This is a genomic window from Pseudomonas sp. SWRI81 (assembly GCF_014268545.1).
Taxonomy (GTDB): Bacteria; Pseudomonadota; Gammaproteobacteria; order Pseudomonadales; family Pseudomonadaceae; genus Aquipseudomonas; species Aquipseudomonas hamedanensis.
On sequence record NZ_JABWQS010000031.1, the window covers coordinates 1 to 57,671 of the forward strand.

Here is a 57,671-nt window from a genome sequence, read left to right on the forward strand (position 1 = left end):
TGGGGCGGTGTACATCTGCAAGAAACAGGTCGGCTGTCAGGCCGCCTTCGCTGGCAAGCCAGCTCCCACAGAGGTTGAGGGTATCCGGGAGAAAGGAGGTGATTGTGAAGGCGCCATCGCGAGCAGGCTCGCTCCTACAGTTTGGGGCGGTGTATATCTGCAAGAAACAGGTCGGCTGTCAGGCCGCCTTCGCTGGCAAGCCAGCTCCCACAGGGATTGCGGGTATCTGGAAGAAATGGGGTGATTGTGAAGCCGCCATCGCGAGCAGGCTCGCTCCTACAGTTTGGGGCGGTGTACATCTGCAAGAAACAGGTCGGCTGTCAGGCCGCCTTCGCTGGCAAGCCAGCTCCCACAGAGGTTGCGGGTATCCGGGAGAAAGGAGGTGATTGTGAAGGCGCCATCGCGAGCAGGCTCGCTCCCACAAAAGCAAAGCAAAGCAAAGCAAAGCAACGCAAAGCAACGCAAACCAGTCCAGCCCCTCGCGGCGAAGCCGCCCCACTCAACACAATGAGCGTTAGCTCGAGTACCGCTCTTGATCGTGGAGCCCGTCGGAAGGCTGAGCGCAGGGATTGATCCGGGCGTGGGAGCGCAGCGACCGTTTGGCGCAGCCAAACACAGCGAGAGGAGGTGCAGCGAAGCAAACCGGAGACGCTGCGCCCGGATCGATCCCGGAGCGAAGGAACCCCGAGCCCCAGCGAGCGGGCCGAACGTCAGGGCAAAGCCTTTTGGTTCCTTTTTGGCGTCTGAAAAAGGGACTCGCCGTAAGGGCGAAACCGCCAGCCGCAACACCGCAAAAACGGATATTCACCCAAAACCCCAAGAGCCTGGTCGGCCCAAAGGCCGCCAAGTCAAAGCCGAAAATGCCCAACCATGGATTTCAACTCAACCCCCAACTGCGCCAGCTCAACGCTGGAAGCCGCATTCCCGCGCATCGCCACAGAAGAATGATCCGCACTCGCCCGAATACTGGTGACACTGCGATTGATCTCCTCGGCCACCGAACTCTGCTCCTCCGCCGCCGCAGCAATCTGCTGATTCATCTGCTGAATCAACGACACCGCCGCCGCAATGCTGCCCAGCGCACTCTCGGTCTGCAAGGCATCGCTGACCGCCAGCTTCACCAACTCGCCACTGCTGCGAATCTGCTGCACCGACGACTGCGCCGCCGCGCGCAAGGCACTGACCAGTCGCTCGATCTCCTCGGTCGACTGCTGCGTGCGCCGTGCCAGCGCGCGAACCTCATCAGCCACCACGGCAAAACCCCTGCCCTGCTCCCCGGCCCGAGCCGCCTCAATCGCCGCGTTCAACGCCAGCAGGTTGGTCTGCTCAGCGACACTCTTGATCACTCCAAGCACCGTACCGATATTCTGGATTTCGGCACTGAGGCTTTCGATACTGGAACTGGCCGAGGTGGCCGAATCGGCCAATTGCTCAATACGCTCCATGCTTTGCCGCACCACCTGCTGACCGCTCTCGACCTTGCCCTCGGCGGTCTGTGCAGCCTGCGCCGCTTCTTCGGCATTGCGCGCAACGTCATGCACGGTCGCGGTCATCTGATTCATGGCCGTGGCCACTTGCTCGGTTTCTTCCTTCTGACTGCTGACTTCCAGATTGGTCTGCTCGGTGACCGCCGACAGCGATTGCGCCGAACCGGCCAGGCGCTCGATACCCGCCTGCAAGCCGCTGACAATCGTGCCCAGACCCGCGCCCATCTGCTGCATCGCCAACATCAATTGGCCCATCTCATCACGACGGTTCACCTCAACCGTCGCCGTCAGATCCCCGGCCGCGATCTGCTGCGCCACCGCAATCACATGGCGCAATGGCGCGACGATCAAGCGTGTGATGACCCATGCAGCGATCAACCCGACCAACAGCGCCAGTGCCGAGGAAGCGATGATCAGCAGGGTGTTTTTCTTCAGCTCGGCCTGCATCGCGGCATCCTCGGCGACATAGGCCTGGTTTACCCGGTCCACCACTTGCGCGGCACGCTGATGCAGTTGTGTGTAAACCGTTTTTTCCTGTGCCAGCAAACCGGTGTACTCCGCCAGTTTGTCGTTGAATCCGGCAATGTGTCCCGACACTTCATTGAGCACGGTCAGATAGCCCTCATCCTTGACCGTGCTTTTCAGCGCTTCGGCCTGCGCCTGTGCCTGAGCGGCCTGTTCGATGTTGCCTTCGCCGGCGTTATCGGCGTCGCCCTTGCGGCTCTGATCGAGACGGACGTGCGCTTCGTTCATCGCTTGCAGCATCAGCCGCGATACCTGGCTGACCTGATTCGCCTGCTCAATGAACTGGGCGCCGTCCTTGCCCTCGGTGTCTTTCAAGGTATAGGCACCATCGTCGGCCAGCCCGGCTTGCAGTACATCGAGATTGTTAGCCACGCTGGACACCGACCAACTGGCCATTTCCAACGCCAGGTCCTTGGCCTGGCTCAGCGAGACGAACTCGTCAAACGCCTTGCGATAGGCCCCCAGTGCTTGCTCGACATCAGTCATCACCGGCACATTGGCCGGCGTTTGCGCCTTGAGTTCACCGGCCAGGGCCACCAGTCCGTCCACGCCTTCACGCAAGGCGTCGGCGGTTTTCGGGCTGCCGCGCAAGGCATATTCCTGTTCGAGCAGGCGCACCTTGAGCAAACCGCTATTGAGCGACGACATCTGCTTCAGCCCGTCGAAACGCAGGCTGATGGTTTGCAGGGACCAGACGCCAATGGCTGCCACCAGTGCGGTCAGCAGTAACACCAGCACAAAGCCGATACCCAGTTTGGTTGCCATACCGAGGTTGGCGAAACGTCCTTGCACGGCGGAAATCATTGCGCGTAGTCCCCAGCCAAAGTCTATTGCCGAAGATTCGCAACGGGCTTGAACCAGCACAAGTCTCTGGCGTCGGAATAATGGCAAAAAGCTACGCCCGCGTCGTTTTCAGAACGCTTGAGGTCGATCCACAGCGGTACTGCGAAAAAACTGTCGGGCGCGCGGGTCACAGGCATAGGCCACATTGATGCGATGCCAATCGCCGGTTTCGCCACTGGGGCTGTAGGCGTCAGCGGCTGACAGCACGACACCGCAGCGTTGAGCCTGTTGGCGCACGCCTTCCTGGTCGTTCATCCGCGAGCGCGCCCAAATGAACAACCCGCCAACCGGTTTACCGAAAATCTCCCACTCGGCGTCTTCCAGCGCCTGCAAGGCTGCGGCGCGATCGGCATTCAGGCGCTGGCGCTGGCGCTGCACCAGTTTTCGGTAAGCGCCCGTTGCCATCAGGCTGGTCAATACCGCTTCGCAAAACCTTGAGCAGCCCAGGCCACTGATCATCTTCACCTGAGCCAGCCGCGTGACCAGTTCGCTCTCGGCAACGACAAAGCCGACCCGCAAGGAGCTGCTCAGGGTCTTGGAGAAGCTGCCGACGTAAATCACTCGTCCATCGTCGTCCAGCGCCGCCAGACGCACGCCATTACCGGTGTGCCAATCGGCGTAGACGTCATCCTCGATCACCCGCAAATCGTAAGTCTTGCTCAATTGCAGAATGTGCTGGGCCACGGCCGGCGTGAGGCAACTGCCGGTGGGATTGTGGTGGTGGCTGTTGATGAAGAGCGCGCTGGGCTGATACTGACGCAGTAACGCTTCGAGCATGTCGAGGTCCGGCCCGCTCGGCGTACGCCGGACTTCAAGCATGCGCACCCCATGCAAGCGCAGCAGCTCGAACAGCGGCGCATAGCCGGGGGTTTCGACTACCACGCAATCACCGGTCTTGAACAAGGTGCGCACGATCAGGTCGAGTGCGTGACTGGCGCCGCCAGTGCTCAACAGCTGCGTGCTGCGCGCCTCGATATTCAAGGTCTTGAGGCGTTTGGCAATTTGTTCGCGCAATGCGGGCAGGCCCAACGGCGAACTGTAGTTGAACAGACTGGCCATATCGGTACGCGCCACTTCACGCAGCGCATAGCTGAGGTCGTCGGGCTCGCGCCAGCTCTGCGGCAAGCCGCCGGCGCCCAGTTTCAACCCACCTGCGACTGCGCAGACGGCATCGCACCAGGCGTGTCGCCCAAGGAAAGGCGCCAGCTCTTCCTCGGCGTTGAGCGTCGATGGCGATGCCGCCACGACAAACCCCGCGCCCTGCCGTGCCGTCAAAACCCCCTGCGATACCAGACGCTCGCACGCTTCCACCACGCATGACTGGCTAAGCAGATTGCCTCGGGCGATTTGCCGAACGGAGGGCAGACGGGTGGCGGGCGGGACACCGCTCTGCAGGATCCAGTCAGTCAGTCCGTCCACAATCTGCTGTACGACCGGCACCATTGCCTGTCGGTCAATTCTCAATTCCATGAGCGCGCAAACTCCTGTCCGTTTTGCTGGGCGCAGTAAATCACAGCCACGCCGTACAGGCTGTGCGACAACGCCGCCAAAAGCGACCGTTCTAACTATTTGATACACATTGTTTAACGGATCATGGAACCTGGCAGGAACAAAAAACCCGCACGAATGCGGGTTCTGTATAGCAGCGTCGCTCAGAACGCGGTGACACCACCATCCACCGCCAGCGAATGCCCCGTGGTGAAGGCTGCGCCATCGCTGCACAAGTACAGCACCGCGCTGGCGATTTCTTCGACCTTGCCGATGCGGCCGACCGGGTGCATCGCATTGGCGAATTCGCCTTTTTTCGGATCAGCCTCGTAGGCGCGGCGAAACATGTCGGTGTCGATCACGGCCGGGCAAACGGCGTTGACACGGATTTTCTTCTTCGCATATTCAATCGCCGCCGATTTGGTCAGGCCGATCACTGCGTGCTTCGACGCCGCGTAAATACTCATCTTCGGCGCCGCGCCCAATCCGGCAACCGACGCCGTGTTGACGATCGCCCCGCCGCCCTGAGCCAGCAGCAACGGCAGTTGATACTTCATGCACAGCCAGACGCCTTTGACGTTGACGCCCATGATCGCGTCGAATTCATCCATCGAGCCCTCGGCCAGTTTGCCTTTCTCGATCTCAATTCCGGCGTTGTTGAATGCATAGTCGAGACGGCCGTAAGTATTGATGACCTCGTCCATCAGATTTTTCACTTCGCTTTCGACCGTAACGTTGCAGCGCACGAAGGTCGCTTCGCCACCCGCCGTACGAATCAGCGCCACGGTGCCCTCGCCCCCGGCCGCATCGAGATCGGCGACCACCACTTTCAGCCCTTCGGCAGCGAACGCCTGGGCCGTCGCGCGGCCAATCCCGTTGGCAGCACCGGTGACGACGGCAACCTGACCGGAAAACGTCATGCTCATTGTTATGTCCTCGAACGCAAAGTGGCAGGGTGAGTAGCGCCACAGCATAGCGACATGGGATTACGCCGCGTCAGCACTATCAGAAGGCTGTTTGGGTCCTCATGCGCCACAGTGATTAACCTGTGGCGGGGACTATCACTGCACTGGATCGGGATGCATTCGCCGCATCGGCCAACCTTGCGACATCGCTGCCGAAGGACTATCAACAAGGCTTCATTCCGTTTGAGTGCCAGTCATGACCAACCAGACCAATCGCCAGTTCCTGCTCGCCAAACGCCCCGTCGGCGCCGCCACCCGCGAGACGTTCACTTTTCAGGAAGTGCCGGTCGGCGAGCCGGCGGCGGGACAGATCCTGGTCAAGAACGAATACCTGTCCCTCGACCCGGCCATGCGCGGCTGGATGAACGAAGGCAAGTCCTACATTCCGCCGGTCGCTATCGGTGAGGTCATGCGCGCGCTGGGCGTGGGAAAAGTCGTCGCGTCGAACAATCCGGGATTTGCCGTCGGCGACTACGTCAACGGTGCCCTTGGCGTGCAGGATTTTTTCCTCGGCGAGCCAAGAGGTTTCTACAAGGTCGATCCGAAACTCGCACCGTTGCCGGTGTATCTGTCAGCCCTGGGCATGACCGGCATGACCGCCTACTTCGCCCTGCTGGATGTCGGCGCGCCCAAGGCTGGCGACACCGTGGTGTTGTCCGGCGCGGCCGGCGCGGTAGGCAGCATTGCCGGGCAGATTGCCAAGATCAAAGGCTGCCGCGTGGTCGGCATCGCGGGGGGCGCCGACAAGTGCAAATTCCTGATCGACGAGCTGGGTTTCGACGGCGCTATCGACTACAAATCCGAAGAGGTCGTGGCCGGCCTTAAACGCGAATGCCCGAAAGGCGTCGACGTGTACTTCGATAACGTTGGCGGCGATATTCTCGACGCGGTCCTCAGCCGCCTGAACATGAAGGCACGGGTCGTGATCTGCGGTGCGATCAGCCAGTACAACAATAAAGAGGCGGTCAAAGGCCCGGCCAACTACCTGTCACTGCTGGTCAACCGTGCGCGCATGGAAGGGTTTGTGGTGATGGACTATGCCGCGCAATTCGCCAGTGCCGCACAGGAAATGGCCGGCTGGATGGCCAAGGGGCAGCTCAAGAGCAAAGAACACATCGCCGAAGGCCTGGAAACCTTTCCGGAGACGCTGATGAAACTGTTCAGCGGCGAGAACTTTGGCAAGTTGGTGTTGAAAATCTAAAACCACCGCGGACCAAATGTAGGAGTGAGCCTGCTCGCGATAGCGGTGTGTCAGCCAACATTAACGTTGTTTGACACACCGCTATCGCGAGCAGGCTCACTCCTACATTGGCTTTGCGGTGTTACTCAGGCGATTTCGGCTACAACCGCAGCCAATGCCTTGGCCGGATCCGCCGCCTGGCTGATCGGACGGCCGATCACCAGGTAATCGGAACCGGCATCCAGCGCCTGACGCGGGGTCAGAATACGGCGCTGATCGTCCTGCGCGCTGCCCGCCGGACGAATCCCCGGGGTTACCAGTTGCAACGACGGGTGCGCGGTTTTCAGCGCCTGGGCTTCCAGCGCCGAACACACCAGACCGTCCATCCCGGCCTTCTCGGCCAGTGCCGCCAGCCGCAGCACCTGCTCCTGCGGCTCGATGTCCAGACCGATACCGGCCAGATCTTCGCGCTCCATAGAGGTCAGCACGGTCACGCCGATCAGCAGCGGTTGCGGGCCGCTGCGCTTGTCCAGTTCTTCACGGCAGGCGGCCATCATGCGCAGGCCACCGGAGCAATGGACGTTGACCATCCACACGCCCATTTCCGCGGCGGCTTTCACGGCCATCGCCGTGGTGTTGGGAATGTCGTGGAATTTCAAATCAAGAAAGACTTCAAAGCCCTTGTCACGCAGGGTGCCAACGATTTCCGCGGCACAACTGGTGAACAGCTCCTTGCCCACTTTGACCCGGCACAGCTTCGGGTCCAACTGGTCGGCCAGCTTCAGTGCGGCGTCACGGGTGGGGAAATCCAGGGCGACGATGATAGGAGTCTGGCAGGCGGACATGAATGGGCTCTCAGGCAGGTCGAAATCGGCGCGCATTGTAGCGGAACCGGCGGCGGCGCGGCACCCGATGATCGGTAAATCGTCGCGCCGACCGTGATCAGCATAGCGCCCGCTGCTATTGTGTCGACTCCGATACACAGCCGACATCTGATCAACAAGCGTCGGCGCTAGCCTCGCCAGCCGCAACACGCCCTTACATCAGCACTTCCCGCCTCTTGGGTGGACGCCTATGCTGAAACCACAACCTCGCGGCCCATCTTTGTGGTGGCGGCCTACTGGCAGATGAACATCCCATGCACAACAACCCTGCGACTGCGACGGACGAGCCGAAAGACGACAAGCGCTGGAGCATCCGCGCACTGATCGTCGACGACGACGTGCCGATCCGCGAGCTGATGATCGACTACCTCGCCCGCTTCAACATCCACGCCAGCGGCGTCACCGACGGCGCAGCGATGCGTCAGGCCATGCAGGCCGAGCGCTACGACGTGGTCGTCCTCGACCTGATGCTGCCCGGCGAAGACGGCTTGTCGCTGTGCCGCTGGCTGCGCGCCGAATCGGACATCCCGATCCTGATGCTCACCGCACGTTGCGAACCGACCGACCGCATCATCGGCCTGGAACTGGGCGCCGATGACTACATGGCCAAACCGTTCGAACCGCGCGAACTGGTCGCACGCATCCAGACCATCCTGCGCCGCGTGCGCGATGACCGCAGCGAACAGCGGTCGAACATCCGGTTCGACAACTGGCGCCTGAACAGCGTGCTGCGCCAACTGGTGGCCGACGATGGCCTTGTGGTCCCGCTGTCCAACGCCGAATTTCGCTTGCTCTGGGTCTTCATCGAACGCCCGCGCCGAGTGCTGAGCCGCGAGCAACTGCTCGATGCCGCCCGTGGCCGCTCGATCGAAGCGTTCGACCGCAGTATCGATTTGCTGGTCTCGCGCTTGCGGCAGAAACTGGGCGACGACCCGAAAGCTCCGCACCTGATCAAGACCGTACGCGGTGAGGGTTACCTGTTCGACGCGCGGGACATCGGCTGATGCGGCTGCGCCTGGACACGCTGTTCGGCCGCCTGTTTGGCGTGCTGTTTGTCGCCATCGTCCTGGCGCATCTGCTGGCGTTCACCTGGTTCAAGCTCTACGGCCCGCCCCCGCCGCCGCCCTCTGCGCCGTTTTCCCAAGGTATCGACGGGCAAACACCCGCACACGACCCCCGCTACCCGCCACGTCCGCGTCCCTGGTTCGGTGGCCCGGTCGTACCGCTGACTTTCCAGTTCATCACCTTGATGATCGCGGCCTGGTATGGCGCCAAACTGCTCAGCCGCCCGATCCAGCGTTTGAGCGACGCCGCCGAACGCCTCAGCGAAGACCTCGACAGCCCGCCACTCGACGAATCCGGGCCACGGGAAGCGCGGCAAGCGGCGTACACCTTCAACCTGATGCAACAGCGCATTCGCGAACAGGTACAACAACGCGCACGCATGCTCGGCGCCGTCTCCCACGATTTGCGCACACCGCTGTCACGCCTGAAACTGCGCCTGGAAAACATCAGCGACGACAAACTGCAAAGCCAGATGCGCCAGGACCTCGACGACATGATCGACATGCTCGATGCCACCCTGACGTATCTGCACGAACAACGTACCAGCGAAGCACTGCAGTTGATGGACGTGCAGGCACTGGTCGAATCACTGTGCGAAAACGCCCAGGACCAAGGCGCGGACGTACACGTCAGCGGCCATTGCCATCCCTTGCCGGTGCAACCGATGGCGCTGCGCTCGTGTATCAACAACCTGTTGGACAACGCCCTGCGCTATGCCGGGCAGGCGCGAATTGAACTGCAAGACCTGCCTGGGCAGCTGCTGATCCGCGTGATCGACCACGGCCCGGGGATTGCCGAGGACAAGCGCGAGGCCGTTTTCGAACCGTTTTATCGGCTGGAAGGTTCGCGTAACCGCAACTCAGGGGGGGTGGGCCTGGGCATGACCATTGCCCGAGAGGCGGCGCAGCGGTTGGGTGGGCAATTGAATCTGGAAGAAACTCCGGGCGGCGGTTTGACCGCCATTGTTCGCCTGCCACGGGGCTGAGCCTCACCCAGTCATGTGGGAGCGAGCCTGCTTGCGAAGGCATCGGTTGATTCAATATCTCTGTGGGGTTTGACGGCCTCTTCGCGAGCAGGCTCGCTCCCACACTTGAAATGAGTACATCTGCAAGAGACAGGTCGGCTGTCAGGCCGCCTTTGCTGGCAAGCCAGCTCCCACAGGGACTGTGTTTATCTTCGAAGCAAATGGTGTCTGTACCGGCGCTATCGCGAGCAGGCTCACTCCTACAGTTTGGAGCGGTGTACATCTGCAAGAGGCAGGTCGGCTGCCAGGCCGCCTTCGCGAGCAGGCTCGCTCCCACAGAAAAGCAAAAGCAAAGCAGCCGCGTTAGCTCCCAACCACTCAACACAATGAGCGTTAGCTCGAGTAAGGCTCTTGATCTTGATGCACGGTGCCCGTCGGCAGGCTTCGTTCCGGGATTGATCCGGGCGTGGGAGCGCAGCGACCGTACGACGCAGTCGTACACAGCGGAAGGAGGTGCAGCGAAGCAAACCGGAGACGCTGCGCCCGGATCGATCCCGCAGCGAAGGCACCCCGAGCCACAGCGAGGGGCCGCACGTCAGGGTAAAAGGCCTTTGGTTACTTTGGGCCCCCAAAGCCACCCGCCGTAAGGGCGGAACCCTGAGCAGCCGGTACCGCAGCAACGGATATGTACCCCAAACAACCCAAAGCCTGGCCGGCCCAAAGGTCGCCAAGCCCTAAACCACCCGAGCCTGACTCTTGCTCCAGTCGGTCAACAGACTATAAGCCACCGCCAACAACGTAGGCCCGATAAACAACCCGATAAACCCAAACGCAATCAACCCGCCAAACACCCCGAGCAACACAATCACCAGCGGCAGATTCCCCCCGCGGCTGATCAGATACGGCTTGAGCACATTGTCCACGCCACTGATGATGAACGTCCCCCAGATCCCGAGAAACACCGCCATCCCGTACTCGCCCTTCCACGCCAGCCAGGCGGTGGCCGGGACCCACACCAGCGGCGGCCCCATCGGAATCAGACTCAACAGAAACGTCACGATCCCCAGTACCAGCGCCCCCGGCACCCCGGCAATAAAAAAGCCGATCAACGCCAGCACCGCCTGCGCCGCCGCGGTCCCGATCACGCCATTGACCACCCGTTGCACCGTACCGGCCACCAACTCGATGTAGTACCCGGCACGATCACCGATCAGCCGTTCGAGCAGGCTGTGCACGAACGCCGCCAGCCGCGGCCCGTCACGGTAGAAAAAGAACACGAAGACGATACTCAGCGTCAGCTCGAGAATCCCGCCGCCAATCTGCGCACTGCGCGCCAGCAACCAATTACCGACCTGACCCAGATAGGGTTTGATCGAGACCATCAACGCCGCGCCCTGCTGATCGATGCTGTCCCACATGCCCACCAGCCGCTCACCGACGAAAGGCACACCGCCGAGCCAGGTCGGCGCCTCCGGCAGACCGTCGACCTGCACATCCTTGATGAACGCCGTGGCATCACGGACATGATCGGCCAGGTTGAACCCCAGCCACACCAGCGGCGCCGCCACCAGCAACATCCAGCCCAGTGTCAGGATCGCCGCGGCCAGCGATTCACGGCCATTGAGCCAACGGGTCAACAGCCGCATCAGCGGCCAGCTGGCGAATGCCAGCACCGCACCCCAGAACAGCGCCGACCAGAACGGCGCCATCACCCACAGGCTGGCACCAAACAACACCAGCAGCAGAATCTGCACCAGCAGGCGATCGTTATTGAGCATGGAGGGTCTCGAAAATAGTCAGTCAGGCCAAGAGTAGGCGAACATCCTCGCGGGTATTCGCCGATACAGCTTATCGCAACAGGTGGATGCGCAGTCCGGCGCCTTCGAGATTACCGGTTTCCATGCGTGCCGCGCGTACGCCCTGATTGATCAGCGCCTGGCGCCAGGCTTCGGCCTTGGGCCCGGAGACCGTGACCCGTAAGGTAGTGTCGAGATTGAGGCTGCGGGAAATCAAGCGTAACCAGGGCTCACCCGGCTCATCCACTCGATCAGGGAAATCCAGCTCGCCGGTACTCTTGAGCTGACGCAACAAGGTCGCCGAGGTCGGCAGCAACTCGCCCAACGGCGCGTTCGCCTCGAACTGTTCGACGTGCAGATAGGCTTTGCGATTGCCGCGCGTGATGCTGTAGAGCGCCACGAGTGTGTTGTCCCTCGGCGCCGCCAGCCTCAGCAACAGGTAAGCCTGTTGCTCATCGGAACCGTACAGCTTGGCATTGCCGAATACCTCGTTGGCCCACAGGCTGCTCTCCCCGCAGTCGCGGGCCTGGCACCAGAACAGCAACTCGGCATCCTGCTTTTGCAGGGCCTGGCGAGCGGCGGTGAATGCTTCGGTAGCGGAATGTTCGGGCGGCAACTCGTAGGTCACCGAAGTGGTCTGGCCACGCGCGGTCACTTGCCCGTCGAAGCGCAGTTGGCCGCTGATCTTGCGGATCGAACCCAGCGGATAGATTCTTTCCAGCTCGACGGCAGGCCGATAGTCGACGATCTGCGCATCGGCCAGACGCGGCACGATCGGCAAATCCTGACTGCCCGGCACATCCGCGGCGAACGAAAAGCAACTGATAGAACACAGCGCCAGCAGACTGAGTGAGCGCTTGGTCAGGCTCATCGGATCGCCAAGGCGTGGCAAATCGGGGGTGCAGCGGTGTAGACATCCATCGTGGTTATCTCCCATTTCAACCCGCCCAGCCTCGGCAGTTGCCCGCAGCAAGTCAAGGAATGGCGAAGAAGCGATTGAAACAGTCTGCGACAAGATCCGCGCCGGCCTCGTCGTTCAGGTGCAAATGGTGCCCGCCCGGCAACCGATTATGGCTAAAGGGCAGACGCTCCAGCAATTCGGGATGCCTGGCCAGCATGCCATCAGCCGCAACCACCAGGTGCGCCGGACAACTGACTCGAAGCGCGAACGCCATCGCCTGTTCCTCGGTCAGGCGCAGCGGCGATGGCAGGGTCAGGCGATTGTCGGTGCGCCAGGTATAACCGCCGGGCACCGGCATCAGACCGCGCTGGGCCAGCAGCTCGGCCGCTTCGCGACTGACCGCCACCAGGCCTTTCATCCGCGCTTCGATCGCTCGGTCGAGGGTGGTGTAGACCGGTTTGCGTTTTTCCCGCAGATCCAGTTGGGCTTGCAGGGCCATGCCCATCCGCTCGGCAGCGTTTTCGCCTTTGTCGGTCGGTGGAATCACCCCATCGATCAGCGCCAGATGGCTGATCCGCTCCGGCAGCGACCCCGCCAGCACCATCGACACGATAGCGCCCATCGAATGCCCGAGCAGGCCGAAACGCTTCCAGCCCAGTTGCTCGGCGACCTGCAAAACGTCGTGGGCGTAATCCCACAGCGCATAGCCGGCGCCGTTCGGCCGGTGCCCGGAATGTCCGTGTCCGGCCATGTCCAGCGCAATGATGCGCAAGCCTTTGAGTTTGGGCGCCAGGCGGGCAAAGCTGTTGGCGTTATCGAGCCAGCCGTGCAGGGCGATCACCGGCAAGCCGTTCTCGGGGCCGAACAAATGCGCCGCCAGTTCGATATGCGGCAAGCTCAGACGCACTTCTTCGAAGGTCGGGCTCATGCGCAATCCTGAGCCTGACGGCTTTCCCAGCGAGCGAACAGACTCTTGAGCAACCGCGCGGTGTCCTGCGGGCGCTCAAGCGGAAACATGTGCCCGCCGGGCATGCTCAGCGCCTCGCCTTGTGGCAGACGCGAAACAAAACGGGTGTGGTGACGCATCACCACACGGCTTTTGTGTCCGCGCACCACGGCCAGCGGCACCTGCAATTGCCGGGTGCGCCCGGGACTGGTGTGCGGCACGCCGCGATAAATGCTGATTTCAGTGGCCGGGTCGAAACGCAGCCGCAGCTTGTCGTCTACCCGATGCAGCCCGTGTTGCAGGTAGGCATCGAAGCATTCGGGGTCGAAACCGCGAAACAGGCTTTTGCCGGCAAAGTAACTGCGTGCGCTGTCAAGATCGGCGAACTCTTCACGACGCCCGAGCGTACGCCCGGCCGGGGTCAGCCGGTCGATGAACCCGAAGCGCTTGGCCGCACGAATCACCCATTGATCGGTGCGGGTCAGCACTGGCGAATCGAGCATCACCACCCCGCGATACAGCTCAGGACAACGCAACGCCGCGTGCAAATGGAGTACGCCACCAAAGGAATGACCGACGCCCCACACCGGTTGGTCCTGCTGCTGCAAGTGATGGATCAGTTCATCGACCAGGTTGTGCCAGTTGTCATCCGCCGGAAAACGCGGGTCATGGGCGTGCTGCTGTAGATGTGCAACCCGGTACTCGGGCGCCAGCGCCGCGAACAACTTGCCATAGGTGCCCGAGGGAAAGCCGTTGGCGTGGGCGAAAAAGATCGGTTGCGACATGCGGGCAAATCCAGTGGGCGAAAACATGAGGATGATTGTCCGCAAGACCCGCGCGGACAGCAATGACCGTAACGGCCACGAATAGTGGCGATGTTGTTTTATCCATACTGACGTCAGGCCAGTCGTCGCAAACTTCGACGACCTGTAATTTCTGACAGTTGACCGCTGGCTTCCTGTGCACGATAAACGAATCAGGTCCACGAACTCGGGATGGCTGCTTCATGCACACGCATACACCGACGGTTTCCGTGATGGATTCACGTGGGCTGAACATTGCCACGGTGTCCTATTGTCGTGAAACCCCCGGTGGGCCGACCGACCCGCGTATTTATCGCCAACGCTACAACGCTGCCGGTCGACTGACTGACGCCTGCGATCCACGCCTGTATGCGCTGCAACAGCGCGAACCGGTTGCCCGCCCAAACCTGAAGTTGATTTCCAGCCTCTCCGGCCGGTCCCTTTCAAGCGACAGTGTTGATGGCGCACTTCGGCTGACCTTGCCAGGCGCGGCAGGACAACGCCTCATCGAGTGGGACGGGCAGATGACGCAGACGCTGACCTTCTATGACTTGCGGCTGCGTCCCATCAGTCTCGTTGAACAGGTACTGGGCACAAGTGCCAGAAACAGCGGTTTTTTCAGTTACGGCGACACCTCGCCATCGTGCGCAGCGCACAACCAATGCGACCGCATGATTCGCCATGATGACAGTGCTGGAAGCGAGTTTTTTCCTGAATACACCCTCAACGGTGAGCCAATCAGGTGTGTACGGCATTTTCTCAGTGAAATTAACGAGCCGGACTGGCCGCCAGCCTTGGCGGAAAGAGACCTGCTCCACGAGTCCGGGAGTGGTGCAACTACCCATGTCTGCTATAACGCCTTGGGGGAGACGATCAGCCAGCAAGACGCCATGAGCAATCAAAAGCGACTCCAACTGAACGTCGCCGGACAACTCAAGCAAATCAGTCTGAAAGTCGCGCAAGACTCGCATCCCAGACTGTTGCTGCACGACATCCAGTACAACGCGGACGATCAGGTGGTGCGCCAAGCGGCCGCCAATGGCGTGATAAGCCAGAATTTCTACGATCCACAGAGCGGTCGACTTGTTGAGATCATTGCCAGAACGGACGGGCGCCCTGCCCTGCAACATCTGCTCTATCGCTACGATCCAGTCGGCAACATCCTCAGTGTCGAGGATATGGCCCAGCCCACGCGCTTTTTTCGCAACCAGACAATCAACCCTGTTTCGTCGTTTATTTATGACAGCCTCTACCAATTGATCGGTGCCACGGGCTGGCAACGAAGCAGCACGGTCAATGGTCCCGCGGAGCCGATCTTCAGCTCTCCACCAGATTCCGCCCAGCTCGAAAACTACCGCCAGACGTACACCTATGATGAGGCCGGCAACCTCACCACCCTGGTTCACAGTGCCGCAAGCAAGAGTTGGACGCAGCGCACGGCGATTTCCAGATACAGCAATCGCGGCATGGAACAAACGATCAGCGGCACACTGCCCGACGAACTGGAAATTGCCGCCGGCTTCGATATCAACGGCAACCGGAAAACGCTCCAGTCCGGCCAGATATTGCAGTGGAGTGCTGGCGGACGATTGCTCCAGGTCGATCAGGTCAGGCGCAAGGATGCTGCAAACGACTGCGAACGCTATGTGTACGACGGCGCGGGTCAGCGCAAGCGCAAAGTCCGCCTCGTACAAACGGCAGCAATCATGCAACTGCATGAAACGCGCTATCTGCCAGAGCTGGAAATACGCAATAGAGCCGATGAAACCTTGCACGTCATTTCAGTGCAGGCAGGACGTTGTGCTGTTGAAGTCCTGCACTGGGCTACCGAGGGCATGGTTGCCGATCAGTATCGCTACCAGTTCAGCAATCATCTGGGCTCGAACGTGCTGGTGCTCGACGATCAGGGCAACACTATTTGTGAAGAGAACTATTTTCCCTACGGTGGCACCTCGTGGTGGGCAGGGCCCGATCAGCTACAGGCCCGTTACAAGACCCGCCGCTACGCAGGCCAGGAGCTTGATGCCACCGGCCTTTATTATTATGGCCAGCGCTTCTATGCGCCTTGGTTGATGCGCTGGATCAGCCCGGATCCGGTGGGCATCACCGATGGTATGAATCGATACTTGATGGTGCGCGGCAATCCCGTCAGGTTTGTCGACCGCCAAGGACTGACCGGATTGGATACCGCCAGGGCAGCGGGTGCGACAGCCACGCGAGAGTTTGTCAGCGCAGCTTTTGCCACTGCCGCGCAAGCGGCATTCGTGGGTTTCCTGCCGCCGGCGAACGTTGCGGTGAGCATTGGAGGTGCTTTGGCGGGTGCCGTAACGGGTGGCATAAGCGGCTATGCCGGTGCCAACTGGGCGCAAAGCTCTATGCACATCAGTTCCCCGGCAGATTGGGGACCTCTGGCTGCGAAAATCGGCGGTGCTGTAATAGGTGCGGCCTTGGGCGCCGCGCCGTCCCTGCTCGGCATGCTCGATCCACGCGGGAATGCAGCCGCGGCGGGCCAGATTGGCAGCGCCTTCGGTACCCTGTTTCGTGAAATGTCGGCGCAGTATCTGGCCAATGCCGGCCCGAGCAACCCCGCTGTGGGCCGTGTCGATCCGCTCACGGGAGCGGCCAGCGTAGCTGGCGCAGGGTTGGCAGCAGGCGCCACCGGGTTCGGCGGCTCAACGCTGTTTGGCACGGATGCAACCGGAAATGTGTTGCAGTCCGTTCTTTCCGTCTCGGCAGTCACGGCTGCCAGTGCTGCCGCTGCCTCAGTCGTGAGAGGGCTGAGGGGAACCCCGACCATCCCCTCGAATGATCGCGAACCGACCTTCAATCAGGAGAACGCCGTGGTCGGCTACAGCAGCCGTCATTTCTTTTTATCGTTGGGGCAGGTCGCCAATCTGGCTTTATCACAGATCCCTGGCTACGACACGTTGGACCCACACACCCGAACGGCGGTGAGCCGTGCAGTCGTGAGCGCGATCGGCGACATACGCTCGACGTTTGTCACGATTGCCAAGCCTGGCCTGAGCGCAGAACTGGGCACAACGGCCTGGGACCTTGAAAAAGACCAGGTCGGCGCCGGTATTGTCCGCGAAAGCCCACCAACCGACGTCGACCAAGTCTACTTTGTTAGCGAAACCAGTCCTGGTCAGCGAAAATATTCCCGAGCGCAACTCAACTTTTAAGCAGGTGATGCTATCGCCTTACCGCTGCCCTCACCGCAGCGGCGGCTGCTCTCCCAGCGGCACCACCGCCATGGTCAGGCGCGACACGCAACTGGCCTTGCCTTCGTCGCTGGTCAGGCGGATATCCCAGACATGGGTGGTGCGGCCAATGTGAATCGGCGTGGCCACCGCTGTCACCCGTCCACTGCGCAAGCCGCGCAGATGGTTGGCGTTGATCTCCAGCCCCACGCAGTAAAATTTGCTGGCATCGATACACAGATAACTGGCCATCGAACCGACGGTTTCCGCCAGCACCACCGAGGCGCCGCCGTGCAGCAAACCGTACGGTTGGTGAGTGCGATGATCGATGACCATGCTCGCCGTCAGCGACTGCTCGTCGAATGCTTCGAAGCGGATGTCGAGCACTTCACCAATGGTATTTTTCTGGATCGCGTTCAACTGCTCGATGTTTGGAATCGTACGCCACAGGCTCATTGCAGACTTCCCTTGTTGTTTTAGTCGTCGCTCAATCCTGCCACAGCACTGCCTCGCGGCGCTCGCTCCATTCTTCGAAACGGGCGCCATAACGGTCTTCGATCACGTTGCGCTTGATTTTCAGGGTCGGCGTGAGAAAGCCGTTTTCCACGGCCCAGCTGTCCTTGACCACCACCAGCCGGTGCAGGCGCTCATGCTTGTCGAGCACAGCGTTGACCTCCTCCAGCAGTTTTTCCAGGCTCGTCTGCAGACTCACGCGCCCCTCGTCCTGGCTGACCGAGGACAGCACACACAAGCCTAACGGCGCACTCAAACCATCGCCCACCACACAGACCTGTTCGATTCGCGAATGCACCGCCAGGCGATTCTCGATCGGTGCCGGCGCGACGTACTTGCCCTTGCTGGTCTTGAAGATTTCCTTGAGCCGCCCGGTCAGGCGCAGGCGCCCTTCGCTGTCCTGCTCGCCCTTGTCGCCGGTGCACAGAAAGCCGTCTTCGGTCAGCGTCTCGGCGGTTTTTTGCGGTTCCTTGAAATAGCCGAGCATGTTCGCCCGGCTGCGCACTTGCACTTCGCCGGACGCATCAATGCGCACTTCGACCTCCGGACAAGGTTTGCCGATCCAGCCTTGCCGGTACTCGCCAGGCAGGCAGATATGCGAGTAGCCGCAACCCTCGGTCATGCCGTAGACCTCCAACACATCGAGGCCGAGTTTCTGATACCAGGCGAGCAGGGTCGGCGGCACGGGCGCGGCGCCGGACAGCGCCACGCGCAAGGCATCCAGCCCCAGACCCGCCAGCACCTTGTGCCCGACCCGTTTGCCAATCAACGGCAGGCCGAGGAGAAAATCCAGACGTTTCGCCGGGATCTTGCTGTACACGCCCATCTGGAACTTGGTCCAGATGCGCGGCACGCCGAACATCGCGGTCGGCCGCGCCCGCTTGAGGTCGATGATGAAAGTATCGAGGCTCTCAGCGAAAAACACCGTCTGCCCGGTGTAGATCGACGCCAGCTCTACAAACATGCGTTCGGCGACATGGCACAGCGGCAAATACGACAGCAGCCGGTCATTCTCGTTGAGACCGAACAACTGCGTGCCGCGACTGGTGGCGAAACCAAGATTAGCGAAACTGTGCATCACGCCCTTGGGCAGGCCGGTGGTGCCGGAGGTGTAAATAATGGTCGCCAGTTGCTCGGCGGCGGGACGCGGGTCGTCCTGAATCGGCGAACAACCTTGCAGGTCCGCCCAACTGAAATCGAACGCGCCGGGCGGATGCAGCGGCAGGCTGATGGTTGGCAAACCCACCGGCACGCCTTCGGACATGCCCGCCCAGTCATCAAGTTTGCCGATGAACGCCAGCGCGCTTTGCGAGTGAGTGAGCACCTGCGCCACCGATTCGGCCGTGAGGTTGGGGTACAGCGGCACCGAGACGTGTCCGGCCATCCAGATCGCCAGGTCGGCAATGATCCAGTGCGCGCAGTTTTTCGAGATCAGCGCGATATGACTGCCGGACGGCAATTCGCGGGCGCGTAGCCAGTGCGCGGCGCAACGGGCCTGATGGCCGACGTCGGCCCAGGTCAGTGTCTCGACCTGCCCGCCGCCGATGGGCTGCACAAGGAAGCGCTGGCGCGGGTGCCGCGCTTCGCGTTCGTAAAACACATCCAGCGGCAAACGGAAGGCGGCAGACATGCGACTCGCTCCTGTTTTTTTGGTCTGGAGCAAGCGTAGTCAACCAAGCAAGTGCTTGGTTGGATTTTTCAAACAAATAATTTCAGATGCAGATAGCCTCTGTAGGAGTGAGCCTGCTCGCGATGGCGGTGTGTCAGTCAGCGGCGATGTTGCCTGTCACACCGCCATCGCGAGCAGGCTCACTCCTACAAGGGGAGCGGTGTATGCCTTAAGGGTGTTTGAGGCTGTTGAGCTTCATCGAGCCAATCAGCAGTTCACCGTGCTCAAGCTCCGCCAGCCCCGCCGTACTGACCCACTCCGGCGGTTGCCCGGCGCCATGCTGCAGGTAACTGAGCAGATTGCCCACCAAAGGGTTATGGCTGACCAGCAATACATTGCTGACCGAGACCAATTGCTCGGCGACTTTGTCCGGATCGCTCTCCGGTGTCAGCCACTCGACGGTGCGAATCTCCGGCTCGAAGCCCAACGCGTCGCGAACAATCTGCGCGGTTTGCTGCGCGCGCAGATAAGGGCTGGCGTAGATCGCCGTCAACGGCTGCCCCATTAAATGAGCGGCGCTGCTCAGGACTTCTTTACGGCCGTGTCCGGTCAGTTCCCGCTCGGAATCGATCTTCGAGCCGTAAGGCACCGCCTCACCATGACGCAGCACCCAGAGTTTCATAGCTTGGGCTCCTCATCGCGCACCGGATGCGCGGCCGGGGCGACGGTGTGCGGCGCTTCGCCTTCCGGGGTGCGCGGCGTTGGCCAGTCGGCGAACGGCCAGGGTTTCTGGTCGCTGTGGAAACTGCCAAAACGGCCGATCTGGGCGAGAAACTGGCTCAGGCTGTCGCCAAAATTCATCAGGCTGGCGCTCGGCGCGCCGTAGATCAGACGGTAGATCAGTTGCACCAGCACCACGGCGCCGAGGATGAACTGCGCCACTTGCCAGACCAGCACATAGACAATCATCCACAACACCCGCAGGAGGATGGATTCGTACTTGGCTTCGGTTTTCGGATCGTTCATGGCTCTTCCCGTTGACTCAGTTGAAACCGCTGGTGGAAATGAAATCGACGTCGGTTTTCGGCTCGGCGCGCATCAGTAGACCGATCACCTGCTCCAGCGTGCGTCCTTCGAAGAGTATCGCGTGCAGCCCGGCGACCAGCGGCATGTACACGCCGACCTCTTGCGATTTGGCCTTGAGCACTTTGAGCGTGTTGACCCCTTCGGCGACTTCCCCCAGGCGCGACACGGCTTCGTCGAGGCTCAGGCCCTGGCCGAGGGCGAAACCGACCTGATAGTTGCGGCTCTTGGGCGAGGAACAGGTAACGATCAGATCACCGACCCCGGCCAGGCCGAGGAAAGTCATCGGATTGGCCCCTTGGTTCACCGCAAAACGGGTCATCTCCGCCAGAGCGCGGGTGATCAGCATGCTTTTGGTGTTCTCGCCCATGTCCAGCGCCACCGCCATGCCGGCGATGATCGCGTAGACATTTTTCAGCGCCCCGCCCAGCTCGACACCAAAGCGGTCGGCGCTGGCGTACACACGAAAGGTGCGACCGTGCAGCGCGGCTTGCACCTGCTTGCACAGCGCTTCGTCTTCACTGGCGACCACCGTCGCGGTCAGCGCATGTTCGGCGATTTCCCGCGCCAGGTTCGGCCCGGACAACACGCCAATGCGCGCCTGCGGGGCGATCTCTTCGAGGATCTGGCTCATCAGTTTGAACGTCTGGGCTTCGATGCCTTTGGTCAGGCTGACCAGCATCTTGCCGCTCAACCGCTCGGCGTGGGCGGCGAGCACCGTGCGCAGTGCGCTGGACGGCAGCGCGACGAAGCACAACTCGCAGGCGTCGAGGGTGGCCTGCAGGTCGGTGACGGCAGTCACGCCCGGCAGAATCTTGATGCCTTTGAGGTAACGCGGGTTTTCGCGGTTGACCCGGATGGCCTCGGCCTGCTCGGGGTCACGCATCCACTGCCGGACTTGATGGCCGTTCTCGGCCAACAGATTGGCCACGGCGGTACCAAAACTTCCGCCTCCCAGGACCGCAATCGGGCGCTGTTCAGTCATATGCAATCCGTTAATCCATACCAGTGGCGATGCCGGCATTATACGGGGCGACCCGGTCGCGGCCAGCCCCTGCGTCAATTACCGGCACTTGTAGGAAGAAGACCAATAAAACCTAGGAAAATGCCTACAACGTGACTGGAAAAGTCGCTGCCCTCGGTTAACATGCGCGCCAATTCTTCGCTCTATAGGCTGCGTTGTGTTTTTTGGCCCTCCCCCACCGCGTTTGTCTGTGCTGCTGGCGCTGCTGTTCAGCCCGTTGCTGCAGGCCGACGATCTGTTTGTCGACAGCCAGACGCTGCCGCAGGTGCTGACCGCCACGCGCCTGAAACAGACGCCGGCACAAGTGCCGGGGAGCATGACCGTACTCGACAGCGAACTGATCGGCGCCAGCGGTGCCCGTGACATCAGCGAACTGCTGCGCCTGGTTCCGGGGATGATGGTCGGCCACCTCAACGGCAATCAGGCCGCGGTCAATTACCACGGCACCAATGCCACCGGCGCGCGGCGCATGCAGGTGTTGATCGATGGCCGCTCGGTGTACCGCGCAGGCCTGGCCACGGTGGACTGGAGCGATATTCCGGTGGCCGTGGAAGACGTCGAACGCATCGAAGTGTTTCGCGGGCCGAACACCGTCAGCTACGGCGCCAACGCGCTGATGGCGGTGATCAACATCATCACCCGCCACCCCGCGGACAGCCATGGCACGCGGCTGAAGTACACCCGCGGCCAGCGCGGCATCAGCGATTTCTATGCGAGCCAGGGTACCGGCTGGAACGGCGGCGATCTGCGCCTGTCGCTGTCCGGCCAGGAGGACGACGGTTTCGACAGCGATCGCAGCGGCGCCGACTACCGCGACAGCCGCCGCTTGAATCGCCTGAGTCTCGCCGTCAGTCACACCCTGAGCGATGACCAGAGCCTCGACTGGCAACTCAACGCCAAGGACGGCAGCAATCAGCGGCCCTATACCTACCGCCCGGTGTTCTCAGGGATTACCGCCGCCGGGAATAATTCCGACGTGGTGGCCAAGGATTACGCCGGCTCGGTGCGCTGGAACCTCGACATCAACCCCGAACACAGCCTTTACGTACAAGGCTCGGTCCAACACTGGGATCGTCAGCAGACCTGGCGCGCCTGCGACGCCGAGGTCTCGTTCAGCCCGCAACTGGCGCAACTGTGGCAACTGAACCCCAACTACACCGAACGCCTGGCGCGCAACATCAGCCAATTCACCGGCCCCGGCGCGGCACCCGGCACACCGCAGGAGATGGCGCTGGCCAATCAAGTGCTCGGTCAATGGCGCAACGGCGCCAGTCGAACCCTGTGCGGTGACATCGACCAGAGCGCCCGGGAATCGCGCTACGACATTGAATTGCAGGACACCCTCAGCCTGTCCGACAGCTTGCGTCTGGTCAGCGGCATGAACTATCGCTACGACCGCGCCGACTCCGAAACGTATTTCAACGGCACGCTCGACGACACCACTTGGCGCGCCTTCGGCCAACTCGAGTGGCGAGCCAGTGAACATTGGCTTTTACAGGGCGGGGCGATGTTCGAGGACACGCAACTGGTCGGCAGTTCGCTGACCCCTCGCTTCGCGATCAACTACCTGATCAACCCGCGCCACGGCCTGCGTGCGGTGTACTCCGAAGCGATTCGCTCGCCGGACATGTTCGAGAACAACGTCAACTGGAGCTATCAGGTCAGCAAGCTGCGGCCCTCGGCGTATGGACAGTCGTCGGCGCGTTATTTCGTCCAGACCCGCGGCCCCGGCGATCTCGATCAGGAACACATGCGCTCGCGGGAATTGGGTTACAACGGCTACTTCGCCGAACTCGGCCTGGCACTGGATGTGAAGCTGTTCTATGACGAAATCACCGGGATGATCAGCGAGCCGCTGCGCAACAACCAGTACATTGCCAGCAACGCCAACAGCTCACGCTTTCGCGGCACGGAAACCCAACTGGATTGGCGCGTGAGCGTGGCCGACCGCTTGCGTTTCACCTATGCCTTTGTCGATGCCCAGGCGAGCAATCCGCTGGATCAGCAGTTCACCTCGCGCAACAGCGGTTCCGCCGGCTGGCTGCGCGATTGGGGGCACGGCTGGAACAGCGCCGTCTTCTATTACGGCGACAACGCCCTCAATGGCTACCGCTTCGAACGGATCGACACACGCATCGCCAAACGTATCCCGCTGGGCAAGGCGCAGTTGCAACTGGCCGGGGTGTTGCAGCAGCGCCTCGATCACGAGCCGAGCACTTTTGTCGATAACAACGATGACGAGCGCCGATTGATGTACTTCAGTGCCGAGCTGGAGTTCTAGCATGCGCAACGGCCTGTCACGGAAGATGCCAAGCGCCGGCCACTGGCTGGCCGGATTCTGTCTGTTTGTGACGGCATGGCTGCACGGCGTCGCGGTGCAGGCAGCCGATATTCTGCTGACCGGTGCCGAGGAAAGCCCCGGCGTGCAGGCGTTCGTTCAGGCGCTCAGCGAATTGCGGCCCACCGATAACGTGCGCTTCCAGCCGCTGGCGAGTCTGCCGGCGGCGGGCAAATTGCCGGCGAGCCTGCGCTTGATCCTGCTCGACCTGCCCGCGCTGGATTGGCGCCGGCAAGACTCACAAGGCCCGGCCACGCTGGTGCTGCGTATCAGCCGCTTGCAGGCACGGCAGCGCTTTGGTGATTCACAGCCGGCGCGCTTGAGCCTGCTGTGGAGCGATCCGCCGCTGAGCCGACAGTTGCAACTGATCCGGCGGATATTGCCGCAGGCCCGACGGGTCGGCGTGCTGTTCGATCAGCACAGCGAGTTCCTGCTCAAAGAGCTGAACCTGGCCGCGCAACCGTTGAACCTGCACATCGTCAGCGAGCGCTGGGACGACACCCATGACAGCCGGCCCTTGCAAGCGCTGTTGAAAAACAGCGATGTATTGCTGGGCCTCGACGATCCCAATCTGTACAACCCGAAAACCGCGAAAAACCTGCTGCTCAGCAGCTACTCGCGACAGGTGGCCCTGGTCGGCCCCAACGTTGCGTTCGTACGCGCCGGCAGCCTGGCCAGCACCTACAGCGATCAGAGCGATTGGCTGAGCATCCTCGACCGCTTGCTCGACCAGCCGCCGGCATCCTGGCCGCGCGCGCTCTATCCCGAGCGATTCAAAGTCTCAAGTAATGCGCAAGTGGCTCGTTCCTTAGGCATCGAACCGCTCAATGAAGCGTCTGCCGCCACTGCGCTGGCCGAAGGAGAACCGCGCCCATGACTTTCCGTCGCCGTTGGGACATCAACACCCGCACCCAACTGATCAGCCTCGGCCCGGCCTTGCTGCTGACCTTGCTGCTGATCAGTTTCTTTACCTTCGTGCGGATTCAGGATCTGCGCCAGGAGCTGAACCACACCGGCCAACTGATCGCCAACCAGTTGGCGCCTGCCACCGAATACGGAGTGATTTCCGGTAACAACGAAGTGCTGGAGAGCCTGCTGAAAGCGACCCTGGCCACGCCCAATGTGCGTTTTCTGGAAGTGCAGGACAGCGCCAACCGGATTCTCGTGTACGTCGAGCAACCGGCGGCGGCCCACAGCCGTCCGCATCAGGTCGAAGTGTTTCAGGCGCCGGTGCGCCTGCAACGGATTGCCTTGCACAATGATTTTTTCCAGGACGCCAACGTCAGCAAAAGCGGGGCCAGCGAGGATTATCTGGGCCGGGTAATCGTCGGCCTGTCCAACGATGCGTTCAGCCAGCGTCAGCAGGAAATCGTGTTCAAGGCCGCGATCCTCGCGCTGTTCGCATTGCTCTTCACGTTTATTTTGGCGCGGCGCCTGGCCGGCAGCCTGTCGCAGCCGATCCGCGACATCGGCGATGCCGTCAAGGCGATTCAGGAAGGCGACTATAAAACCCCGTTGCCGATTGTCGATGACACCGAACTGGGTGCGCTGTCGCAGCACATCAACAACCTCGCCCAGGCGCTGGAACAGGCCAGCCGCGAGCAGCATCAGGCGATGGCGCAACTGATCCAGACCCGCGAGGAAGCGGAAAAGGCCAACAACGCCAAGTCCGATTTCCTGGCGATGATGAGCCATGAACTGCGCACGCCCATGAACGGTGTGCTGGGCATGTTGCAATTGCTCGAAACCACCGAGATGACCGAAGAGCAGGTCGAATACGCCGCACTCGCGTCAGAATCCACCGAACATCTGCTGAAGGTCATCAACGACATTCTTGATTTCTCGCGGATCGAGCGTTCGGAACTGGAGCTGGAACACATTCCATTCAACCTCGCCGAACTGATCGGCGCCTGTGCGCAGTCGTTCCAGCACAGCGCTGTGCAGCGTGGACTGGCGCTGAACCTGCGGATCCCGGACGACATGCGCGGCTTGCAGGTTCAGGGCGACCCGACCCGAATCCGGCAGATTCTGGTCAATCTGGTCGGCAATGCGCTGAAGTTCACCGAGCAGGGCCGGGTCAGCATCGAAGCACAATGGCAGTCGCTCGATCATGAACTGCTGTGGTTCACCTGTTCGGTGCGCGACAGCGGCATCGGTATTTCTTCCGAAAGCCTGGAGTTGATGTTCAACGCGTTCCAGCAGGCCGACAGTTCGATTTCCCGGCGTTATGGCGGCACCGGCCTGGGTTTGCCGATCGCGCGCACCCTCGCCGAACGCATGGGCGGCACCTTGCGCGCGCAGAGCGAGGAAGGTCGCGGTTCGGTGTTCACGCTGGAAATTCCTTTGGCGCTGTATAAACAGGCACTGCCGCCACAGGCTGCGCCACGAGCCTTGAACGGCAGTGGTCAGGGTGAAGGGCGACAGGTGTTGCTGGTCGAGGACAATCCGGTCAATCAGACCGTGATCGAAGCGATGCTGCGCAGCCTCGGTTTTGCCGTCAGCGTGGCGACCGATGGCGCGCAAGCGGTGCGCAGTGCCGAGGGCGGCGAATTCGAGGTGATTCTGATGGACTGCCGTCTGCCGATCATCGACGGCTATGAAGCCACGCGGCAGATTCGCGAACTGCCCGGACGCCGCGACGTACCGATCATCGCGCTGACCGCCAACGCCTTGCAGGGCGACCGGGAAGCCTGCCTGGCTGCGGGCATGAACGATTACCTGGCGAAGCCGTTCAAACGCAACGACCTACAGCAGATTCTGCAGCGCTGGGTGCAGTAGTGACGGTTTTTCGACCATCTGCGACTGGCGTGAAAAGCGAAAGTGCGGCAGTCTTAGGCACCCGAACGAGCCTCAAAAGGGGCTTGTATAAAAATTTCAGTGCACAAGTGTACATTCATGTCCTTGGTGCTGTGACTTTCACCACAACGCAATAGTCTATGAGTAGGCTGCCGGTTCGAGGCATGAACGCTTTGAACGGTCGGGAAGATTTGCCCCACCTGCCGCATGGGATTATTGAGGAGCTCGCATGACCAAACAAAACGCCTTTACTCGGGAAGACCTGCTGCGCTGCAGTCGCGGTGAGCTGTTCGGCCCAGGTAACGCGCAATTGCCCGCCCCGAACATGCTGATGGTGGATCGCATCACCCATATCAGCGAAGAAGGCGGCAAGTACGGCAAAGGTGAATTGGTCGCCGAGCTGGATATCAACCCTGACCTGTGGTTCTTCGCCTGCCATTTCGAAGGCGATCCGGTGATGCCGGGCTGCCTGGGCCTGGATGCCATGTGGCAACTGGTCGGTTTCTTCCTCGGCTGGCAGGGTCTGCCGGGCCGCGGCCGTGCGCTGGGTTCGGGCGAAGTGAAATTCTTCGGCCAGGTGCTGCCGACCGCCAAGAAAGTCACCTACAACATTCATATCAAGCGCGTCCTCAAGGGCAAGCTGAACATGGCCATCGCCGATGGTTCGGTCAGTGTCGACGGACGCGAAATCTACACCGCCGAAGGCCTCCGGGTCGGCGTGTTCACCTCCACTGACAACTTCTAAGGGTTATTCGCATGCGCCGCGTCGTTATCACTGGTCTGGGCATTGTTTCGTGCCTGGGCAATGACAAAGAGACCGTCTCCGCTAACCTGCGTGCAAGCCGCCCTGGCATCCGGTTCAACCCGGAATATGCTGAAATGGGTCTGCGTAGCCAGGTTTCCGGCTCCATTGACCTCAACCTTGAAGAGCTGATCGATCGCAAGATCTATCGCTTCGTCGGCCACGCAGCGGCTTACGCCTACCTGGCCATGAAAGACGCGATCACTGACTCCGGCCTGACCGAAGAGCAAGTGTCCAACCCGCGTACCGGCCTGATCGCCGGCTCCGGCGGTGCTTCCACGCTGAACCAGATGGAAGCGCTGGACATCCTCCGCGAGAAAGGCGTGAAACGCGTCGGCCCGTACCGCGTTACGCGGACCATGAGCAGCACCGTTTCCGCTTGCCTGGCCACGCCGTTCAAGATCAAGGGCCTGAACTATTCCATCGCTTCTGCCTGCGCCACCAGTGCTCACTGCATCGGTACCGCCATGGAACAGATCCAGATGGGCAAGCAGGACATCGTCTTCGCCGGTGGCGGTGAAGAAGAGCACTGGAGCCAGTCGTTCCTGTTCGACGCGATGGGCGCCTTGTCCAGCAAGCGTAACGACACCCCGGAACAAGCCTCCCGCGCCTATGACAAGGACCGTGACGGTTTCGTCATCGCTGGCGGCGGCGGCATGGTTGTCGTTGAAGAGCTGGAACACGCGCTGGCCCGTGGCGCGAAAATCTACGCCGAGATCGTTGGCTACGGCGCGACCTCCGACGGCTACGACATGGTCGCCCCAAGTGGCGAAGGCGCGATCCGCTGCATGCAGCAGGCGCTGTCGACTGTCGACACCCCGATCGACTACCTGAACACCCACGGCACCTCGACTCCGGTCGGCGACGTCGCGGAAATGAAAGGTGTGCGTGAAGTGTTCGGCGACAAGGCTCCAGCCATCAGCTCGACCAAGAGCCTGTCCGGTCACTCCCTGGGCGCCGCCGGCGTTCACGAAGCGATCTACTGCATGCTGATGATGGAAGGCAACTTCATTGCCGGTTCCGCCAACATCGACGAGCTCGACCCGGAAGTGGCCGATCTGCCGGTGCTGACCAAGACCCGCGAGAACGCCACCCTCAACACCGTGATGAGCAACAGCTTCGGTTTCGGCGGCACCAACGCCACGCTGGTGTTGAAGCGCTGGGAAGGCAAGTAATTCCCCGCTGCTGAGCCACACATGAAAACGCCCCGACTGGTTCGGGGCGTTTTTTTTGGCTGATATAAAACTCATGGCCGACACACATCTGTGTAGGAGTGAGCCTGCTCGCGATAGCGGTGGATCAGTCAATATCAGCGGTGACTGACACTCCGCGATCGCGAGCAGGCTCACTCCTACAAGGGGTTTGCGGTGTTCTGAAAATGAAACCTTTGTCATGAAACCAATTGCCCTGCGACCGAATGTCGCGGTTTACGTGGCCTGCAGCTTTGTTGCGAAATCCGCAACAACACCTTGCGCCAATCGGCAGTTTACTTAGCTGGCTAACAAAACCTATAACAGAGTCCTGCACATGCCTTGGTGCAGTAACTTGAGATCTGGAGCTAGCAGATGACTGTAAAAGTAACTGAACGCGACGATTCACACATGTCCCACGAAGGCCTGGCCGCCGGCATCCGTATCTGGGATGTGCATCAACAAGATTTGCTGGTCGGCATGTTCCACAACGAGATCGATGCTCACAACTACAAGGCCGAACTGGAAGTGCAGGAACAGCAAAGAGATCTGAAGTCCGCCTGATCAGGCGAACATTGCACATTGTGGCGAGGGAGCTTGCTCCCGCTGGACTGCGCAGCAGGCCCTGCTCTCAGGATAAAGAGCGGGGACGCTTCGCGCCCCAGCGGGAGCAAGCTCCCTCGCCACAATCGCTTACCACATCAGATCGTCAGGGATCTGATACGCCGCGTACGGATCGTCCTCGGCGTTGACCTCTTCGGTCTGCACGTTGAGCTGAACGATGCGCTGCGGATCGCGCTCCTGGATCTTCAGCGCCGCTTCACGGGGGATCACTTCGTAGCCACCGTTATGGTGCACGATCGCCAGCGAGCCGCTGCTGAGCTTGTTGCGCATCAGCGTGTTGACCGAGATGCGCTTGACCTTCTTGTCATCGACGAAGTTGTAGTAGTCCTCGGTGGTCAGCTTGGGCAGACGCGAGACTTCGATCAACTGCTTGACCTGCGCGGCGCGGGCCTTGGCTTCAGCCTTCTCTTTCTGCTGACGGTTCAGTTCCTGATCGCGCTTGACCTTCTCGGCCATGGCTTCCTGGGCTGCGCGCTGCTGCGAATCATCCAGTTCGATCTGGCCTTTGTGGGCCAGACGCTGCTGCTTCTGCTTGTCTTTGCTGACCTGTTTGGCCTGCTTTTGATTGACCAGTCCTGCCTTGAGCAACTGGTCGCGAAGGGAAAGGCTCATTAATGCTTACTCACTTGGGCAACGGCTCAGCCGCAGCTGGGCTCATTCTTTTCCTGGCGTTTGGCTTCGCCCCACAGGGCGTCCAACTCTTCGAGGGTGCAATCTTCCATGGGACGGTGGGTGTCGCGCAATGCCTGTTCGATAAAACGGAAACGTCTTTCAAATTTGCCGTTGGCGCCACGCAGCGCAGTTTCCGGGTCGACCTTCAGGTGGCGGGCCAGATTGACCACGGAAAACAGCAGGTCGCCGATCTCGTCCGCTACGGCCACCGGATCATTTTCCGACATGGCTTCGAGCACTTCATCGAGCTCTTCGCGCACCTTGTCGAGTACCGGCAAGGCGTCCGGCCAGTCGAAACCGACCTGCCCGGCACGCTTTTGCAACTTGGCCGAGCGCGACAGTGCCGGCAACGTCGTCGGCACATCGTCGAGCAAGGACAACTGTTCGGGCGCCGAGGCTTTCTCGGCGCGCTCTTCGGCTTTGATTTGTTCCCAGCGCTGTTTGACCTGCTCTTCGCTCAAGCGTGGCACGTCGAGCGGCGCATACAGATCGCCGGTGGGAAACACGTGCGGATGGCGACGGATCAGCTTGCGGGTGATGCTGTCGATCACCCCGGCGAATTCGAACCGCCCTTCTTCCTTGGCCAGTTGGCTGTAATACACCACCTGAAACAACAGATCGCCCAGTTCGCCCTGCAAATGATCGAGATCGCCACGCTCGATGGCATCGGCCACTTCATAGGCTTCCTCCAACGTGTGCGGGACAATGGTCGTGTAGGTTTGCTTGATGTCCCACGGGCAACCGAACTGCGGATCGCGCAGGCGGGACATCAGGTGGAGCAGGTCTTCCAGTGAATACATCTGTCATGTCTCTACACTAGATCAATGTGGGAGCGGGCTTGCTCGCGAATGCGGTGTGTCATTCAGCGCAAATATCGACTGACACGACCTCTTCGCGAGCAAGCCCGCTCCCACAGTTGATCGGCGTCGTTCTTCACGGGGTACGGTTACGCCGCGTTTCGATGATGTTCGGCAATTGCGAAATCCGCCCCAGCAAGCGGCCCAGCGCATCCAGACCGGGAATCTCGATGGTCAGGGACATCAGCGCCGTGTTGTCTTCCTTGTTCGAACGAGTGTTGACCGCCAGCACGTTGATGCGCTCGTTGAGCAGCACCTGCGAAACGTCACGCAGCAGCCCGGAACGGTCGTAGGCGCGGATGATGATGTCCACCGGATAGGTGAGCACCGGCACCGGCCCCCAGCTGACCTGAATGATCCGCTCCGGCTCGCGCCCGCCCAGTTGCAGCACCGAGGCGCAGTCCTGACGGTGAATGCTCACACCGCGGCCCTGGGTGATGTAGCCGACAATCGCGTCGCCCGGTAACGGCTGGCAGCAGCCGGCCATCTGCGTCATCAGGTTGCCGACGCCCTGAATCTGGATATCGCCGCGCTTGCCTGGTTTGTAACCGGTGGCCTTGCGCGGAATCAGCTCCAACTGCTCGTTGCCGCGTTCCGGCTCGACCAGTTGTTGCGCGAGGTTGACCAGGTGCGCCTGACGCAGGTCGCCAGCACCGAGGGCAGCGAACATGTCTTCGGCGGTTTTCATGTTGGCTTTTTCGGCCAGCTTGTCGAAATCCACCGCCGGTAGACCAAGGCGATTGAGTTCGCGCTCGATCAGGGTTTTACCCGCTGCAACGTTCTGATCGCGAGCCTGCAATTTGAACCAGTGAACAATCTTCGCCCGCGCCCGCGAGGTGGTGACGTAGCCCAGGTTCGGGTTCAGCCAGTCGCGGCTTGGCGTGCCGTGCTTGCTGGTAATGATCTCGACCTGCTCGCCGGTCTGCAGGCTGTAGTTGAGCGGCACGATACGCCCGTTGATCTTCGCGCCCCGGCAGTTGTGGCCGATTTCGGTGTGAACGCGGTAGGCGAAATCCAGCGGCGTCGCGCCTTTCGGCAAATCGATGGCGTGACCGTCAGGGGTGAAGATATAGACGCGATCCGGCTCGATATCGACCCGCAATTGTTCAGCCAGACCGCCGATATCACCGAGTTCTTCGTGCCATTCGAGAACCTGACGCAGCCAGGAGATTTTCTCTTCGTAATGGTTTGAGCCGGATTTGACGTCGGTGCCTTTGTAGCGCCAGTGCGCGCAGACGCCGAGTTCGGCTTCTTCGTGCATCGAGTGGGTGCGGATCTGCACCTCAAGCACTTTGCCTTCCGGGCCGATCACGGCAGTGTGCAGCGAGCGGTAGCCGTTCTCTTTCGGGTTGGCGATGTAGTCGTCGAATTCTTTCGGAATATGCCGCCACAGGGTATGGACGATGCCAAGTGCGGTGTAGCAATCGCGCATTTCCGGGACCAGCACGCGCACGGCGCGCACGTCGTAGATCTGGCTGAACTCCAGACCCTTGCGCTGCATTTTGCGCCAGATCGAGTAGATATGTTTGGCCCGGCCGCTGATGTCGGCGTCGACGCCGGTGGCCTGCAATTCGTCCTTGAGCTGGGTCATCACGTCGCTGATGAAACGCTCGCGATCCAGCCGTCGTTCGTGGAGCAACTTGGCGATCTGTTTGTATTGATCGGGCTCCAGGTAACGAAAGGACAAATCCTCCAGTTCCCATTTGATATGACCGATGCCGAGCCGGTGCGCGAGCGGCGCATAGATGTCGAAGACTTCCCGGGCGACGCGGTTGCGCTTTTCATCGTCGGCGGTTTTCACCGCACGGATGGCGCAGGTGCGCTCGGCCAGTTTGATCAACGCGACGCGCACATCGTCAACCATGGCGACGAGCATCTTGCGCAGGTTTTCCACCTGCCCCTGCGTGCCCATGACCATCGATTGCCGAGGGCTGAGGCTGGCGCTGATGGCCGCCATGCGCTGTACGCCGTCGATCAGCTTGGCCACCACCGGACCGAAGCGCTGGCCGACTGCGGCGAGTTCGATCTGGCCCTCGCGTACGCCGCGATACAGGACCGCCGCGACCAGCGAATCCTGATCGAGCTTGAGGTCGGCAAGAATCTCGGCGATTTCCAGGCCAGTACTGAAACTGCCGGAGCCTTCGGCCCACAGATTCTTCCTGGCATTGGACTGTTGTTCGGCCTCGCGAGCGAACTCGCAGGCTTCTTTCAAGGCCTCGCGATCCAGTGCCAGATCGACACTGACCGCATGATCGAGCCAGGCCTCGAGGTTGATACTGCCGTCAGTGTTGATCGGCTGGTGTGCTCTCACCTGTACCATGCTGCTTTACCTTCCCTACGACGCAGATTCAATGCGTCAAATCGCTGACCTGTACTGCCCGTTTGCGCTCGCGGGGCTCAAGCGAGCGCTGCGCGGACAGATCAGACGGATTCAGACGAGCCATCCTGGCCCGCTTCAAATAACGCCATGGCCTCGACATGTGCCGTCTGAGGAAACATATCGAGAATCCCGGCACGTTTTAACCGGTAGCCCTGCTTGATCAATTCCACCGTGTCGCGCGCCAGCGTTGCCGGGTTGCACGACACATACACCAGCCGTTTGGCACCCAGGGTCGCCAACTGGCGTACCACCTCGAAAGCACCGTCACGCGGTGGGTCCAAGAGTACCGCAGAAAAGCCGTTTGCGATCCACTGGGCAGCGCTCAAAGGCTGGGATAAATCGGCTTGAAAAAACTTTGTGTTATGCAAATTGTTACTGACGGCGTTGGCAGCGGCCCGCTCGACCATGGTCTGCACGCCTTCCACCGCCACCACTTCACGCACGCTTTGGGCCAGCGGCAGCGCAAAGTTGCCCAACCCGCAAAACAGGTCCAGCACCCGTTCCTCGCGCGCCGGCTTCAGCCAGTCCAGCGCCTGCGCAACCATTGCCTCGTTGACCGCGGCATTGACCTGAACGAAGTCCCCCGGCCGGTAAGCCAGATCCAGATTCCACTGTTCCAGGCGATAACCGAGCGTCTGACCCGCTTCGACCGGTTGCGGTTCACCTTCGCCATGCAGCCACAATTGCGCCCCATGGAATTGGCAGAAATCCTTGAGGATCGTCAGATCCGTTTCGGACAACGGCGCCATGTGCCGCAGCAACAGCGCCAATGACGAGCCGCTGAACAACTCGACATGCCCCAGCGCCTGCGGTTTGCTCAAGCGCCGCAACATCTCCGGCAACCGGGTCATGATCGGTTGCAAGGGCTGTACCAGCACCGGGCATTCGCTGATCGCGACGATGTCCTGACTGCCGGCAGCGCGGAAGCCGACTTCCAGCTTTTTCGCTTTCATGTCCCAGCGCACGGCGATGCGCGCACGGCGACGGTAGCCGAATTCCGGGCCGGTCAACGGTGCTGCCCATTCTTCTGGTTCGACACCGGCAACCCGCGACAATTGCTCGGCGAGCATGCGCTGTTTCAGGGCGAGCTGTTCGTCGTGGGGCAAATGCTGGACGCTGCAACCGCCGCAACGGCCGGCGTGCGGGCACGGCGCCGGGCGACGCAATGCACTGGCGGTGAACACGCGTTCGGTGCGCGCTTCGACCACTTTGCCGTGGGCGCCTAGCACCCGCGCTTCGACGTCTTCGCCCGCAAGGGCGCCGAGGACGAACCAGGTCCGGCCTTCGAAAAACGCGATACCGCGACCGTCATTGGCCAGGCGCTCGATGCTCAAGCGCTGCTTTTTTCCGGTCGGGACTTGCGGGGCCTTGCTGCCGCCGGTGGGCTGGAAGCGCAGGCCTCTCTCGTGTTTGGCCATCAGTTGGGTGCGTCGAAAATGCCGGTCGACAGGTAACGGTCGCCACGGTCGCAGATGATCGCGACGATCACCGCATTCTCAACTTCCCGAGACAAACGCAGCATCGCCGCCACCGCACCGCCCGAGGACACACCGCAGAAGATGCCTTCTTCACGCGCCAGGCGACGGGTCACGTCTTCGGCTTCGCTTTGCGCCATGTCGACGATGCGATCGACGCGCTCGGCCTGATAGATCTTCGGCAGATATTCCTGAGGCCAGCGGCGGATGCCCGGGATGGCCGAGCCTTCCATCGGTTGCAGGCCGACGATCTGCACGCTGTCGCTCTGCTCCTTGAGGTAGCGCGAGACGCCCATGATGGTGCCGGTGGTACCCATCGAGCTGACGAAGTGCGTGATGCTGCCCTGGGTCTGACGCCAGATTTCCGGACCGGTGGTGGTGTAGTGCGCCTCAGGATTGTCGCCATTGGCGAACTGATCGAGCACCTTGCCGCGGCCTTCGGCTTCCATGCGCTGGGCAAGGTCGCGGGCGCCTTCCATGCCTTCTTCCTGGCTGACCAGAATCAGTTCGGCACCGTAGGCGGTCATGGCTGCCTTGCGCTCGGCGCTGGAGTTGTCCGGCATGATCAGGATCATCTTGTAACCCTTGATCGCGGCCGCCATGGCCAAAGCGATACCGGTGTTGCCAGAAGTTGCCTCGATCAACGTGTCGCCGGGATTGATCTGCCCGCGCAACTCGGCGCGAGTGATCATCGACAGCGCCGGACGGTCCTTGACCGAACCCGCCGGGTTGTTCCCTTCGAGCTTGAGCAATAGGGTGTTGCTGGTGGCGCCGGGCAGGCGCTGCAAACGCACCAGCGGCGTGTTGCCGACGCAATCGGCGATGGTTGGGTACTGCAGGGTCATGGCGTATTCGCAATCCAGACGTGCGGGGGCGCCTATCATACCGGCAAACCCGCGCAGGCCATATCACGCAAAGTGCGGTGCTTATGGTTTATGGGAATAACGGACAGCTAGTCTGTGTTTTCCGTATGGGCCGTATCCAAGGCATAAAACTCATGCAGCTTGGCTTGCAGCAATTGTTTATCCGGCAAGCATGTTTGATATTGCGCGATCAAGGCTGGCGAGAGGCTGCGGTTGAGGGCGTACTCGACGACCTCGTCCTCTTTACTGGCGCAGAGCAACACACCGATGGCCGGATTTTCGTGGGGCTTGCGGACATTGCGGTCCAGCGCCTCCAGATAGAAATCCAGCTTGCCCAGATACTCTGGCTCGAAACGCCCGACCTTGAGTTCAATAGCGACCAGGCAATTGAGCCCTCGGTGGAAGAACAAAAGGTCCAGCGCAAAATCCCGACCGCCAACTTGCAGCGGATATTCGGAGCCGACAAAGCAGAAGTCCCGACCAAGCTCGATGAGGAAGTCCTTCAGCCTTGTCAGGAGCCCTTGGTGCAGATCGGTTTCAGAATGAGTAGAAGGCAGGTCGAGAAATTCGACCATGTAGGAGTCGCGAAATATTTCAAGCGCTGCCGGGTGCGTTTGTTTCAGCGCGGCGGAGGTTTTCGCTGGATCGGCAATGGTTCGCTCGAACAGAGCGGCCTTGAGCTGTCGCTCCAGTTCGCGCTTTGACCATTTTTCCTGGACGGCCATTCGCAGGTAGAAAGCCCGCTCCTCAGGACATTTGCTCTGACTCAAAATGATCATGTTATGAGTCCACGGCAATTGTCTCACCAGTGGTGAGACAATTGCTTCGTCTCGATAAGTCTCATAAAACTGGCGCATGCGGAACAGATTGGGTCGGGTGAATCCACGCAGACCTGGCTGGGTCTGAGCGAGATGCGCTGCCAGTTGAGCGATGACCGAATCCCCCCACTCTGCCCGCTCAATCTTGCGACTGATATGCGCCCCCACCTGCCAGTAAAGCTCGATCAGGTGAGTATTGACCGCCTGCATGGCCTTGTGTCTGGAACTGTGGATCAATGCGAGCACTTCATTGAAACGGTCGCCATCTGAGCTGCCGGTAAGGCTGGATGCATTCATGCGCAATTCCTTGAAGGTTAGGTGAAGCACGAGCCTAAACCGTTCAGGAAGCTCAAAATGACCGCTGGTGTAGCTTGGGAAATGTCATACAGAAAAAGACGAGCGCTCCGGCAAGTCCGTAGGATAGGGCGCGCGAATGGACTACATCGCGAGCAGGCTCACTCCTACAAAGGGATTTATGTTGTTCAACTGATCTGCGGTGAACGCAAATCCATTGTAGGAGTGAGCCTGCTCGCGATAGCGTCATTCGGCGCAACACCGTCATCAGCCAACAACCGCAAATTCAATCGCAGCCCCGCCCCGCTGTTCTGCGCCCAGAGCAACCCGCCCTGACGCTGCACCGCATTGCGTGCAATGCTCAAGCCCAACCCAAACCCACCATCCCCCGGCCGCGAGCCGTCGAGTCGAATGAACGGCGAAAAGATCCTCTCCAGATCCTCTTCAGCCACGCCGCCGCCCTGGTCCTCCAGCCACAAATGCCAATACTCGCCATCGCGCCGACCATCGAGGCGCACAATCGCGCCCTCGGGTGAGTGACGAATGGCGTTTCGCAGAATGTTTTCCAGCGCTTGCGCCAGTGTATTGAGGTTGCCGCGCACCCAGCACGACGCTTCAACCGTGCATTGCAACTGCAAGCTCGGCCAGCCGCTTTCATAACAGGCGTTGTCGGTGAGCATTTCCCACAGTGCCTGAATCTGTATCGCTTCGTCCGGCAACGGCGAGCGGTCGGTGTCCAGCCAGGCCAGTTGCAGGGTGTCCTCGACCAGCCGCTGCATGCCGTCGACTTCACGGCCGATGCGTTCGCGCAATTGCAGCAGTTCTTGCTCGCTCTCGCTGGCCACGCGCAAGCGACTCAGCGGCGTGCGCAGTTCGTGGGACAGGTCGCGCAATAATTGCTGTTGCAGGGCGACGGTGGATTGCAGACGTTCGGACATGGAATCGAACGCTCGCGCCAGCTCGCCGAGTTCATCCGGGCGCTGGGTGATGCCGCTCGACAGGCGCACGTTCAACTGATCGGCGCGCCAGGCGTTGGCCTGTTCGCGCAGGTTGTTCAGCGGCACCACCAGCAGCCGATACAGGCCGACGCAGAGCATCAAGGTGAACAGCCCGGGAATCACGCCGTTGGTAATGACCCGCCAGAACACCCGGTATTTGCCCGGGATAAAGCGCTCCGGCAATTCGATAACGAGGATGCCGGCGGCAGGATCCAGGGGAAACGGCACGCGCAACCATGGCCGGCCTTTCTTGTGAATCGGCCAATCGAGGCCGCGCAGAAACGTCAGGTGCTGCACTTCTGCCGCGTTCAACGACTCGCTGCTCAGCGACTGCAAATCAGCACCAATGACGCCGACCCAACTGGCCTCGCGCAGTTGCATGCCCTGCAACCAGTCGTCGACGCCATCGCGTCCGCCGCGCTGCCACGCCTGCTCGGCCTGTGCGGCATAACGGCTGAGGGTGCTGCGCGCTTCATTGGAAAGAAACTGATTGCGCTCCTCCATGTAGCGGCCCCACGACCAGCTCAGCCAGATCATCAGCAGACAGAACGCCACCAGCAGACATGCCAGCTTCCAGAACAGCGAATGCCGCCCCGGCAGCTCAGACAGTTTCATCGGCGGAGCTCAAGACATAACCCTTGCCCCACACCGTGCGCACTTCGCGCTCGGTGTAACCGATGGCTTTGAGTTTGCGGCGAATCTGGCTGATGTGCATGTCGAGGCTGCGGTCGTGGGCGGCGTAGCCGCGCTGCAAGACATGTTGATAAAGGAAGGCTTTGCTCAGCACTTCCTCGTTGTTGCGGTGCAGGGTTTCGAGCAACCGGAATTCGCTGCGGGTCAGCCCGGCCGCCTGTTCGCGGAAAAACACCTCGCATTGTTCCTCATCGAAACGCAAGGTGCCGCTGGCCATCGCAGCGGTCACGACGGGCGGACGCCGATCCAGCGCCACCCGGCGCAGGATCGCCTCGATGCGCACGTGCAACTCGGCCATGCTGAACGGCTTGGGCAGGTAGTCGTCGGCGCCGAGACGAAAACCACTGATGCGATCGGCCTCGGCCCCCAGCGCCGACATCAGCAACACCGGCGTCGAATGACTCTGGCGCAGTTGCGTCAGCAGGTTCAGGCCATCGAGCCCCGGCAGCAGAATATCCATGAGCACTACGTCGAACGGCTGGCGCTGGGCGATGTTCAGGCCTTCCTGGCCGTTCTGGCACCAGGTCACCTGAAAGCCGCTACGGCCCAGATGGTCGTGCACATAGGCGCCGAGGACCGGATCGTCTTCAATGGAAAGGATGCGTGGCTGGGTGGCGGAAACAGGAGTCATGAGTATCTGCAAGTAATTCTCAGTTGGCGGATTATTCAAGATTGTCCGACAGCGGGCAACACAAGGTTCGTCTGCCGGACGAACGAGCGCGAACGTGACCCTGCATTTTCCGCAAGATTGCCCGCCTGCAAATCGCTACACTGCGACCATGTCGCGTGCCGGATGCACGCATGTGTCAACAGATCAGCGGGATGCGGGAGATAGGCGTGCTCAAGAAACTGGGAATCAAAGGTCGCGTACTGTTGCTGACCTTATTGCCGACCAGCCTGATGGCGCTGGTGCTGGGTGGCTATTTCACCTGGACGCAGCAGACCGACCTGCAGAGCCAATTGATGCAGCGCGGCGAAATGATTGCCGAGCAACTGGCGCCGTTGGTAGCACCGGCGATGGGGCACGGCGATGCCAATCTGCTCGAACGCATCGCCACTCAATCGCTTGAACAACCCGACGTGCGCGCAGTGACCTTCCTCGCTCCGGACCGCTCGCCCCTGGCCCATGCTGGCCCGACCATGCTCAACCAGGCGCCGAACGGCGACAGTGCGCAACTGCAACGGCGCAGCGGCAACGATGCCACCCGCTACCTGATGCCGGTCTTCGGCAAGCACCGCAACCTGGCCGGAGAAGTCATTCCCGCCGAATCCGACCGCCTGCTCGGTTGGGTCGAGCTGGAACTGTCACACAACGGCATGTTGCTGCGCGGTTATCGCAGCCTGTTCGCCAGTCTGCTACTCATCGCTGCCGGGCTGGCCGGTGCCGCCCTGCTGGCATTGCGCATGGGCCGAACCATCAACCATCCGCTGAGCCAGATCAAACAGGCCGTCGCGCAACTGAAGGATGGTCACCTGGAGACCCGTTTGCCACCGCTGGGCAGCCACGAACTGGATGAGCTGGCCTCGGGGATCAATCGCATGGCCGGTACCCTGCAGAACGCCCGCGAAGAATTGCAGCACAGCGTCGATCAGGCCACCGAAGACGTGCGGCAGAATCTGGAGACCATCGAGATCCAGAACATCGAACTGGACCTGGCCCGCAAAGAAGCCCTGGAAGCCAGCCGGATCAAATCCGAATTCCTCGCCAACATGAGTCACGAGATCCGCACGCCGCTCAACGGTATCCTCGGTTTCACTCACTTGTTGCAGAAAAGCGAACTGACCCCGCGTCAGCTCGATTACCTGGGCACTATCGAAAAATCCGCCGACAGCCTGCTGGGCATCATCAACGAGATTCTCGACTTCTCGAAAATCGAGGCCGGCAAACTGGTGCTCGACCACATTCCGTTCAATCTGCGCGATCTGTTGCAGGACACCCTGACCATCCTCGCCCCGGCCGCGCATGCCAAACAATTGGAGCTGGTCAGTCTGGTGTACCGCGACACGCCGCTGTCGCTGGTCGGCGATCCGCTGCGGCTCAAGCAGATCCTCACTAACCTTGTGAGCAACGCGATCAAGTTCACCCGCGAAGGCACCATCGTCGCCCGGGCGATGCTTGAAGACGAACGCGAAGACAGCGTGCAATTGCGCATCAGCATTCAGGACACTGGCATCGGCTTGTCGAGTCAGGACGTGCGCGCGTTGTTTCAAGCCTTCAGCCAGGCCGACAATTCGCTGTCGCGCCAACCCGGCGGCACTGGTCTGGGGCTGGTGATTTCCAAGCGCCTGATCGAGCAAATGGGCGGCGAGATCGGCGTCGACAGCACCCCGGGCGAAGGCTCGGAGTTCTGGATCAGCCTGAGCCTGCCCAAGACCCGCGACGATGCCGAAGACTTGCCTGCCGCGCCGCTGCTGGGACGGCGCGTCGCGGTGCTGGAAAATCACGAACTGGCGCGTCAGGCGTTGCAGCATCAACTGGAAGACTGCGGCCTCGACGTCACGCCGTTCAATACCCTGGAGAGTCTGAGCAACGGTGTCACCGGCGCGCACCAGACCGATCAGGCGATTGACCTGGCGGTCATTGGCATCACCAGCAACGACATGCTGCCGGAGCGCTTGAATCAGCATATCTGGGACCTCGAACACCTCGGCTGCAAAGTGCTGGTGCTGTGCCCGACCACCGAGCAGACGCTGTTTCACCTGTCGGTGCCCAACCCGCACAGCCAGTTGCAGGCCAAACCGGCCTGCACCCGCAAGCTGCGGCGTGCCCTGTCCGATCTGGTCAATCCGCGCCAGCCGCGCAATGAACCGAGCGAGCCGTTGTCGAGCCGGGCGCCGCGGGTGCTGTGTGTCGACGACAATCCGGCCAACCTGCTGCTGGTGCAAACCCTGCTTGAAGACATGGGCGCGCGGGTACTCGCCGTGGAAAGCGGCTACGCGGCGGTCAAGGCGGTGCAGACCGAGTCCTTCGATCTGGTGCTGATGGATGTGCAAATGCCGGGCATGGACGGCCGGCAGAGCACCGAAACCATTCGCCAGTGGGAAAGTGAACGGCATTGCACGCCACTGCCGATTGTCGCCCTTACCGCCCACGCCATGGCCAACGAAAAACGCGCGTTGCTGCAAAGCGGCATGGACGATTACCTGACCAAGCCCATCAGCGAGCGGCAACTGGCGCAGGTGGTGCTGAAGTGGACCGGGCTGGCCTTGCGTAATCAAGCGCCGGAGCGGCCCGGCGACAGTGCGGTGGGCAACCATGAGCTGCCCGTCCTCGATCACGAAGAAGGCCTGCGTCTGGCGGCCGGCAAGGCGGATCTGGCAGCGGACATGCTGGCGATGCTGCTGGCGTCACTGGAAGCCGACCGCGAAGCCATCCGGGCGGCGCGTGACAGTCACGATCACAACGCCCTGCTCGAACGCGTGCATCGCCTGCATGGCGCCACCCGCTACTGCGGTGTGCCGCAATTGCGTGCCGCCTGCCAGCGCAGCGAAACACTGCTCAAGCAGGACGATCCGAAATCCGCCGCCGCCCTCGACGAGCTGGAGCGTTCGATCAACCGCCTCGCGGCGCAGGCCAGAATCGGCGCCTGATCCACAGCAATGCCGGCTGCGCCGATTGCACTACAGTGGGAGCGGACCTTTCCGTCCGCGCCGATGTTCCAGGAGGATTCCATGCGCACCCTCGTTTTCAGCAGCCAGACCTACGACCGCGACAGCTTTCTCGCCGCCGACTGCCCGGCCGCCATCGACCTGCATTTCCAGGCCGCGCGGCTCAGCCTCGACACCGCCGCACTGGCCGAACAGCACGAGGTGGTCTGCGCCTTTATCAATGATGACCTCAGCGCTGCGGTTCTGGAACGTCTGGCAGCCGGAGGCACGCGGCTGATCGCGTTGCGCTCGGCCGGGTACAACCATGTCGACCTGCTGGCCGCGAAACGTCTGGGATTGTCGGTGGTGCGCGTCCCGGCCTACTCGCCCCATGCCGTGGCCGAACATGCCGTGGCGCTGATTCTTGCCCTTAACCGGCGCCTGCACCGCGCCTACAACCGCACCCGCGAAGGCGATTTCAGCCTGCACGGTCTGACCGGATTCGATCTGGTCGGCAAAACCGTCGGCATCGTCGGCACCGGACAGATCGGTGCGACTTTCGCGAAGATCATGCACGGTTTCGGTTGCGAACTGCTGGCCCACGATCCGTATCCCAACCCTGATGTCCTGGCCTTGGGTGCGCGGTACCTGAGCCTGCCGGAGTTGCTTGCGCAATCGCGGATCATCAGCCTGCACTGCCCGCTCAACGAGCAAAGCAGACACCTGATCAACCGCGACTCGCTGGCGCACATGCAGCCGGGCGCCATGTTGATCAACACCGGACGCGGCGGTCTGGTGGACACACCGGCGCTGATCGACGCCTTGAAGGACGGCCAGCTCGGTTATCTGGGACTGGATGTGTATGAAGAGGAGGCGCAGCTGTTTTTCGAGGACCGTTCCGATCTGCCGTTGCAGGACGATGTACTGGCGCGCTTGCTGACTTTTCCTAACGTGATCATCACCGCGCACCAGGCATTCCTGACCCGCGAAGCGCTGGGCGCGATTGCGGCGACCACGCTGCACAACATCGCAGCCTGGGCGGCGGGTGAGCCGCAGAACCAGGTCGACGGTTGAAACGTTTTACTTAGGCAACGAAGACGCCAGAATCAACAAGCCCAGCCAACCGAAACCGAGCAGGCGTTGCTTGCTCGAATGGCCCTTGCGCAACAGGAACCAGACGAAAAACGCCGGCAACAGGAACACCATGATTTTCAGCCAGCCTTCCACCGGACGGCTGCCGTCAGCGTTGACCGGTTGCTGCGCCTGACGCGCCTGCTCTGCGGCCTGCTGACGGCGGCGGCGCCCGGCCGCTGCCGGCATGACTTTGGGCAGAGGTTCGGCCAGCGGCGCGACAAAAGCCTCGGGCACGGCATTGTTGCGTGGCAGGCTGCCGAACGAAATCGTCGACGCCTGGGGGGATGCCGCAACGGACTGCGCTTGCATGGCGGCGTGTTCGGCCATCGGCGCTCCGCAATGAATACACACCAGAGCTTCGGAACTGATGCTCCGCTTGCATTCATAACATTCGATCAGCGCCATGTTCCGTTCCTTCAGATTCGGGGCCGGCAGTTTGCCATGACTGTCGGCTCATTTGAACCGGATCGAAGGTCGCACGTGCCCCTCATTCTGTCATCGAGCCCGTGCTAGCATGTCGCGCATATTTGGAGGACCCATGGTCGAACACGATTTTCGCTACACCCTGATGAACCCGCAACACACCCTCACCGAATGCCGCGCCCTGGTTCCGGGCCGCTATCAGGTCACCGGCAACGGTGGCTCGATCCGCATCGGTGATGTCCTGCTGGTCACGCTCAAAGGCAGCAAGGATTTGTCCATGCGCCTGACCGTCGACACCGTCCGCCACCTGATCAACCCGCCGGGCCAATGGACCGCGATGACCACCGGCCCGCTCTTCGGCGAACTGGCGATTCACACCTGGCAGGTCAATTGCGACAGCTGCGCCAAGGAACTGAGCTTCGAATTCGCGGTGGACGCCAAGCTGGGCAAATCCGCAGAAAAACCGGCAGCCACGGCGCGCATCGCCGAGCTGGGCTGGAAAGCCGTCGATGACAAGCACCTGTGCCCGAAATGCCAGGGGCCTGCATGATGAAACGCTTGGCCCTGGCCGCTCTGGTCGGTGCTGGTCTCGCCGGTTGCGCCGCCGAGCCTGTACAACTGCAGCAGAACCGCAGCTACATTCTGGAATGGATCGGCGAACGGCCGCTGATGGACTACAGCCATCTGACCGTGACCCTTGGCGACGATGGTCGCGCCTACGGCAACGGCGGCTGCAACCACTGGTTCGCGCCGTATACGCTGGAGGGCGACAAACTGACCTTCGGCAAGATCGGCAAGACCCGCAAACTCTGCGCGCCGGCGTTGATGGAGCAGGAGCAACGCTTCCTGCAGGCGCTGGAAAAAGTCGAGCGCTGGGACATCTCGCCGATCGAACAGATGCGTTTCTGGCCGGCAGAAGGCAAGCCGCTGCGCTGGTGGCTGGAAGAGGGTTAAACCCCTTTTATGCCCACGGGGTTACCTGTGGCGAGGGGATTCATCCCCGTTGGGTCGCGAAGCGGCCCCCTGCGCAGTTCCAGGCAAACTGCAAACTCAGGGCTGCTACGCAGCCCAACGGGGATAAATCCCCTCGCCACAGAACTCGTCCGGCTTATTGGCTGGACTGTAAAGCCTTCAGCTTCGCCATCACCCCCGCCGCCGTCTGCTCACCCAGCAACTGTTCACGCACCTTGCCCTTGTTGTCGATGATGTACGTCACCGGTAACGCTTCACTGCGCGGCAAGTCAAACAACTCCGCCGGATCCTGCGCCAGCACGGTGAACTTGATGCCCAGTTTCTCGCTGGCGCTTTTCAATTCCTCACCCTGCACGTTGTCGAAATTGACCCCGAACACACCCACGCTCTTGCTCTTGAGTTCCTCAGCCAAATGGTTGAGTTCAGGAATTTCCGTGCGGCACGGACCACACCACTCCGCCCAGTAATTGAGCACCACCCATTGTTTGTCCAGACGCTCGGACGCGACCTTCTGGCCGTTCTGGTCGATCCCGTAATCATTGCCGCAGCCCCCCAGCATCAACGCCCCGAGAATCGTCAATGCCGCTGCCAATCGCCGTGTCATGCCGTGTTCCTTGTGAAAATGAGAAAGCGCCTGCGACCCATCGCCTCTGACGGTTCTGGATTGCGCGCCGCACAGTTAGAATAGCCGCCACTTTACGCCAGAAGCGACCCGCCATGACCGATCTGACGCTTTATCACAATCCGCGCTGCTCGAAATCCCGCGGCGCGCTGGAACTGCTCGAAGCCCGCGGCCTGACGCCGACTATCGTGCGTTACCTGGAAACACCGCTCAGCGCCGTGCAGATCAAGGCCCTGCTCGGCAAGCTCGGGATCAGCGCGCGGCAGTTGCTGCGCAGCGGCGAAGAGGAATACAAAACCTTGAACCTGGCGGACGCCAGCCTCAGCGAGCAGCAATTGATCGACGCCATCGCCGCGCACCCGAAACTGATGGAGCGGCCGATTCTCGAAGCCGGCGACAAAGCCATCATCGGTCGCCCACCGGAAAACGTATTGGAGTTGTTGCCATGAGCACGCCGTACATTCTGGTTCTGTATTACAGCCGCAGCGGTGCGACCAACGAGATGGCCCGGCAGATTGCCCGTGGTGTCGAGCAGGCTGGCCTGGAAGCGCGTTTGCGTACCGTGCCGGCGATTTCAACCGAATGCGAAGCCGTGGCGGCGGACATTCCCGATGAAGGTGCGCTCTACGCCACGCTCGATGACCTGAAGAATTGCGCTGGCCTCGCCATGGGCAGTCCGACGCGTTTTGGCAACATGGCCGCGCCGCTCAAGTACTTCCTTGATGGCACCAGCAACCTGTGGCTGACCGGCGCCCTCGTTGGCAAACCGGCCGGCGTGTTTACTTCCACCGCCAGCCTGCACGGCGGTCAGGAAACCACCCTGCTGTCGATGATGCTGCCGCTGTTGCACCACGGCATGCTGATCACCGGCCTGCCCTACAGCGAATCGGCTTTGCTGGAAACCGAAGGCGGCGGTACGCCATACGGGGCCAGCCATCACGCCGGTTCCGATGGCAAGAACGGGCTGGATCAGCACGAAGTGGCGCTGTGCCGCGCACTGGGTCTGCGTCTGGCGAAAACCGCGCAGAAGCTGGTGGGCTGAGATGGCGAAGAAGGCAAAGATTTTGCCCTCAGTGGCGTGGCTTGAACCACGGGTGAAGGCCATGCGCGTGCTCAGCCTGCTGAGCTTTTTCGCCCTCGCCGGGTTGCTGGCGGCCTATTACCTGCTGTTCGCCGACCTGCATGGCGCCCGGCCGTGGGTGATTCTGCTGGTCGAACTGATCCCGTGGCTGGTCCTCGCCCCGGGGATGATCATGGGCAGCGCCCGCGGGCATTCGTGGATGTGTTTTGTGGTGAACCTGTATTTCATCAAAGGCGCACTGGCGGCGTATGACCCGCACCGGCAGCTGTTCGGCCTGCTGGAAATGGCGGCGAGTCTGGCGGTGTTCTGCTCGGCGCTGTTGTATGTGCGCTGGCGGTACCAGTTGAATCGCAAATTGGCTGGTGAAGGTGACGTCAGCGTCGCCTGATCTGACGCCTTCGCGAGCAGGCTCGCTCCCACAGAAAAACGCATTCCAAAATGTGGGAGCGAGCCTGCTCGCGAAGGGGACGACGCGGTCTCAATGGTTGACGGTGTAAGCCAGCATCATCGAAATCTGGCTCATCGGCCGCCCACCGCTCTGTTCGTGCCACTGATTGAACGCTTCCTGCACAATTGCCAGGTCACGCTGACTGGTCGGCACCTTGTCGACGATCTTCTGCGCATTGAGTGCCGCGACCACGTCGTAGCTCGGCACGAAGGTGTCCTTGCCGACCATGCGCAAAAACCGCGGTGCCGACAGCCCGCCCAATTGATGGCCGTGCTTTTTCAGGTAGGTCCACAGACCGACGATATCGGTCACCGGCCAGTCGGCGATCAGTGCGCCGAAACTGCCTTTGTCCTTTTCCACATCGAGGATGAACTGCGCATTGCGCGGCACGCTCTTGAGCTTGCCCAAGTGGCGAATGATCCGCGCATCCTGCATCAGGCGCTCAAGGTGTTCGGCGCTCATGAGTACGACTTTTTCCAGATCGAATTTGAAGAACACTTCTTCGAACGCCGGCCACTTGGCGTCGACCAGACTGTGCTTGAGCCCGGCGCGAAAGACCCGCAGCGCCATGGTCGAGAGGTAGCGGTCGTCGCTGATCTTGCGCAGTTGTGCAGGCGTCTTGGGAACGGGCAGATGGGCTTCCAGTTCAGCCGCCGAACCGAAACGGTTCAGACAGTATTCGTGCAGCCACTTGTAATCGCGCATGCCCTCTCCTGAGGTTTGGAATGAATAACACATGCAGAAGCTGCCCCTGTGGCGAGGGGATTCATCCCCGCTGGGGCGCGAAGCGGCCCCCAAATCTCGGGGTCTGCTGCGCAGCCCAGCGGGGCGGTGCGACGTTTCGCTGAATCCCCTCGCCACAGGGGCTCACTCCTACAAATCGGGTTTACAGGTTGACGACATTGACGAAACGCGAAGCCGCCGTCTCGTCGATCTTCAGGCTGGTGAAATCGAACAGATTGCGGTCGGCCAGTTGCGACGGCACCACGTTCTGCAGGCTGCGGAAAATCGATTCGGTGCGGCCCGGAGTTTTGCGATCCCAATCTTGCAGCATTTCCTTGACCACCTGGCGCTGCAGATTTTCCTGCGAGCCGCAGAGGTTGCACGGGATGATCGGGAATTGCTTGAGGTCCGAGTAGGCCTGGATGTCCTTTTCGTTGCAGTACGCCAGCGGACGGATCACCACGTTGCGGCCGTCGTCGGCGCGCAGTTTCGGCGGCATCGCCTTGAGCGTGCCGTTGAAAAACATGTTGAGGAAAAACGTCTCGACGATGTCGTCGCGGTGATGACCGAGGGCCATTTTCGTCGCGCCGATTTCATCGGCAAAGGTGTACAGCGTGCCGCGGCGCAGGCGCGAGCACAGCGAGCAAGTGGTCTTGCCCTCCGGAATCAGTTCCTTGACCACCGAGTAGGTGTCTTTTTCGACGATGTGGTATTCGACGCCCAGCTCTTTCAGGTAGGCCGGCAGCACGTGCTCGGGGAAGCCCGGCTGTTTCTGGTCCATGTTCACCGCGACGATCTCGAACTTGATCGGCGCCACTTTCTGCAGGTGCAGCAGCACGTCGAGCATGGTGTAGCTGTCCTTGCCCCCGGACAGGCAGACCATGACCTTGTCGCCGTCTTCGATCATGTTGAAATCGGCGACCGCTTCGCCCGCCAGGCGGCGCAGGCGCTTTTGCAGTTTGTTCTGATTGACCGTAAGAGTGCCCATGACGCGAAATCCGTGAGGTGTGACGAAGGGCCGGCATTTTACGCAAAAACCCCAGTAGCGCGAAGCATCTGTGGCGAGGGGATTTATCCCCGCTGGGTCGCGAAGCAGCCCCAAAACCTGAGAACTCGTATTGCCTGACATTGCGCGGTGAATGGCTTGGCGACTGCTGCGCAGCCGAACGGGGATAAATCCCCTCGCCACAAAAGTATTTCAACCTCAAAAAAATGCCTTCCCCGCAAGACCCCAAGGCGATTAAGCCTCATGTTTACAGCGCAATTTGCTCTAAGTTGGCCATACCGGTGCGATTAAGACCTTTCTATACTGCGACATAAGGTCGCACATATCTGAAGACCTGTATTTGCTCGGCCACCTTGGCCCGTAGGCGCTCCGCTGGGGGGCGATGGCAATAACAAGAGGAGTGAATGGCATGATCCATCACGTAGTGGGACTGTTTACCCACCCCGATCAGGAATGGAAGGAGATCCGTGGCGACCAAGAAGAAAGCATCAGCCACATGTACTTGACCCATACGCTGATTCTCGCGGCGATTCCTGCGGTCTCGGCGTTTATCGGCACCACCCAGGTCGGCTGGGTGATCGGCAACCGCGCGCCGGTGATGCTCACTCTGGAAAGCGCGCTGTGGATGACGATCATGTCGTACCTGGCGATGCTTGGCGGGGTCGCGGTCATGGGCGCTTTTGTGCACTGGATGGCGCGCACCTATGACGCCAATCCGAGCCTGGCCCGTTGCGTGGCCTTTGCCACCTACACCGCCACGCCACTGTTCGTCGGCGGTCTGGCGGCGCTGTATCCGCACATGTGGCTGGGCATGATCGTCGGCACGGCGGCCATCTGCTACACGGTGTATCTGCTGTATGTGGGATTGCCGACATTCATGAACATCCCGCCGGACGAAGGTTTTCTGTTCTCCAGTTCGGTGCTGGCGGTGGGCCTGGTGGTCCTGGTGGCGATCATGGCGTTCACCGTGATCGTCTGGGGCCTGGGCGTTGGCCCGGTGTATACCAACTAGCTTGATTCACGCCTGAAAAAAACAACATCTGCCCACACAGGCCGCCGCAAGGCGGCCTTCTTCTTGGGGCGATGACCATTCGGCAGGTCAGCGATTCGCAAGTCGGCGGGGTTGCGGCATACTCGACGTCTCTGGAGATCCATCAAGCATGCCCGAGCAACTCAATACCCGCGTCGAAGACTGTTACCAACTCGCTGAATCCTTTTTCAAACGTTCCTTCAAACGCCCCGTGGTCAGCCTCAAGCTGCGCGGGCAGAAAGCCGGTGTCGCGCATCTGCACGAGAACCTGCTGCGCTTCAATCCGCAGCTGTACCGCGAAAATACCGAACACTTCCTCAAGCAGACAGTGGCCCACGAAGTCGCGCACCTGATCGCCCATCAATTGTTTGGCGACCGCATCCAGCCCCACGGCGAGGAATGGCAACTGATCATGCGCGGGGTTTACGAACTGCCGCCGGACCGCTGCCACACCTATGAAATCCAGCGGCGCAGAGTCACCCGCTACATTTATAAATGCCCATGCCCGGACAGCGACTTTGCGTTTTCGGCACAGCGCCATAGCCTGGTCAGACAAGGGCGGCGGTATTTCTGCCGGCGGTGCCGCACGACGTTGGTGTTCAGTGGTGAGATGCGGGTGGAATGACAGTTTTGTGGTGCATCGACTGGCCCCATCGCGAGCAGGCTCACTCCTACAGGTGGAGCGCATTCCAAATGTAGGAGTGAGCCTGCTCGCGATAGGGCCAGCAATGCATTAAAGAATCACTTTGGTGGAACGCAGCTCAGCAATCCGCTCAGCACTCAACCCCAACTCCCCCAACACCTCATCCGTATGCTGCCCCAACCCCGCGCCGACATGCCGCGGCGCCGGCAGCGCTTGAGAAAACTTCAACGGACAAGCCATCTGCGCCTGTGTCGTACCATCCCCGCGCGGCACTTGCGTCACCAGCCCCCGCGCCTGCAACTGCGGATGGCGTACCGCCTCGCCCAGACTCAGCACCGGTTCGACACAGGCATCAACCCCGGCAAACAACTCACACAGTTCGGCAAAGTCATGCCGCTCAAACTCGACCTGCAATGCATGCTTCAGCGCCTGTTGCTGCTCAGCCCTTTGCGACAATCCCTGCGCCGCCAGCTCCGGCCGGCCAAGCGCTGCGCACAATTGCTGCATGAACGCCGGCTCGAGACTGCCCACCGACATCCAGCGCCCATCTCGCGTACGGTAATAATCATAAAAGCTGCCGCCATTAAGCATCTGGTCTTCGCGGCCCGGTTCCGCGCCGCAGGCCAGGTAACCCGCGCCGGCCATGGCATTGAGGCTGAATGCGCAGTCGGTCATGCTCACATCCAGGTGCGTGCCCTGCCCGCTCTGCTGACGGGCGATCACCGCCGCCAGCAAGCCGATCACCCCATGCAGCGAGCCTCCCGCCACATCCGCCACTTGCATGCCCAAAGGCACCGGCCCGCTGTCGGCGCGGCCGGTGTAACTGGCAAGTCCCGCCAGCGCCAGATAATTGATGTCATGCCCGGCGCGATCACGATACGGCCCGGTCTGGCCGTAGCCGCTGATCGACACGTAGATCAGCTGCGGATTGATCGCTTTCAAGGCTTCATAGCCCAGGCCCAGTCGCTCCATCACCCCGGGCCGAAACTGCTCCAGAACGATGTCGTACTCACCCAGCAATTGCTGGATGATCTCGAGCGCTTCGGGCTGTTTGAGATCCAGCGCCAGACTGCGCTTGTTGCGGTTCAGATACGCATGGCTGGCCGATGTCCCGCCATCGTGGGGTGGCAGTACGCGCAACAGGTCCATGCGCGTCGGTGATTCGATGCGCAGCACCTCGGCGCCCATGTCCGCCAGCAGCAACGAGGCGAACGGCCCCGGCAGCAGGGTCGAGAAATCGAGAATTTTCAGTGAGGCCAGCGGTGCGGACATGGGCGAACTCCTTGGGCGATCCATTCAGCCTAGGCAGGCATCGTCGATGCGGCAATCACCGCAAATGTCAGCGAGTGTGACCGTTGTGCTCAAACCCTGTGTTTAATCGCAGGCAAGAAAAAACCCGCCGAAGCGGGTTTTTTTATTCATGTGGCGAGGGAGCTTGCTCCCGCTGGGGCGCGCAGCGGCCCGCTTTCAAGAAGGGGCCTGCTCCGCAGTCCAGCGGGAGCAAGCTCCCTCACCACAAGGTATTACCAGATACAGCTTATTTCACATTGCTCGGGGTTGGGCCTTCAGCCACACCCAGGTCGTCTTCTTCACGCTCTTCGGAGATACCACGGCCACCGGAAGCCAGCTCGGCTTGCAGCACGTCGGTGTCCAGTTCCTTGACCCACTTGGCCACAACGATGGTCGCTACGGCGTTACCGACCAGGTTGGTCAGCGCGCGGGCTTCGGACATGAAGCGGTCGATACCGAGGATCAGCGCCAGACCGGCAACCGGCAGGTGGCCGACCGCCGACAGGGTAGCGGCCAGAACGATGAAGCCCGAACCGGTTACGCCCGCCGCGCCTTTGGAGGACAACAGCAGCACCAGCAACAGGGTGATCTGGTGGGTGATGTCCATGTGGGTGTCAGTCGCTTGGGCGATGAACACGGCCGCCATGGTCAGGTAGATCGAAGTACCGTCGAGGTTGAACGAGTAACCGGTCGGGATCACCAGACCGACAACCGATTTCTTCGCGCCCAGACGCTCCATCTTGATCAGCATGCGTGGCAGCGCCGATTCCGACGAGGACGTACCCAGTACGATCAACAGCTCTTCACGGATGTAACGCACCAGTTTAAACACGCTGAAACCGTGAGCACGGCAGATCGCGCCCAGCACCAGCACGACGAACAGGATGCAGGTGATGTAGAAGCAGATCATCAACTGGCCCAACTGCACCAGCGAGCCGACACCGTAGGCACCGATGGTGAACGCCATGGCACCGAACGCACCCAGTGGCGCCAGCTTCATGATCATGTTGATGATGTTGAACATCACGTGGGCGAAGCGATCGATCATGTCCAGCAGCGGACGACCGTACGAGCCGAGGCGATGCAGGGCGTAGCCGAAGATCACCGAGAACATCAGCACTTGCAGGATGTCACCGGTGGCAAACGCGCCGACGATGGTGTTCGGGATTACGTTGAGGAGGAAACCGACGATGCTCTGGTCTTTACTGGCCGTCACGTAGGTGGCGATTTTCGAGGCATCGAGGGTGGTGACGTCGATGTGCATGCCGGCGCCCGGTTGCACGACATTGACCACGATCAGGCCGATCAGCAGGGCGATGGTCGAAACGATTTCGAAGTACAGCAGCGCGTAGCCGCCGGTCTTGCCCACGGATTTCATGTTCTGCATGCCGGCGATGCCGCTGACAACGGTACAGAAGATGATCGGCGCGATGACCATTTTGATCAGTTTGATGAAACCGTCACCCAGTGGCTTGAGGGCCACACCGGTCTGCGGATAAAAGTGACCAAGCAGGATGCCGATGGCGATGGCAACGATCACCTGGAAATACAGGGATTTGTACAGTGGCTGACGAGTCGTCATTGCAGGTTTCCTCAAGCGTCCAGCGGGCGACATCCATCTGTCGAGCGCCGAACCTTAATTGCGAACCCTCCTGCACTGGAGGGATTTGTTGTTGGAGCGGCGTTTTCCGCGAAGGAGAAATGCACGCTTCTGTCGCTTCTATCGCAAACGCCGTGCCAGATTGGTGCGATTGCCAGCAAGCCTTTTGATATCAGGGTCTGCGGGATTTTCCATGTCACCGGACGGTGACCTGTGTGTGGCGGATTTCCGCCAACTTGCCGTTTCGCGTCCTGCAATTTGGCGGAAATCCGCCTTGTTGCGAGCAGCGCCACCCGGCTACCATCCGGCGCCTGAGGAAGGATCTGCCGCTTATGCGTGAACGCACCATTGCCAGTCATTTCGCCCGTGCCGCCCTCGGTGGCGCGCGCCGTCTGGGCTTCGATTATTCGGGCCTGCTGCTGCAACTGGGCATCAGCCCGGAGCTGCTCGACGAACCGCGCGCGCGCATTGCTCCAGAGCAATTCACCCGGCTGATTCAAGGGCTGTGGCTGGCGCTGGATGACGAGTACCTGGGCTTCGGCAACGCGCCAAGCAAGCCCGGCACTTTCGCCATGATGTGCCACGCCTCGATTCATTGCCGCAATCTGGAAAAGGCCCTGCAACGCGGTTTACTTTTTTATAGCTTATTCCCCGATGCCCCGCGCCTGACCTTGAATCGCGAAGACGAATGGGTGCGTTTGAGCCTCGACGATTCGCCGCTATGGGACCCGGATCACTTCCTCACCGAGAGCCTGCTGGTGATCTGGCATCGCCTCGGCAGTTGGCTGATCGGCCAGCGGATTCGCCTCGAACAGGCAACCTTCAGCTACCCGCGCCCCGACCACGGCGCCGAATACGACCTGCTGTTTCCCTGCCCGATGGTTTTCGGCACCGAACGAAGCAGCCTGCTGTTTCACAGCCGCTACCTGGCCATGCCGCTGTTGCAGGACGAACGCACGCTCAAACATTTCCTCGAACGCTCCCCCGCCGACCTGCTCTCGCGCCCGGACGACGGCGACAGCCTCAGCAGCCGCTTGCGCCGCCTGCTCAGCCGCGACAGCGCGCACTGGCCGGATCTGGAAGCCGTGGCGGCTCACCTGCACATCAGCCCGCAGACCTTGCGCCGGCACTTGCGTGAAGAAGGCACCAGTTTTCAGGAACTGAAGGATCAGCTGCGGCGGGATATCGCCATTTACCATTTAGGCCGGGCGGAGCTGTCGTTGCAGCAGATTGCCGAGCAGTTGGGTTTCTCTGAGCCGTCGGCCTTTCATCGGGCGTTCAAGAAGTGGACGGGGCTGACGCCGGGGGCTTATCGGGCGCAGGAGCAATGAGGCAGCCTCGAATCTTGCGTTGAAGCGCCCGGCGCTATCGCGAGCAGGCTCACTCCTACAAGGGTGCGCATTCCAAATGTAGGAGTGAGCCTGCTCGCGATAGCGTCATAAAGGGCACCACCTAAACCGCAGGAAAATGAATCCTGAACGCCGCCCCGCCCATCGGCGAATCGCCCAGGGCCAGCCGGGCGTTGTAGCTTTCGATGATGTCCTTGACCACCGCCAGCCCGATGCCCTGCCCCGGATGCTGCGCATCCAGGCGTTCGCCGCGTTCGAGTATCCGTGCGCGTTGATCGAGTGGCACACCCGGCCCGTCGTCTTCTACGCACAACTCGACCCCGGCGAGCGACTCGCGCACGCTGACGCGCACTTCGCCCAGGCACAGGCGATAGGCGTTTTCCAGCAGGTTGCCGAGCATCTCCAGCAAGGCACCCTGTTCGATCGGCACATAGCAATGCTCCGGCAGATCAAACGTGACACGTACGTGTTTGTCGCGGTAGACCTTGTCCAGCGTGTCACAGAGGCTTTTGAGCACCGGTTGCAGACGCACCTGATGGCGCACCAGGCCGCTTTTACGCAGGCTGGCCCGTTGCAGTTGGTAGCTGATCTGCTGGCTCATGCGCTCGATCTGGCTTTGCAGCACCCAGGCCTGATCGCGCTCTTGAGGCCGCTGCGCCATGTCTTCGCTGACGCCTTGCAACACCGCCAGTGGCGTCTTCAGGCTGTGAGCAAGGTCATCGAGCGAATCGCGGTAACGGCTGCGCTGCTGACGCTCGCTGAGCAGCAAGCGGTTGAGCGAACCGGTCAGGCGCAGCAGTTCACGCGGGTGTTTTTCAGTCAGGCTTTCGCGGGTGCCACCTTCGATTTCGTCGAGTTCCTGGCTGAGTCGGCGCAAGGCCTTGAGGCCCCAGGTCAGGCCGATCCACAACAACGCGAGGAGCACCAGCAACGCCGCGCCGAAGCCCAGATAAAGGTTTTCACGCAGGCCTTCGAGGGTGGTTTCGTATTCGCGCACCGGTTGCAGCGCGACAATGCTGAACGCCGCGCTCTTGCCGCCGAGCAGTTTGACTTCGACGTCGTAGACAAAGAATTCCTGGCCGTTGCTTTCGCGAATCCGCGCGAACTCGTTGCCGAGGCCGTCGTAGCGCGGTTTGTAGTTGATCTGCTCTTCCTGGGTGGCTTTCGACCGCCACACCAATTTGCCGTCGCGGTCGTAGATATAGCCGAGCAGGCGAAAATCGGTGAGGTTGAAGCGCTCATCGGGCAATTGTGAAGGCATCACCAACCGACCGTTTTCCACGCGCGCGGCCGAGATCAGCGTAGTGACATCAGAGGCCAGACGCTGCTCGATGGAATCCTGCAAGGCCAGACTGAATGCGCCCTGCATCGCCGGGAGCAAGGCGAGCATGAACAACACCGCCAACGTGGTGGCGGCGAGCATCAAACGAACGCGAAGGGAACGAATCAAGTGCAGCGCTCGTTGAACAGGTAACCGAGACCGCGCACGGTGTCGATCGGTTTGAACCCCGCCGGCGCTTCAAGCTTGCGGCGGAGACGGCCGACCAGCACTTCGATCACGTTCGGATCACGCTCGTCGTCATCCGGGTAGAGCTGCTCCATCAAGCGATCCTTGGGCACCACTTGCTGGTGGTGACGCATCAGGTATTCGAGGATGCGGTATTCGTAGGCGGTCAGCGCCAGCGGTTGTTCATCGAGGCTCGCCTGTTTGCGATTGAGGTCCAGCAGCAACGGCCCGGCAACAATGGTCGACTGAGTGAAACCGCTGGAGCGGCGCAACAGCGCATTGAGGCGTGCGTCGAGTTCTTCGAACTGGAACGGCTTGACCACGTAATCGTCGGCGCCGGCGGCGAGGCCTTCGACCTTGTCCTGCCAGTTGCCGCGTGCGGTGAGGATCAGGATCGGAAAGCTCTTGCCGCCCGAACGCAACTGCCGGATCAGGTCGAGGCCGCCCATGCCCGGCAGGCCGAGGTCGATCACCGCCAAATCGAAGTTGAACTGTCCGGTCTGGTACAGCGCTTCTTCGGCATTGGCCACGGATTCGACCACGTGACCGCTCTCCGTGAGGCGGGTTTGCAGGTGATGGCGCAACAGCGCTTCATCTTCGACGACCAACAGTTTCATGCCTTTCTCCCCATCACTTGAGCTCTACATACACAACCTGTGGGAGCGAGCTTGCTCGCGAATACGTCTGTTCAGTCAACGATGTGTTGAATGAACCATTGCCTTCGCGAGCAAGCTCGCTCCCACACAGGCCAGGCGAAACTTAGAAATAGTAGTTGGCCGACAGGTACGTCTGGGCGCTGCTGGTCAGGTCCAGCGAGCCTTGCTTGCTGCCGCCGCGCTCACTCATCTCGGTGCTGGCGTTGCTGCGCAGGTAACGGTAACCGAGTTCCACCGAGGTGTTTTGCGACACTTGCTGCAACACACCGAACTGCCCACCCACTGCATAACCGATGTCGCTGTCACGGCTGAAGCCTGGCGACTCCTGGGTCAGTTTGGTCAGGCCCGCCGTGGCGCCGCCGAACAGTTTGGTGCTACCGCCCACCGGGTAGAACAGATCGTAGCTGCCCAGCAGGTTTTCCTGGCGCAGTTTAACGCCATTGTGCGAACCGGATACGTTGTCGTAGGTGGCGTAGTAGCGACCCTGACTGTTCTGCTGACCGAGGCGCACGCCGTAGGTGTTGTTGCCGTCGATGGCCCCGGTGGCGTTGGGGTGGTCGAGGTTGTCATTCAAAGCGTGGGACTTTTTGATCTTGTCGCTGGTCTGGCCGAAGCTCAGGCCGGCGAAGTTCGAAGTGGTGTCGGCGTGGGCCGCGATGCTGGCGCTCATTACGGTCAAAGCCAGCAGCAGTTTGTTTAAACGAGTCATGGGTATTTCCTCTTTCACAGTGCTGTTTGGGTATGGCGCAAGGTTACTGACCCGCCCCTGTACCGCCCCTGAACCGTCTCTGAACCCAAGCTGAACCAGATCGTCTAGGCTGTTCTGACCACTTACATCAAGGAGACCCGACCATGCGCCTGTTCCTCGCCCTCACCTTGCTGGCCGTCAGCAGCCTGACCCAGGCTGCGATCAAGACCGCAGAAATCCCCTATCAAAGCGCCGACGGTACAAAACTGATCGGCTACTACGCCTATGACGACGCGATCAAAGGCCCACGCCCCGGTGTCGTTGTGGTCCACGAATGGTGGGGGCTGAATGACTATGCGAAGCGTCGCGCACGGGATTTGGCTGAACTCGGCTACAGCGCGCTGGCTATCGACATGTATGGCGAAGGCAAGAACACCGAGCACCCGAAAGACGCGATGGCCTTCATGCAAGCGGCGACCAAGGACGCCGATGCAGCCAGCAAACGTTTTGCCGCTGGGCTGGACCTTCTGAAAAAACAGCCGCAAACCGACGTCAACAAACTCGCTGCCATCGGTTATTGCTTCGGTGGCGCCGTGGTGTTGAATGCGGCGCGTCAGGGCGTGCCACTGGCGGGTGTGGTGAGTTTCCATGGCGCGCTGGCGACCAAGACCCCGGCAACCCCGGGCAGCGTGAAAACGAAGATCCTGGTCGAGCATGGCGCGCTGGACAGCATGGTCACTCAGGACAATGTCACCGCGTTCAAGGCGGAAATGGACAAGGCCGGGGCGGACTATAAGTTCGTCAGTCTCGAGGGTGCCAAGCATGGCTTCAGCAA

At 61.0% G+C, this 57,671-nt stretch carries 51 protein-coding genes (1 of these 51 running past the window's edge); 21 read left to right on the forward strand and 30 right to left on the reverse strand.

Translation table 11 applies throughout. The features are described from left to right. Positions 1-848: 848 nt before the first annotated feature. The 3 genes from HU765_RS18505 to HU765_RS18515 all read right to left on the reverse strand — a co-directional run bounded on the left by HU765_RS18505 (position 849) and on the right by HU765_RS18515 (position 5,269). Positions 849-2,816, reverse strand: a complete 1,968-nt coding sequence (locus HU765_RS18505) for a methyl-accepting chemotaxis protein (protein WP_186622171.1) — start codon at positions 2,814-2,816, stop codon at positions 849-851. A 108-nt stretch (positions 2,817-2,924) separates the two neighbouring features. Beyond that, positions 2,925-4,325, reverse strand: coding sequence for a PLP-dependent aminotransferase family protein (locus HU765_RS18510; RefSeq protein WP_186622172.1), 1,401 nt, complete (start codon positions 4,323-4,325; stop codon positions 2,925-2,927). Positions 4,326-4,507: 182 nt separating this feature from the next. Then, complete coding sequence (locus HU765_RS18515; RefSeq protein WP_007917441.1) at positions 4,508-5,269, reverse strand: SDR family oxidoreductase; 762 nt, start codon at positions 5,267-5,269, stop codon at positions 4,508-4,510. Between the two features lie 235 nt (positions 5,270-5,504). Here HU765_RS18515 and HU765_RS18520 point away from each other — a divergent pair, with 235 nt between their 5' ends. Then, entirely contained in the window at positions 5,505-6,509 is a 1,005-nt protein-coding gene (locus HU765_RS18520; RefSeq protein WP_186622173.1) for an NADP-dependent oxidoreductase, read from the forward strand. 125 nt (positions 6,510-6,634) lie between these two features. Here the strand turns inward: HU765_RS18520 and pyrF are convergent, their stop codons facing one another. Further along, entirely contained in the window at positions 6,635-7,333 is a 699-nt protein-coding gene (pyrF, locus tag HU765_RS18525; protein ID WP_186552574.1) for an orotidine-5'-phosphate decarboxylase, read from the reverse strand. Between the two features lie 293 nt (positions 7,334-7,626). Here pyrF and HU765_RS18530 point away from each other — a divergent pair, with 293 nt between their 5' ends. After that, positions 7,627-8,376: a response regulator transcription factor gene (locus HU765_RS18530; RefSeq protein ID WP_186552573.1), complete on the forward strand. Its 750-nt coding sequence runs from the start codon at positions 7,627-7,629 to the stop codon at positions 8,374-8,376. Beyond that, entirely contained in the window at positions 8,376-9,422 is a 1,047-nt protein-coding gene (locus HU765_RS18535) for a HAMP domain-containing sensor histidine kinase (protein WP_186622174.1), read from the forward strand. Before HU765_RS18530 ends, HU765_RS18535 begins: the two co-directional genes overlap by 1 nt. Before the next feature lie 713 nt (positions 9,423-10,135). Here HU765_RS18535 and HU765_RS18540 read toward each other — a convergent pair. From HU765_RS18540 to HU765_RS18555, 4 genes are all read right to left on the reverse strand, one after another. Next, a complete protein-coding gene (locus HU765_RS18540; RefSeq protein ID WP_186551752.1) occupies positions 10,136-11,179 on the reverse strand; it encodes an AI-2E family transporter in 1,044 nt (347 codons plus the stop codon). 70 nt (positions 11,180-11,249) lie between these two features. After that, positions 11,250-12,068 (reverse strand): DUF4892 domain-containing protein, encoded by an 819-nt coding sequence (locus HU765_RS18545; protein WP_186622175.1) that lies wholly within the window; start codon positions 12,066-12,068, stop codon positions 11,250-11,252. Positions 12,069-12,171: 103 nt separating this feature from the next. Then, positions 12,172-13,026 carry an alpha/beta hydrolase gene (locus HU765_RS18550; RefSeq protein ID WP_186622177.1) on the reverse strand — a complete coding sequence of 285 codons (855 nt, stop codon included), beginning with the start codon at positions 13,024-13,026 and terminating at the stop codon, positions 12,172-12,174. Then, positions 13,023-13,829: an alpha/beta hydrolase gene (locus HU765_RS18555; RefSeq protein WP_186622179.1), complete on the reverse strand. Its 807-nt coding sequence runs from the start codon at positions 13,827-13,829 to the stop codon at positions 13,023-13,025. Before HU765_RS18555 ends, HU765_RS18550 begins: the two co-directional genes overlap by 4 nt. A 221-nt stretch (positions 13,830-14,050) precedes the next feature. Between HU765_RS18555 and HU765_RS18560 the strand changes: the two genes are divergently transcribed. Continuing rightward, positions 14,051-17,029, forward strand: coding sequence for an RHS repeat-associated core domain-containing protein (locus HU765_RS18560; protein WP_186622181.1), 2,979 nt, complete (start codon positions 14,051-14,053; stop codon positions 17,027-17,029). A gap of 30 nt (positions 17,030-17,059) precedes the next feature. Here HU765_RS18560 and HU765_RS18565 read toward each other — a convergent pair whose 3' ends face one another. From HU765_RS18565 to HU765_RS18585, 5 genes are all read right to left on the reverse strand, one after another. Further along, the gene (locus tag HU765_RS18565) at positions 17,060-17,503 is read right to left on the reverse strand and encodes a hotdog fold thioesterase (protein WP_186622183.1); all 444 of its coding nucleotides are present in this window, start codon (positions 17,501-17,503) and stop codon (positions 17,060-17,062) included. Positions 17,504-17,534: 31 nt separating this feature from the next. Further along, complete coding sequence (locus tag HU765_RS18570) at positions 17,535-19,190, reverse strand: AMP-binding protein (RefSeq protein WP_186622185.1); 1,656 nt, start codon at positions 19,188-19,190, stop codon at positions 17,535-17,537. Between the two features lie 208 nt (positions 19,191-19,398). Continuing rightward, positions 19,399-19,851 carry a phosphohistidine phosphatase SixA gene (gene sixA / locus HU765_RS18575; RefSeq protein WP_186622187.1) on the reverse strand — a complete coding sequence of 151 codons (453 nt, stop codon included), beginning with the start codon at positions 19,849-19,851 and terminating at the stop codon, positions 19,399-19,401. Next, positions 19,848-20,195 carry a DUF4389 domain-containing protein gene (locus tag HU765_RS18580; protein ID WP_186551744.1) on the reverse strand — a complete coding sequence of 116 codons (348 nt, stop codon included), beginning with the start codon at positions 20,193-20,195 and terminating at the stop codon, positions 19,848-19,850. Before HU765_RS18580 ends, sixA begins: the two co-directional genes overlap by 4 nt. A gap of 16 nt (positions 20,196-20,211) precedes the next feature. Then, positions 20,212-21,237 (reverse strand): NAD(P)H-dependent glycerol-3-phosphate dehydrogenase, encoded by a 1,026-nt coding sequence (locus tag HU765_RS18585; protein ID WP_186551743.1) that lies wholly within the window; start codon positions 21,235-21,237, stop codon positions 20,212-20,214. A 196-nt stretch (positions 21,238-21,433) separates the two neighbouring features. Between HU765_RS18585 and HU765_RS18590 the strand changes: the two genes are divergently transcribed. The 6 genes from HU765_RS18590 to HU765_RS18615 all read left to right on the forward strand — a co-directional run bounded on the left by HU765_RS18590 (position 21,434) and on the right by HU765_RS18615 (position 28,966). Next, positions 21,434-23,557 carry a TonB-dependent receptor gene (locus tag HU765_RS18590; protein WP_186622188.1) on the forward strand — a complete coding sequence of 708 codons (2,124 nt, stop codon included), beginning with the start codon at positions 21,434-21,436 and terminating at the stop codon, positions 23,555-23,557. Position 23,558: 1 nt separating this feature from the next. Next, positions 23,559-24,491 (forward strand): ABC transporter substrate-binding protein, encoded by a 933-nt coding sequence (locus HU765_RS18595; RefSeq protein ID WP_186622189.1) that lies wholly within the window; start codon positions 23,559-23,561, stop codon positions 24,489-24,491. Next, positions 24,488-26,392, forward strand: coding sequence for an ATP-binding protein (locus tag HU765_RS18600; RefSeq protein ID WP_186622190.1), 1,905 nt, complete (start codon positions 24,488-24,490; stop codon positions 26,390-26,392). The genes HU765_RS18595 and HU765_RS18600 overlap by 4 nt, the downstream gene beginning before the upstream one ends. 247 nt (positions 26,393-26,639) lie before the next feature. Then, positions 26,640-27,155, forward strand: a complete 516-nt coding sequence (gene fabA, locus HU765_RS18605) for a 3-hydroxyacyl-[acyl-carrier-protein] dehydratase FabA (RefSeq protein ID WP_024013962.1) — start codon at positions 26,640-26,642, stop codon at positions 27,153-27,155. An 11-nt stretch (positions 27,156-27,166) separates the two neighbouring features. After that, complete coding sequence (fabB, locus tag HU765_RS18610) at positions 27,167-28,387, forward strand: beta-ketoacyl-ACP synthase I (RefSeq protein ID WP_186529698.1); 1,221 nt, start codon at positions 27,167-27,169, stop codon at positions 28,385-28,387. A 390-nt stretch (positions 28,388-28,777) separates the two neighbouring features. Then, positions 28,778-28,966: a hypothetical protein gene (locus HU765_RS18615; RefSeq protein WP_186551739.1), complete on the forward strand. Its 189-nt coding sequence runs from the start codon at positions 28,778-28,780 to the stop codon at positions 28,964-28,966. 129 nt (positions 28,967-29,095) lie between these two features. On the opposite strand, the gene HU765_RS18620 is transcribed toward HU765_RS18615, so the two are convergent. The 8 genes from HU765_RS18620 to HU765_RS18655 form a co-directional block, all read right to left on the reverse strand. Beyond that, complete coding sequence (locus HU765_RS18620) at positions 29,096-29,638, reverse strand: DUF2058 domain-containing protein (RefSeq protein ID WP_186551738.1); 543 nt, start codon at positions 29,636-29,638, stop codon at positions 29,096-29,098. Between the two features lie 26 nt (positions 29,639-29,664). Then, entirely contained in the window at positions 29,665-30,498 is an 834-nt protein-coding gene (mazG, locus tag HU765_RS18625; protein ID WP_186622191.1) for a nucleoside triphosphate pyrophosphohydrolase, read from the reverse strand. A gap of 133 nt (positions 30,499-30,631) precedes the next feature. Continuing rightward, entirely contained in the window at positions 30,632-32,875 is a 2,244-nt protein-coding gene (gene relA, locus HU765_RS18630; protein WP_064364824.1) for a GTP diphosphokinase, read from the reverse strand. Positions 32,876-32,976: 101 nt separating this feature from the next. Then, positions 32,977-34,353, reverse strand: coding sequence for a 23S rRNA (uracil(1939)-C(5))-methyltransferase RlmD (gene rlmD, locus HU765_RS18635; RefSeq protein ID WP_186622197.1), 1,377 nt, complete (start codon positions 34,351-34,353; stop codon positions 32,977-32,979). Beyond that, complete coding sequence (gene cysM, locus HU765_RS18640) at positions 34,353-35,255, reverse strand: cysteine synthase CysM (RefSeq protein ID WP_186622229.1); 903 nt, start codon at positions 35,253-35,255, stop codon at positions 34,353-34,355. The genes rlmD and cysM overlap by 1 nt, the downstream gene beginning before the upstream one ends. 107 nt (positions 35,256-35,362) lie before the next feature. After that, positions 35,363-36,388 carry a PDDEXK nuclease domain-containing protein gene (locus HU765_RS18645; RefSeq protein ID WP_186622199.1) on the reverse strand — a complete coding sequence of 342 codons (1,026 nt, stop codon included), beginning with the start codon at positions 36,386-36,388 and terminating at the stop codon, positions 35,363-35,365. A gap of 185 nt (positions 36,389-36,573) precedes the next feature. Continuing rightward, a complete protein-coding gene (locus HU765_RS18650) occupies positions 36,574-37,998 on the reverse strand; it encodes a sensor histidine kinase (RefSeq protein WP_186622200.1) in 1,425 nt (474 codons plus the stop codon). Beyond that, positions 37,985-38,707, reverse strand: a complete 723-nt coding sequence (locus tag HU765_RS18655; protein ID WP_186622202.1) for a response regulator transcription factor — start codon at positions 38,705-38,707, stop codon at positions 37,985-37,987. Before HU765_RS18655 ends, HU765_RS18650 begins: the two co-directional genes overlap by 14 nt. Before the next feature lie 206 nt (positions 38,708-38,913). Between HU765_RS18655 and HU765_RS18660 the strand changes: the two genes are divergently transcribed. Further along, positions 38,914-41,667, forward strand: a complete 2,754-nt coding sequence (locus tag HU765_RS18660; RefSeq protein ID WP_186622204.1) for a response regulator — start codon at positions 38,914-38,916, stop codon at positions 41,665-41,667. An 81-nt stretch (positions 41,668-41,748) separates the two neighbouring features. Beyond that, a complete protein-coding gene (locus HU765_RS18665; protein ID WP_186622206.1) occupies positions 41,749-42,738 on the forward strand; it encodes a 2-hydroxyacid dehydrogenase in 990 nt (329 codons plus the stop codon). 6 nt (positions 42,739-42,744) lie between these two features. Here the strand turns inward: HU765_RS18665 and HU765_RS18670 are convergent, their stop codons facing one another. After that, complete coding sequence (locus tag HU765_RS18670; protein ID WP_186622208.1) at positions 42,745-43,203, reverse strand: hypothetical protein; 459 nt, start codon at positions 43,201-43,203, stop codon at positions 42,745-42,747. 133 nt (positions 43,204-43,336) lie between these two features. On the opposite strand from HU765_RS18670, the gene HU765_RS18675 reads away from it, so the two are divergent. Together HU765_RS18675 and HU765_RS18680 are read left to right on the forward strand one after the other, a co-directional pair. After that, positions 43,337-43,771 (forward strand): hypothetical protein, encoded by a 435-nt coding sequence (locus tag HU765_RS18675; RefSeq protein ID WP_186622210.1) that lies wholly within the window; start codon positions 43,337-43,339, stop codon positions 43,769-43,771. Further along, the gene (locus HU765_RS18680; RefSeq protein ID WP_186622231.1) at positions 43,771-44,175 is read left to right on the forward strand and encodes an META domain-containing protein; all 405 of its coding nucleotides are present in this window, start codon (positions 43,771-43,773) and stop codon (positions 44,173-44,175) included. The genes HU765_RS18675 and HU765_RS18680 overlap by 1 nt, the downstream gene beginning before the upstream one ends. A 154-nt stretch (positions 44,176-44,329) precedes the next feature. On the opposite strand, the gene HU765_RS18685 is transcribed toward HU765_RS18680, so the two are convergent. After that, complete coding sequence (locus HU765_RS18685) at positions 44,330-44,797, reverse strand: TlpA disulfide reductase family protein (protein WP_186622211.1); 468 nt, start codon at positions 44,795-44,797, stop codon at positions 44,330-44,332. Between the two features lie 113 nt (positions 44,798-44,910). Between HU765_RS18685 and arsC the strand changes: the two genes are divergently transcribed. The 3 genes from arsC to HU765_RS18700 are packed head-to-tail and all read left to right on the forward strand — an operon-like array spanning position 44,911 to position 46,284. Continuing rightward, positions 44,911-45,264, forward strand: coding sequence for an arsenate reductase (glutaredoxin) (gene arsC, locus HU765_RS18690; protein WP_186551727.1), 354 nt, complete (start codon positions 44,911-44,913; stop codon positions 45,262-45,264). Further along, complete coding sequence (gene wrbA / locus HU765_RS18695; RefSeq protein WP_186551726.1) at positions 45,261-45,857, forward strand: NAD(P)H:quinone oxidoreductase; 597 nt, start codon at positions 45,261-45,263, stop codon at positions 45,855-45,857. The genes arsC and wrbA overlap by 4 nt, the downstream gene beginning before the upstream one ends. Position 45,858: 1 nt before the next feature. Beyond that, positions 45,859-46,284 carry a DUF2069 domain-containing protein gene (locus HU765_RS18700; protein WP_186622212.1) on the forward strand — a complete coding sequence of 142 codons (426 nt, stop codon included), beginning with the start codon at positions 45,859-45,861 and terminating at the stop codon, positions 46,282-46,284. A gap of 90 nt (positions 46,285-46,374) precedes the next feature. On the opposite strand, the gene HU765_RS18705 is transcribed toward HU765_RS18700, so the two are convergent. Then, entirely contained in the window at positions 46,375-47,049 is a 675-nt protein-coding gene (locus tag HU765_RS18705) for a DNA-3-methyladenine glycosylase I (protein ID WP_186622213.1), read from the reverse strand. Positions 47,050-47,230: 181 nt separating this feature from the next. Continuing rightward, positions 47,231-48,055, reverse strand: a complete 825-nt coding sequence (ttcA, locus tag HU765_RS18710; RefSeq protein WP_186622214.1) for a tRNA 2-thiocytidine(32) synthetase TtcA — start codon at positions 48,053-48,055, stop codon at positions 47,231-47,233. 427 nt (positions 48,056-48,482) lie between these two features. On the opposite strand from ttcA, the gene HU765_RS18715 reads away from it, so the two are divergent. Then, positions 48,483-49,085, forward strand: a complete 603-nt coding sequence (locus HU765_RS18715; protein WP_186551722.1) for a Yip1 family protein — start codon at positions 48,483-48,485, stop codon at positions 49,083-49,085. Between the two features lie 148 nt (positions 49,086-49,233). Next, a complete protein-coding gene (locus HU765_RS18720; protein WP_186551721.1) occupies positions 49,234-49,728 on the forward strand; it encodes a SprT family zinc-dependent metalloprotease in 495 nt (164 codons plus the stop codon). Between the two features lie 108 nt (positions 49,729-49,836). Here the strand turns inward: HU765_RS18720 and HU765_RS18725 are convergent, their stop codons facing one another. Together HU765_RS18725 and HU765_RS18730 are read right to left on the reverse strand one after the other, a co-directional pair. Then, positions 49,837-51,018 (reverse strand): CaiB/BaiF CoA-transferase family protein, encoded by a 1,182-nt coding sequence (locus HU765_RS18725; protein ID WP_186622215.1) that lies wholly within the window; start codon positions 51,016-51,018, stop codon positions 49,837-49,839. A 265-nt stretch (positions 51,019-51,283) separates the two neighbouring features. After that, entirely contained in the window at positions 51,284-52,618 is a 1,335-nt protein-coding gene (locus HU765_RS18730; RefSeq protein WP_186551719.1) for a dicarboxylate/amino acid:cation symporter, read from the reverse strand. Positions 52,619-52,968: 350 nt separating this feature from the next. On the opposite strand from HU765_RS18730, the gene HU765_RS18735 reads away from it, so the two are divergent. Continuing rightward, a complete protein-coding gene (locus HU765_RS18735; RefSeq protein WP_186622217.1) occupies positions 52,969-53,967 on the forward strand; it encodes an AraC family transcriptional regulator in 999 nt (332 codons plus the stop codon). A gap of 121 nt (positions 53,968-54,088) precedes the next feature. Here the strand turns inward: HU765_RS18735 and HU765_RS18740 are convergent, their stop codons facing one another. The 3 genes from HU765_RS18740 to HU765_RS18750 form a co-directional block, all read right to left on the reverse strand. Further along, on the reverse strand, positions 54,089-55,435 hold the full coding sequence (locus HU765_RS18740) for an ATP-binding protein (protein WP_186622219.1): 1,347 nt from the start codon (positions 55,433-55,435) through the stop codon (positions 54,089-54,091). After that, positions 55,432-56,109 (reverse strand): response regulator transcription factor, encoded by a 678-nt coding sequence (locus tag HU765_RS18745; RefSeq protein ID WP_186622221.1) that lies wholly within the window; start codon positions 56,107-56,109, stop codon positions 55,432-55,434. Before HU765_RS18745 ends, HU765_RS18740 begins: the two co-directional genes overlap by 4 nt. Before the next feature lie 142 nt (positions 56,110-56,251). Next, positions 56,252-56,857 carry a hypothetical protein gene (locus tag HU765_RS18750; protein WP_186551715.1) on the reverse strand — a complete coding sequence of 202 codons (606 nt, stop codon included), beginning with the start codon at positions 56,855-56,857 and terminating at the stop codon, positions 56,252-56,254. A 143-nt stretch (positions 56,858-57,000) separates the two neighbouring features. Between HU765_RS18750 and HU765_RS18755 the strand changes: the two genes are divergently transcribed. After that, a protein-coding gene (locus HU765_RS18755) for a dienelactone hydrolase family protein (RefSeq protein WP_186622223.1) crosses the window boundary here: on the forward strand, positions 57,001-57,671 show its 5' portion. Its footprint extends 121 nt past the window's final position; 671 of the gene's 792 nt are visible here — the first part of the coding sequence; it begins with the start codon at positions 57,001-57,003; its stop codon lies beyond the right edge, outside the window.

Bases quoted from the DNA above. Each gene is read 5' to 3' on its own strand.
- HU765_RS18505 (WP_186622171.1), bottom strand. From the start codon at position 2,816: ATGATTTCCGCCGTGCAAGGACGTTTCGCCAACCTCGGTATGGCAACC.
- HU765_RS18510 (WP_186622172.1), bottom strand. From the start codon at position 4,325: ATGGAATTGAGAATTGACCGACAGGCAATGGTGCCGGTCGTACAGCAG.
- HU765_RS18515 (WP_007917441.1), bottom strand. From the start codon at position 5,269: ATGAGCATGACGTTTTCCGGTCAGGTTGCCGTCGTCACCGGTGCTGCC.
- HU765_RS18520 (WP_186622173.1), top strand. From the start codon at position 5,505: ATGACCAACCAGACCAATCGCCAGTTCCTGCTCGCCAAACGCCCCGTC.
- pyrF (WP_186552574.1), bottom strand. From the start codon at position 7,333: ATGTCCGCCTGCCAGACTCCTATCATCGTCGCCCTGGATTTCCCCACC.
- HU765_RS18530 (WP_186552573.1), top strand. From the start codon at position 7,627: ATGCACAACAACCCTGCGACTGCGACGGACGAGCCGAAAGACGACAAG.
- HU765_RS18535 (WP_186622174.1), top strand. From the start codon at position 8,376: ATGCGGCTGCGCCTGGACACGCTGTTCGGCCGCCTGTTTGGCGTGCTG.
- HU765_RS18540 (WP_186551752.1), bottom strand. From the start codon at position 11,179: ATGCTCAATAACGATCGCCTGCTGGTGCAGATTCTGCTGCTGGTGTTG.
- HU765_RS18545 (WP_186622175.1), bottom strand. From the start codon at position 12,068: ATGAGCCTGACCAAGCGCTCACTCAGTCTGCTGGCGCTGTGTTCTATC.
- HU765_RS18550 (WP_186622177.1), bottom strand. From the start codon at position 13,026: ATGAGCCCGACCTTCGAAGAAGTGCGTCTGAGCTTGCCGCATATCGAA.
- HU765_RS18555 (WP_186622179.1), bottom strand. From the start codon at position 13,829: ATGTCGCAACCGATCTTTTTCGCCCACGCCAACGGCTTTCCCTCGGGC.
- HU765_RS18560 (WP_186622181.1), top strand. From the start codon at position 14,051: ATGCACACGCATACACCGACGGTTTCCGTGATGGATTCACGTGGGCTG.
- HU765_RS18565 (WP_186622183.1), bottom strand. From the start codon at position 17,503: ATGAGCCTGTGGCGTACGATTCCAAACATCGAGCAGTTGAACGCGATC.
- HU765_RS18570 (WP_186622185.1), bottom strand. From the start codon at position 19,190: ATGTCTGCCGCCTTCCGTTTGCCGCTGGATGTGTTTTACGAACGCGAA.
- sixA (WP_186622187.1), bottom strand. From the start codon at position 19,851: ATGAAACTCTGGGTGCTGCGTCATGGTGAGGCGGTGCCTTACGGCTCG.
- HU765_RS18580 (WP_186551744.1), bottom strand. From the start codon at position 20,195: ATGAACGATCCGAAAACCGAAGCCAAGTACGAATCCATCCTCCTGCGG.
- HU765_RS18585 (WP_186551743.1), bottom strand. From the start codon at position 21,237: ATGACTGAACAGCGCCCGATTGCGGTCCTGGGAGGCGGAAGTTTTGGT.
- HU765_RS18595 (WP_186622189.1), top strand. From the start codon at position 23,559: ATGCGCAACGGCCTGTCACGGAAGATGCCAAGCGCCGGCCACTGGCTG.
- HU765_RS18600 (WP_186622190.1), top strand. From the start codon at position 24,488: ATGACTTTCCGTCGCCGTTGGGACATCAACACCCGCACCCAACTGATC.
- fabA (WP_024013962.1), top strand. From the start codon at position 26,640: ATGACCAAACAAAACGCCTTTACTCGGGAAGACCTGCTGCGCTGCAGT.
- fabB (WP_186529698.1), top strand. From the start codon at position 27,167: ATGCGCCGCGTCGTTATCACTGGTCTGGGCATTGTTTCGTGCCTGGGC.
- HU765_RS18615 (WP_186551739.1), top strand. From the start codon at position 28,778: ATGACTGTAAAAGTAACTGAACGCGACGATTCACACATGTCCCACGAA.
- HU765_RS18620 (WP_186551738.1), bottom strand. From the start codon at position 29,638: ATGAGCCTTTCCCTTCGCGACCAGTTGCTCAAGGCAGGACTGGTCAAT.
- mazG (WP_186622191.1), bottom strand. From the start codon at position 30,498: ATGTATTCACTGGAAGACCTGCTCCACCTGATGTCCCGCCTGCGCGAT.
- relA (WP_064364824.1), bottom strand. From the start codon at position 32,875: ATGGTACAGGTGAGAGCACACCAGCCGATCAACACTGACGGCAGTATC.
- rlmD (WP_186622197.1), bottom strand. From the start codon at position 34,353: ATGGCCAAACACGAGAGAGGCCTGCGCTTCCAGCCCACCGGCGGCAGC.
- cysM (WP_186622229.1), bottom strand. From the start codon at position 35,255: ATGACCCTGCAGTACCCAACCATCGCCGATTGCGTCGGCAACACGCCG.
- HU765_RS18645 (WP_186622199.1), bottom strand. From the start codon at position 36,388: ATGAATGCATCCAGCCTTACCGGCAGCTCAGATGGCGACCGTTTCAAT.
- HU765_RS18650 (WP_186622200.1), bottom strand. From the start codon at position 37,998: ATGAAACTGTCTGAGCTGCCGGGGCGGCATTCGCTGTTCTGGAAGCTG.
- HU765_RS18655 (WP_186622202.1), bottom strand. From the start codon at position 38,707: ATGACTCCTGTTTCCGCCACCCAGCCACGCATCCTTTCCATTGAAGAC.
- HU765_RS18665 (WP_186622206.1), top strand. From the start codon at position 41,749: ATGCGCACCCTCGTTTTCAGCAGCCAGACCTACGACCGCGACAGCTTT.
- HU765_RS18670 (WP_186622208.1), bottom strand. From the start codon at position 43,203: ATGGCGCTGATCGAATGTTATGAATGCAAGCGGAGCATCAGTTCCGAA.
- HU765_RS18675 (WP_186622210.1), top strand. From the start codon at position 43,337: ATGGTCGAACACGATTTTCGCTACACCCTGATGAACCCGCAACACACC.
- HU765_RS18680 (WP_186622231.1), top strand. From the start codon at position 43,771: ATGAAACGCTTGGCCCTGGCCGCTCTGGTCGGTGCTGGTCTCGCCGGT.
- HU765_RS18685 (WP_186622211.1), bottom strand. From the start codon at position 44,797: ATGACACGGCGATTGGCAGCGGCATTGACGATTCTCGGGGCGTTGATG.
- arsC (WP_186551727.1), top strand. From the start codon at position 44,911: ATGACCGATCTGACGCTTTATCACAATCCGCGCTGCTCGAAATCCCGC.
- wrbA (WP_186551726.1), top strand. From the start codon at position 45,261: ATGAGCACGCCGTACATTCTGGTTCTGTATTACAGCCGCAGCGGTGCG.
- HU765_RS18700 (WP_186622212.1), top strand. From the start codon at position 45,859: ATGGCGAAGAAGGCAAAGATTTTGCCCTCAGTGGCGTGGCTTGAACCA.
- HU765_RS18705 (WP_186622213.1), bottom strand. From the start codon at position 47,049: ATGCGCGATTACAAGTGGCTGCACGAATACTGTCTGAACCGTTTCGGT.
- ttcA (WP_186622214.1), bottom strand. From the start codon at position 48,055: ATGGGCACTCTTACGGTCAATCAGAACAAACTGCAAAAGCGCCTGCGC.
- HU765_RS18715 (WP_186551722.1), top strand. From the start codon at position 48,483: ATGATCCATCACGTAGTGGGACTGTTTACCCACCCCGATCAGGAATGG.
- HU765_RS18720 (WP_186551721.1), top strand. From the start codon at position 49,234: ATGCCCGAGCAACTCAATACCCGCGTCGAAGACTGTTACCAACTCGCT.
- HU765_RS18725 (WP_186622215.1), bottom strand. From the start codon at position 51,018: ATGTCCGCACCGCTGGCCTCACTGAAAATTCTCGATTTCTCGACCCTG.
- HU765_RS18730 (WP_186551719.1), bottom strand. From the start codon at position 52,618: ATGACGACTCGTCAGCCACTGTACAAATCCCTGTATTTCCAGGTGATC.
- HU765_RS18735 (WP_186622217.1), top strand. From the start codon at position 52,969: ATGCGTGAACGCACCATTGCCAGTCATTTCGCCCGTGCCGCCCTCGGT.
- HU765_RS18745 (WP_186622221.1), bottom strand. From the start codon at position 56,109: ATGAAACTGTTGGTCGTCGAAGATGAAGCGCTGTTGCGCCATCACCTG.
- HU765_RS18750 (WP_186551715.1), bottom strand. From the start codon at position 56,857: ATGACTCGTTTAAACAAACTGCTGCTGGCTTTGACCGTAATGAGCGCC.